Origin of the sequence: Bulleidia sp. zg-1006 (assembly GCF_016812035.1) — a bacterium.
GTDB lineage: Bacteria > Bacillota_I > Bacilli_A > Erysipelotrichales > Erysipelotrichaceae > Bulleidia.
The window spans coordinates 1-57671 of record NZ_CP069178.1 but is presented as its reverse complement, the minus strand read 5'-3'; the positions used below and the strand labels follow the sequence as shown (position 1 = coordinate 57671).

The window sequence follows — 57671 nt, the reverse complement described above, 5'->3', positions numbered from 1 at the left end:
GGATTTTGAAATACTTACTTCAGAAGACGGATTGCTTAAGTGATAACCACCCGGAATATCCGCATATTGAATAATTGAACCAAGTAAATAAGAACCTTGAGCTAGACGATACGATTTTCTCCCTACTTCAGCGCCATTTCTTACAAACACAAATGTAATATCAAATTTCTTAACTGTATAAGTGGCTTCTATTATCACCGGTGGACTATCACGATAAACCTCCGGTTGGTTAGAATGTGCTGTAATTTCAATTTTATGCTTTGAATTTTCTGGGATACCTTCGTTATCAATGTGATAGATGGGATCTTTTTGCTTATCCACCAAGATACGACCATCATAAACAATCTTATAGTAATCCGCATGTTCAACCTTATCCCACTTAAATACCCAACCCTCATTCGTTACTTCATTGGTTACATTTTTAGGTGCTTCTAAATTAATCACCTTTTGATTGTAGGTATAGTTAATCGTTGTCACATCACTTTCGGAATACTTATCCGTCTTATCCGATAAAGCAGTGACCGTTACTCTATAAGTTTTACCGGATTCCAGTTTTGTGGCTGGAATACTGGTGCTATTGCTCGCGATATCTTGTTTATCAAACATCGGTTCAGTATCGATTGTAACACGATAACGATCCGCATTTTCCACCGGATCCCAAGTGATATTTACATTAGCCGTCGTTTCTTTGAATTTAATATTTTTCACTTGTCCCAGCTTATTAACCTGTGGTTCAGCTAAAACGGAAGTATTTTCATATTGATTGGAATCATTATTTCCAATACCTGCCATCTTACCATTCTGATCTATACCAACTAAAGTATCCCCATTACCGGCAATAAAACGCATGTTTTGCCAACGAGATAAAGTTGCTTTATCAAAAGAAGCTTTTTCTTCATCCAAGACTGACCATTGAATTTTATTATTTTGACCAATCGCAAAGACACCCTCTTTATGAAGAGCCACATACTTTACATCTGATAAATGACTTGTATTTGGGATTTCTTTCTTTGTTTTAGCGATAACTTGAACAGCGCCATCCTTACGAACAAGTGCAATCATTTGGTCATTAGCACAAATGCTTTGAACACCCCTTATGCCCTTTACCTCTGCACCATCACCAGCCACTAGAACTTGACCATCACTGCGAAGACCAAAGCTAACATTCTTACCGGCATAAATACGCTTAACATTCTTCCATTCCGAAACAGAACACGCATTTTCATTGCCCGAACAAACAACGCTTCCATCTTTTTTTAAAGCTAAGATATGGTCATAGCCGGCAGCCACCATTTGAATAGACCGCATCCTTGAAACATCATCATGACTTTCACTGCTTACTACAGTTCCATCTTTCTTTAAACCAACCACATGATCATCATAATTACTAACTTGAACAATATTTTCAAAAACTGACCTATTATTCAAATTTCCCCGAATTTGAACTGAACCATTATCCGCAATATAAATGGAAAAATGCTTACCTAAGGCCAAACGATTGACATCACTAATTGTTAAATTACTCTTACGATTGAACAAAAAGACAAACACAAGAACTAAAACAACTAAAATCACTGCTGATACAGCACTACCAATCCAAATGACCTTACGACTAATCTTTTTGCGCTTTTCAACTTCTTTCTTGATAGCTTCTTTGCGAGGGCTATCTTGAATGGCTGACATCACTTTTGTTTCACCTAGGTTTTCTCCCGTTTCTAACGGCATTGTATCCGTTAGGATTACTTCAGGTGTCGCCTTTACAAAGCTTGGAATCGTAACACTCTTACTTAAGGTATTTAGTAAATCCTCGCTAATCTCCTTTTTATTATCCATCAACAATTCCACCGGTATATTGAAAAGAATTGCCATTTTTTGAATTTGTGCGAAAGCAGGAAGGCTATTTCCATTTTCCCAATTCATATAGTCTTTCACTGATACATCTAAGCGGCTTGCCATCTCTCCTTGAGCATAGCCTAAAGACTTTCGTAAATCTCTTAATTTATTTGGAAATTTATTAATCATGAAATCCTCCGTACTTATTATTCTATAGGTGATTAGTTTTCAATTCAAGACAAGAAAAAGCCCACCGAAGTGGGCTCTTCATTCAATTACTTAACGTTTGCGAAGTATTTGATTGTTCTTACCATTTGAGATGTGTAAGAGTTTTCGTTATCATACCAAGCTACTGTTTGTACTTCGTATGTTTCATCATCAATCTTCGTTACCATTGTTTGTGTAGCATCGAAAATCGAACCATGTGTTTCATCAATAATATCAGAAGAAACAAGTTCTTCTTCATTGTAACCAAACGAATCAGAAGAAGCAGCCTTCATAGCGGCGTTGATAGCTTCCTTTGTTACATCCTTGCCCTTAACAACGGAGAATAATAATGTTGAAGATCCTGTAGGAACAGGAACACGTTGAGCGGCACCGATTAACTTGCCATTCAATTCAGGAATAACTAAACCGATAGCCTTAGCGGCACCTGTTGAGTTAGGAACGATGTTGCAAGCGGCGGCGCGAGAACGACGCTTATCCCCCTTACGTTGAGGACCATCTAATGTCATTTGGTCACCGGTGTAAGCATGGACAGTACACATAATACCTGTTTGAATTGGATATAAATCATTCAATGTCTTAGCCATAGGAGCTAAGCAGTTTGTTGTACAAGAAGCGGCGGAAATAATCTTATCTTCAGCTGTTAATGTATGCTCATTTACAGAATAAACGATAGTAGGTAAGTCATTTCCGGCAGGAGCTGAAATAACCACCTTCTTAGCACCTGCCTTGATATGAGCAGAAGCCTTTTCCTTGCTTGTGTAGAAACCGGTACATTCTAAGACAACATCAATATCCAATTGACCCCAAGGTAAGTTTGAAGCATCCGCTTCTTTGTAAATGGTGATTTCTTTTCCATCAACAGTAACTGTTCCCTTTTCATCATCCGATGTAATGTCATGGTTCCAATTACCATGAGTGGTATCATGCTTCAACAAATAGGCAAGCATAGAAGGAGTTGTTAAGTCGTTGATAGCAACAACTTCATAACCTTCCGCTACGAACATTTGTCTAAAAGCAAGACGACCGATACGGCCAAAACCGTTAATAGCAACTTTTACGTCTGTCATATGTCTCTTAAAGACCTCCTTTTAGCACTTTAATTGTAGTATCCTGACCATAAACAGTCAATTGCGAAGAACAATGATAGCCCTTTCATTTTAAGCTTTCAGGCAAACTCATTTAAATTTAATGGTCGATTGTCCAAGGCAAAGGCTTCCTTCACTGTTTCTACTTTGTGACCGTATAGCTTTGAAAACAAAACGGGATGATTTAAACGCACCATCGTTGAATCATAAATGACTCTTTCAGCCTTTGGGAAAGCCCCACTCAAATCTTCAGCTTCACTAACTTCTAATACCAAATTCGGATTCTCACGCGCCGCCGCATTCAATAATTTCACCAAACAAGTCGCATCCAAATAAACAACTTCTTCTACCCGTAATTGTTTCTTACCGTCCGGCAATAAAGACGCATAGCCTTGGATTTGGTCTTTACCATCATAATAAGCCACGATTTTACCACCTTGGGCAATAATCTCTTTGCGATACTTCACAAAATAAGCTAAATCACGTGCATAAAAACCATTAAAACGACGAATAAATACCGAATACACCTTCAATAAATCCAGAGCCTTTGGATTATAATTCAAACCGAAAACATTGGTTCGTGGTAAATCCCTTGCTTGCATTTTAAAAGCCGATCGACGATAAATCGTTTCAAAACCATAAGGTTCATATAATCTTGGATCATAAGCTTGAATTAACGTAACCAATTCCGAATGTTCACAAGCATCTAGTGTAATATCCATCAATTGTTTCATATAGCCACGATGCCGATAACTTGGATGTGTACACACACCTAAAATCATCGAGGTTCTTAAAACCTGACCATGTAACACAAGATTATGTGGCGCCCGTATCAAAGAACTAACCACCTTGCCATCCTCAACCACGACGTAACAATGTTCCGCTTGAAACAAATACTTAAAATAATACTCGGTGTATCGAGAATCCTCCTGCTTAAAACAAAGATTCCATAATTGCTTAATTTCTTCCGTTTGTGAAGAAAGAGCTCTTTGAATCATCTTCATCACTCCTTTTTATACGATATTTCTTTATTAAGTATAACGGATGAAGTGACATCTTGGCATAGCGTAAATTGTCTCTTCCTGTATCATCTTCACGATTAAGCAGTTCCACACCTGGATATTCATGCCCCAACCACTCTTTTAATATCATTGGATACAAGCCACGAATCGAGCTATCCGCTTTCTCAATATTCTCCTGTGCCATGCGTTTTGTTAAGAGAGAACCAATCGCAAAAGCCTTCACTTTTCCATCAATTCGAATTAAACCACCCTTATATGGCAAAACATCTACCAAGTGTAAGATTTTCTCTACGCCCATTCTTTCACTTTGCAAAAAATCATCGGGGTCATCCGAACGCCAATTCTCTAAAAATTCCAAACATTCCCCAACATTTTCAGAGTTTATCTTTTCATAAGTCCAACGACCTTCGTACTCCTTCAAAAAGCCATTAATATGATTGCGCTTCTTTTGTAGCTTCTTACCTGAAAAAGTTCTTAATTTATCGGCTTCATACACATAATCCGCCGCCGACCTTTCTTCCACTGCAGATAAATCCGAGAATACCTCTAACACAAAATCCATCACTTCTTTGGTGTAACAACTCAAACAAAAAGGAACACCATAAAAATCAAAGATTTGCCGAGCATCCAATAAAGCCTCTCGCAAATAACCCTCTTCCGCTAAAGGCATATAAACAAATAGTTGCCCTTCATGAATTCCCAATAACAATAGGTAGTGTTCTTCTTCTTTCACAAAGAGAGGATATTCCTTTAACCACAACATCATATTCACAATATTATGATTGGATTCCTCATAGTCACTTTTTTCTAAATAGGTTTGTACCCATTGCCAATCTTTTAAAGAGATTGGCATAAAATCATTTTTAATATTTTCCACTAACATGTTACGTATTTTACCACAATGTTTTAAAAACCGTTTCTCACAAGCTCATGAATTTTCACAAAGCGGTGCTTCATACCCGATTTTGAAATGGGCATACCTGTTTCCCGTTCATACAACAAACATAATTCGACTAAAGAGCTTTCTGGATATTCCTTACGTAAACGAATGACTTCCGCTAGCTTCTTATCGACTGCAACTCCTCTTTGTTCTAAAAGATGAATATCTTCCAGCTGTTTCATCGCCGCATTTTGACTCTTAACCTCATTAGCAACATCCATATTATTCAAACGAGTAATTGAATTACTAAAATCCCTTGATAAACGAATGTTCTCGTAATTCATCACTGCTTCATCCGCTTCTATTAAACGCAAAAAATCAGCTATTTTTTCTGCCGACTTCACATAAACTACCCATTTATTTCTTCTTTGGATGATTTTTGCCTGAATGTAAAACTTATTCATTTGGGCTTGTATAAATTTTGCATGACCTTGACTATTAGCACTAATTTCCAAGTGATAGCTGGATTTCTCCGGATTATTAATAGAACCACAAGCCAAAAAGCAACCAGCTAAATAGGCTCGACTTTGGGAAGAAGAAACGACCATTTTCGCTAAAGGCTTTGCCAATAAACCACGACTGCTCCAAAGCCCTAAATCCTCTAATAAAGGTTTTGCTTGGGCATAGATGCGAAGACCATAAATAATATTCTTCTTCAAATTCATCTTTTTCTTAATGAACAATTCCAGCTCTGATTGATACAATTCTTTAATTAAACGAACAATCAAACGAGCCACCGCCGCATTTTCAGTGGAAACTATCAGTTGAAACCCCCCATTGGATAAAATCAAAGAAGAACACAACTGCAAAAGGGACGATAAACAAGCTCGTCCATCCTTCTCATTCATCTTCTTCGCCGCTACTTCCGCTTTCACTTCTGTCGCAAAGGACATCTATCCCTCTCTTTCTATCACTTCGGCTATCTTTTTCGGATTATGACGAATTAAACCATTATCAAACATAAGTAAAGATTCCATAATCAAACGATACGAATGATTCGACTCTGATACATGTACCGGATAACTACCATTTTTTTCATAAGTATCCAATATCTTTTGTGGGATAGTATCACTTGTTCCAATGACCACATCCACTTTAGCTCCATGATCGAATAGGGCTTGCACATGGTCTTCTAAACAATAACCGTCGGTTTCTCCCGGTTGACTCATCGCATTACAGATATATATTTTTTTTGCTTTGGTATTCTTCAAAGCTTCTCTTACCTTCGGAATAATCACATTTGGTAAAATGCTGGTATACACAGAACCAATTCCATAAATCACCACATCTGCTTTCATAATCGCATCAATGGCTTGTGGCGTTGCCTGCACATTTCTCTCATAAAACACTTCAACAATATGGTTATCCAAGGTAGGAATATTCGCTTCCCCTTTCACAACCACACCATCTTCCATTCTTGCGAACAAAGAAATCACTTCAGTTGTGGCAGGAATAATTTTACCTTGCACATTCAAGACTTCCGTGACTTGTTGAATGGCATCTAAAAAGTTACCGCTTTGTTGCGTTAGGGCAGTCAAAATTAAATTTCCAAGGTTATGACCGGCAATATCCACTTCTGTTCCATCCGGATCTTCAAACCGATATTCCATTAAAACCCGCATCAAAGATTCACTCTTTGACATCGCAATCATGACGTTACGAATATCACCCATGGCCGGAATATGAAACTTCTTGCGCAAACGACCGGTGCTGCCGCCATCATCCGCTACGGTCACAATCGCTGTTAATTCCACCTTGTCTAATTCCTTTAACCCACGACAAATCGTTGCTTGACCATGTCCACCACCAATAACCACTATTTTCTTCTTATTCATGGAACCATTCCTTTTCATCACGGTGTTCTTTGTAACAATGGTATTTCTCTTTGTAGACATCAAATAAGTAATTAGTGATAGTGACAGAACGATGCTGACCGCCCGTACAACCAATACCTACGGTCAAATGATTCTTTCCTTCCTCACGGTATTTTCCAAATACATAATCACAATAGGTCATTAAATATTGTAAAAATTCTTTCGTTTCTTCCTTCTCCATTACATACGTATAAACATTTTCATCATTACCGCTAAACCCACGTAAAGAGACCTCCCAGAAAGGATTTGGTAGGAAACGCACATCAAAGACCAAATCTGCATCCATTGGTAAACCATACTTATAACCAAAGGAAATAAAAGAGATTGAAAAGCCTTGTTTCTTAGAAGTTAAAAAATATTTTTCTAATTTTGCCCTTAATTCCTTTTCAGTTGTAAAGGAAGTATCCATTGTAATGACATCTGGGCTTCGATATTGTTGAAAGGTTTGGCGTTCCATAGAAATTGCTTCTTCCAACGTGTTCGCACTATTCGATAACAACAATGGATGAATACGTCTTGTGCTTTTATAGCGCTTTAATAGGATGGAATCTTGAGCATCTAAAAAGAGAATTTGTAAACGAATGTCCGCTCCACGAAAAAGACGTAAAAAGGTTGGGAAATCTTGGGCTGTCGTGCTTAAAGCCACTTTTTCATAACGGGGATCAATACTGGATTCAATCATATCCACCAAAAAACTCATGAGCTGTACAGGGTAGTTATCAATAATATGGTAGCCCATATCTTCTAAAATGCGTGTCACTGAACTTTTACCCGCTCCACTCATTCCACTGACTAAAATCACTGATTTATTTTTCATGTCCCATCCTTTCCAAAAAAAGCCTAAAAAGGCTTTTTACATTTTGTCATAAGTCCAAGCGTGATTAGCCTTTAAAACGTCTTTCAATTCATCCAATTGATGAATAATCACATTTGGTTTTTCTTTCTTTAACTGTGCTAACTTTCTTTGCTCGGTATTAAAACCAACCGCAAAAACACCGGCTTTCTTAGCGGCTTGAATATCAGTCACATTATCACCAATATAAATCGCATTGGAACTACTAACCTTCAATCTCTGACAAGCAAAGAAAATACCTTCCGGCGACGGCTTTGGATGTTTTACTTGATCGCGACCAACCACCACTGAAAAACAATGGTCTAAATGAAGTTGCTTCAACCAAGATTCACAACTCTCTGTCAAGCGTGAAGAAACCAAGCCGATGGTATATCCCTGTTGCCAAAGGTATTCCAATGTTTCCTGTGTTTCCGGGAATAAAGAAACTTCCTTTGACCAAGAAAATGATCGCTGATATTGACGATATTCTTGCACCAAGACATTCGCATCTTGATTTGGGAAAAACTTTTCGATTTCTTCCTTCAAAGAAGCCCCAAAGACCTCTTCTTGTCTCTCCATAGTGAAGTTTTTCAAGCTACTATATTTCTTAAACAAGTAAGCATAACAGTACAACACCATTCGCCGACTATCCATAATCGTTCCATCTAAGTCAAACAATAAAATTGGTTTATCCACTTTGCGTTGATACACCCAATACAACAAACAAAGACCAAGTGCTTCTGTTATTACTTCTAAAATAAATTGTGACTTCAAATTTGGATCCCATTTAAATACCGTTGTTATAAGGGTACTTAAACCAAGCCAAATAAATGTTAACGCAAAGGCTTGTCCACGTTTAAAGCCATGGCGATAAGGGCGGAATAAATACCAAATCATAAAGGCGCCCACCGTATCTAAGAAAATCGCAAACCAAACACTATTTCTTTCCAAAGCACGAGCCATACGAATTATCGCACTAGCTCCTAAGTACAATGGTGCCACAAAATCTAATATCTGTAACGCTGATAAGTGTCTTTCTTTAGCATGAAGACTAATGAATATCGTTGCCCCAAATAGCCCCCCAACAATAGAGAAACCACCATCATTTAAAGCAAAAATATACGGCAAATACTTTAAATAATTATTTAAATTTTCAAGCACCCAAAAAACACGGGAAATTAAGATGGCACCTAAAATTGTAACAGCAATAATTTCCACATTGAGCTCACGCCGAATTCCTTTTTTCTTCGCCTCCTGATAGGAAAGCCAAGCCACAAAGGAAGTACCAATCAAAAAACTAAGCGCATAAAAAGGTAGTGAAAAACTTCCTAGGCTCAATAGAGTTGTCGAATCAGGGAACAGTTCCATTACACTTCCTCCTTGCCTGCTAATCGCATAAATCTTTCTTCAATAATTTTGGCACCAGCATTACCGGTGCGCACCAGCATAAAATGTTTCACAGCTGTTTCCACAAGCACTGCCAAACTGCGACCGGCACTGATTGGTAATGTTAGCTTTGGAACGGAAACACCTAAAATTTCCATGTGTTCCAAATCTTCACCGCCAATGCGGTCGTATTCCTTTTGATTATCAAAAGGCACTAAATCAATGACCAAATCAATTTTAGATCGATGACGAATGGCAGAAACACCAAACATCTTCTCAACATCGATAATACCAATACCACGAATTTCTAATAAGCCCATCAATAATTCCGGTGTTCTTCCATACAAATCATTATGAACATACGAAATGTCCACACGATCATCCGCCACTAAAATATGACCATGGTGAATAAGTTCTAAAGCCGTTTCCGACTTACCCATACCACTGGCTCCGGTGATTAAAACACCAACTCCATCCACCGAAACCAAAACGCCATGTCTTGTGTCTTCTTCCGCCAATTTCTCATCTAAAAAAGAAACTAATTCAGCGGTAACTTGTTTGGTTTCTAAAGGCGTGCTTAGAACAGGAAAGTTCAACTCTTTCGCTATCGCTATCATAACTTCCGGAATAGGATTATTCTGGGTTACGATAATAGCAGTGCTATAATAGTCCAACAACTGGCGAAAACGTGTTTCTTGCAGCTGGATGGACATACTGTTAATATACCGAATTTCTTTATTGCCAATTAAGACCAAGCGTGAAGGAACCGAATCACCAAACTCACCCATCAACTCAAAACCGGGACGGTTGATATCGTTATCCTTAGTGAAATTCTGTAAAGAATGTTCATCCCCTGTTACTTGGACAAAATGGAAGAAATTGACTATTTCTTGTATTGTGACGATTTTTTTATTGGGCATACAAACTCCTAAGCAGTATTATAACATTGTCTTACCAGAATAAAAACCAAGTTGCCATCTAGTGACAAAAGAGCCTTTTTCTTCAAAGACTCTTTGTTTATTCATGATTTTTTGTCCATTCCATGACCTTCTTTAAGTATTTCCCCGTCCAGCTTTCTTTCACTTCACAAATCTTTTCAGGACTACCTTGTGCCACGATGGTTCCCCCTTGGTCGCCACCCTCCGGACCAAGGTCAATAATCCAATCCGCATTCTTAATCACATCTAAATTATGTTCAATAACGATAACCGTATCCCCATTATCCACAATTCTTTGTAAAACAGAGATTAGACGATTAACATCGTCTGTATGTAAGCCTGTTGTTGGTTCATCTAAGATATAAACCGTTTTGCCGGTTGGACGCTTTTGTAGCTCAGAGGCTAGTTTAACACGCTGGGCTTCACCACCGGATAGAGTAGTTGAAGATTGTCCTAATTTCAAATAGCCTAAACCAACATCCTGTAAAGTTTGTAGCTTATTCTTAATTCTTGGATGATTTTCAAAGAATTGTAGTGCTTCTTCTACCGACATTTCTAAAACATCATAGATGTTTTTTCCTTTGTATGTACACTGTAAAGTTTCTTCATTGTATCGTTTTCCCCCACATACCTCACAAGGAACTGTTACATCCGGTAAGAAATTCATGGAAATAATCTTAACTCCATCCCCTTGGCAATGTTCACAACGCCCCCCTTTTACATTAAAAGAGAAACGACCCCGATCATAGCCACGCATTCTCGCTTCTGGTGTTTTTGAAAAAACATCACGAATTTCATCGAAGACAGCGGTGTAGGTGGCAGGATTGGATCTTGGTGTACGACCAATTGGATTTTGATCAATTTGTACCAATTTATCCACATTTTCTAAACCTTTGATGGATGTAAAAGCACCTGGGTGAACTTTTGTACGACCTAAATTTTTTAAGACCGCTTTTACTAAAACTTCATTGACTAAAGTACTCTTACCACTACCGGAAACACCTGTTACTAGAACCAATTCACCTAATGGGAATTTCACGTTGATTTTCTTCAAATTGTGCTCACTGGCAGCTTTGATTTCAATAAAGGTTTTATTACCTTTACGTCGTTTCTTTGGCATTGGCACAATCTTTTTCCCACTTAAATACTGACCCGTGATGGAGTTTGGATTGTTCTTTACATCTTCCGGCTTACCATTCGCCATCACTTGTCCCCCATGAACACCAGCCCCCGGACCAATATCCACAAGCCAATCTGCCTCATTCATCGTTTCCTCATCGTGTTCAACGATAATAAGCGAATTACCTAAATCCCGCATTTTCTTTAAAGTCGCAATCAAACGTTGATTATCTCTTTGGTGCAAGCCAATCGATGGTTCATCCAACACATACAATACACCACTCAATTGTGAACCAATCTGCGTTGCTAGACGAATACGCTGTGCTTCACCACCTGATAAAGTACCGGCCAAACGATCTAAGGTTAAATAATCCAAACCAACATTTTTTAAGAAAGATAAACGAGCCGATATCTCTTTTAACACCAGTTCGGCAATGGTTTTCGCTTCTTTATCTAGTTTTAAGCTTTCTAACCACGTTAACGCCTTAACAACTGATTGAGCTGTGAATTCATAAATGTTTTTATCACCAACTAATACCGATAAAGCTTCTTGATTCAATCGTTTTCCATGACACTTAGGACAAGGACTCTCTACCATAAAACTATGATACCATTCTTTACTCATGGAAGAAGTCGTTTCCACATAACGACGCTCAATCATCGTTTTCACTCCTTCAATATATTCGTTTCTGGTATAACTTCTACCGGAAGAAGAAGTTATTTTATAGGGGATTGGTTTATCTGAACCATATAAAATCGCATTCATCTGTTTCTCAGTGAATTGTTCAATTGGTGTATCTATATCTATCTTATAAGCCTTTAATAACGTCGCAAAAGTCTGCCATTCAATGTTATCCGTACCAACAATATTCTTATAATAACGAATACCACCTTCACGAATGGTTTTATGACAATCTGGAATTAAGTTATCCACATCCACTTCCTCTGTAATTCCCAAACCATGACACATATCACAAGCCCCTAAAGGCGCATTAAAAGAAAATAGGCGTGGTTCTAAATTTGGAACTGTAAAATCACATAAAGGACAAGCAAAATGAGAAGAAAAGGACAACTCTTCACTACCATTCAAAACCAAAGCATGCCCATCGGCTAAACCCAAAGCCGTTTCTAAGGAATCATGAATACGTGAACGAACCTCTTCTTTTTTAACCACTCTATCCACTACCACATCAATATCATGGCGTTTATTCTTTTCCAATTCTTTTATTTCTTCTAACAAAAAGATGGAACCATCCACACGAGCACGAATATACCCGGCTTTCAACCAATTTTGAAATTCCTCTTTAAACGTTCCTTTTTTATTACGAGCCACCGGTGCTAATACACTCAACCGACTACCATCTTCTAATTTCATCACCTGATGAACCATCTCTGTAATGGTTTGACCGGTAATCGCAATATGGTGTTTTGGACAATAAGGAACTCCCACACGAGCGTATAAAAGACGCAAATAATCGTATATTTCCGTTACAGTACCTACCGTTGAACGAGGGTTATTGGAAGTTGTTTTTTGATCGATGGAAATGGCCGGGCTTAAGCCTTCAATTAATTCCACATTTGGTTTTTCTACCCCACCTAAGAATTGTCTGGCATAAGCAGAAAGTGACTCAACATAACGACGCTGTCCTTCGGCGTAAATCGTATCGAAAGCCAAACTGGTTTTCCCCGATCCCGATAAGCCCGTCATGACAACCATTTTATTTCTAGGAATTTCCAAGCTAATATTCTTTAAATTATTTTCCTTTGCGCCTTTAATTACAATTCTATCGTTATTCATGTTTCTTTACCTCTTCTTGTAAATCAGCTAAGAATTGCCAAGCTTGTTTCGGACTTAAATCATCCATATCCACGTTGTTTAGACAATCCTTCAGCTTAGAAATGGTTGAATCTTCCTTCTTCATTTCCACAAACTGAAAACTAGCTTGTTGAAGATGGTCGGTATTTTCTAAGTCTTTTTGAATATCTTTCGCTCTTTCTAAAACCGATTCCGGTAACCCGGCCAAGCGTGCCACATTAATTCCATAAGAATGCCCGGCCGCTCCTTTTTCCACTTTATATAAGAATGTTACATCTTTATCTTTTTGTTTCACAGACACGTGTTCGTTGATGACACAATCCAAATAATTTTCCATTTCGGTTAATTCGTGATAATGAGTGCTGAACATCGTTTTTGCTTTAACCACATGAGCAATGTATTCCATCATGGCTTGAGCTAAAGCCATACCATCATACGTGGAAGTACCACGCCCTATTTCATCAAATAAAATCAAAGAATGAGAAGTAGCTTCTTGCAAAGCCTGATTCGCTTCTTTCATTTCCACCATAAAGGTTGAATGACCGCTTAAAATATCATCACTTGCTCCAATGCGGGTAAAGATTTTATCAAAAATAGGCATCCGACATTTCTTTGCCGGGACATAACAACCAATCTGCGCCAATAAAACAATCAAAGCCACTTGACGCATATAGGTACTTTTACCACCCATATTTGGCCCTGTGATTAAATCTAAGTACTTTTCAGCATCTAGGTGAATAGCATTGGCAACATACCTTGGATGCTTCATTTGAGCATCTAAAATTGGATGCTTTCCATCAACAATATCCAAGACAAGCTCATCAAATATCGGACGTACATACTGATGCTTCTGACTCATCTCAGCCAAATTCGCATAGACATCAATTTGCGCTAAGGCACGGGCTAATACTTGTAATGACCACAGCTTATTCTTAATAGCGTTCATTAACTCTTGAAAGAGTTTCTTTTCTAATTCTACTGCTCTTTCTGCCGCATGTAAGATACGATCCTCTTCCACCTTTAATTCCCGGGAAATAAAGCGCTCATTATTGGTTAAGGTCTGTTTGCGTGTGTAGCCCCATTCTTCTTTTACTGATTGCGCCGCCGCTTTTGAAATTTCAATATAATAACCAAAGACCTTATTATACGCAATCTTTAGTGTCTTAATTCCCGTTCTTTCTCTTTCCTTGGCTTCTAAATTCATAATGAAATCCTGACCGTTTTTTTGAATAGAACGAGCTTCATCCAATTCCGCATTATACCCGTCTTTAAATAATCCACCATTAGACAACAGCAATGGCGGATTTTCCACTAAAGCCATATCAATTTCTTTATATAAATCCGGCAGGGCATCTAGTCTTTGAATTTCCGGGAATAATGCTTCCGGTAAACGGTCTAGAACAGCCGGTACTTCAGCCAAAGTTTTCCCTAAGCGTTGTACATCTACTGCATTAGCTGAACCAATGGCACAACGGGTGATAATTCTTTCTAAATCATAGATACGACTTAAACTATCGCGAATAAAAGAACGATCCATAAAATTTTCTATCATCCAGCCAACTTTATCTAAACGATTTTCAATCTTCTCTTTCTGAATAAGAGGTCTCTCAATCCACTTCTTCAATTCTCTTGAACCCATAGCACTGGTACAATGGTCTAAAAAAGACCAAAGAGTTACTGCCTTGGCACTTTGACGAAGTGGTTGCACCAATTCCAAATTTAAGCGTGTTGAAAAATCCATGTATAAGGCATCTTCTTCTTTTTCTAAACTCGGTTGACGTAAATGAGTAAGAGTTTGTTTCTGGGTATTTTGAAGATAATTTAACATTCTTCCATAGGCTTTTAATAGTGCTTCTTTTTTAATATCAATGGTTAAGGAATTATAACTGGAATCAATCTTGGTTTCTTCACTAATGGAAATTAAAATCCCCTGTTCTTGAATTTGTTTCTGAAGCTTTTTATCAAAGTTAGAAGAAACCACACACTCACGAACATCTGCTTTTAAAAGACTTTGTATCAAATGAAGATTTTGATGATTGATTTCTTGTAAATAGTTTTCTCCCGTACTCATTTCCACAATGGCTATACTATAGCCATAAACCATATCTTCAATCGCCGCTAAATACACACTTTGTCGATCATCTTGTATTTCATCCACCATCGTTCCTGGAGTGATAATACGAACAACATCTCTTTCCACCAATCCTTGACTTTCCTTTGGATCAGTGAGTTGTTCGCAAATCGCTACTTTATAGCCTTTGTTCACAAGCCTTGGAATATAAGCGTTGACAGCATGAAAAGGAACACCACACATGGGAACTCTTTCCTCCACGCCGGCCGATTTTCCGGTTAATACTAAATCTAATTCTTTAGAGGCTGTTAAAGCATCTTCAAAAAACATTTCGTAAAAGTCACCCACGCGATAAAACAATAATGTATCGGGATAATTCTTCTTAACACTAAGGTACTGTTCCATCATGGGTGTATATTTTTCTGCCATACCGCCTCCTAAACTTCGTTTATTATAGCATTAAAAATAAGGGATATTTCTCCCCTTACTTTTTCACTTAACCTCTGTTCATTACATTTCAATTTCTTAAAGGCACAAACGTTCTCTTGGCTAGCCTTCCTTGTTTATCTTTAATTAAGAGAAGCTTTCAAAGATGACGATACACCTCTCAATAAGCCCGAAGCTATCTCAATTTTCATACTAATTAAAATCAGCTTTTCATTTTCCTAAGCCTCTGGTTGACTCCTTATTTCCTTTAATATATCCATTCTTAAGATCGTTGAACATGCCCCAAATGAAAGCTCTTCTCCATAAGAACTATGACACACTTTCATACACCCGGTATTTCTTAACAAAGACATATCCAACAAACCAGAATCATACAAGCGAACCGTTAAACTATGAATATTTGAATCTAACTGCCGGATATTCGAAACCCCACCCAAAGCCATAAGAACATCATGAACCATTCTCTTTCGCTTTCCCGAAAAGAAAATATCCAAAGCCATATGTTTGAAATAAAAGCGAGTTGCTAAAATATACAAAATCGAAAAACCAACACCAATGACTAAAATCCAAATCAAACTTTGATAAAGAAATGGTTTGCTAAAGTAATATAAATATTCGGTTAATGTGCCCGGCATTGAAATAATGGTATTAGCCTCATTCGTAAGATAGCCTAAACGAATTTGCGTTATCTGCAATACCCCATATAATAAACCATTCATACCAACATAGAAGATAAATAATAGTGGACTTAAGAACAATAATACCAACTGAATTGGCAATGAAATACCGGCCAGCCAAGAAGTCATGGTTAATACAAGATAAACTTTAATCATCTTCTTACGCTTCACTCGATTGGTTTCTAAAGAAAAGAGTGTCCAAATCAAACTAGGAATGATGATTAGGTTCAGCACATAAAAAGGAGTAAAGAAATGACCGGCTAAGGCAGTGGTTTGATCCACACTCATTTGTGCTGTCCAAATATACGCATCACCTTTAATCACTCCACCGGCTAAATTCACCCAACTACCACCATTCAAGCCGTACCAAAAAGGCTGACGAATCAAAGCCCCAAGATGAACTGTCTGTAAAACCCTATCCAAAAATCCATACAAACTCATTCGGAAAGGATTATTCGTATCCACTGCTATATACGTATTCACATGTTCCATTTCCTTAACCAAAAAAGGCCAAATAAAACCAACACCAACACCAATCACTGAAAATAATATTGCCATCTTTAATAATGACTTCATATCTACACCAATTATATTTGTTCTTTCGGTTCTTTGTATAAAAGAATAAACAGCCATTACCAACAAAACCCCAATTAAACCCGTTTGTAGAGGATAGCGCAAACTGGAACTCGTTATCGTTAAGCGGTGAATATCAAACAAATTCGCATAAGCATAATTCGGCAATGAAAAAGAAGGGGCTACCAAAGTTCCAACAATATAACTAATATAAGAAACGGTTACCTCGATTCCATCTCCCTTTTTATACGCAAATGCCAATAATACAATAAAAGGGAAATTCACCAGCACAAAACGTGCTATCTGCATCAATAACGTTCCTAAGGCAAAAATATATTCACTTTGAAATAAAACATTGATGCCATAATAAGAATTCATCAAAACATTTGATAAACCAGATAAAAGAAGAGACAAAAGTAATGCTTCTAATGGTACTTTTAGAACATCATAAATAGAATACCAAGCTTTCATTTTCCCTCCTAACTAAAATAATGATTGTAAATTATCCAAAGGATTTAACCAGTTCGTTCTTAAAACACGAACTTTCTTTTCTTTGGAATAACGTACTTCAATATCATGAATTCCTTTTAAAGAAACCACTTTCGAGTCTGCTCCCAAAACGGCATCTTCAAAATCTTTCGATTGAAAACGAAGCACTGTATTCCACGGGAAAACGATGGGGACGTTTAAGGACTGGTATTTCTGATTATGAATACCGGCAATTTCCACCATCTGCATCGCTTCTACACCATTCGCAATAACCGCTCCACCTAAAGAACGATTATAGGCAGTTGAACCAACTTGTGTACTAATACACACACCTGAACTTCTTAAATTCTCAAAGAAATGACCGTTTACCAACACATCTGTAATTTGCGTATGCATGACATTTTCAATACGTATTTCATTAACACCATAAATCACTTCATCGTTGATTTTTGTTTCTAACAAAGGAAGAATTTGCTCGTAATAATCACCCTCTAAAGCCTCTAAATATGCATAAAAGTCTTCTCGGTTATATTGCGCAAAAAAACCCAAGGTTCCCGTTTGAATGGGATAATACAAAGGTTGCACATCCACATACTCATGAGCCGCATGGATAAAAGCACCATCACCGCCAATCACAAAAACCAATTCCGGTTGGATTAAATCCTCTTGCCAACCTTTTTTAAGCATATGGTTTTGAATATCTTCTTTTAACTGCATCGATACTCCATCCGGACGAACAATGCAGACAAATTTGTTCATTTTCTTCATAAGGATAGTATACCAAGTTTCTCACTGGAATACTAAAAAACCAAGCTTTTAAAACTTGGTTTAAGAAATTATTGTACCCGGTTCCAAACCATTGACTTCCACTAAGCCAATGCGTCCTTCTTCCTTCCCCGCCAATAACATTCCTCTTGATTCCACACCACGAATCGTTACCGGCTTTAAGTTTGCGATTACAACGACTCGCTTACCAATGACTTGACCGGGCATATAGCTTTCTGCCAAACCACTCACAATTTGACGCACATCCCCGTTACCTAAATCCGCTGTTAATACAAACAATCTATCCGCATCCGGATGTCTTTGACAAGTCAAAACCTTCGCAACTCGTAAGTCCAATTTATTGAAATCATCCATTTCTACCATTGGTTTCTTAGGAATTGCTTTTTTCTTTTCTTCTTGAACATACTTGGCGTTGATTTCATCAATCTGTTTCGCAACCTCTTTTTCATTCAAACGTTGGAATAAAATTTCTGGTTGTTCAACCACTTGAATATCCGTTTCCAATTGACCGAACACATTGCAAGATTCAAAGGTTATTTGTTGCGTATTCAAACTAGCTAAAATTTTCTCCGAGGTTTCCGGTAAGAAAGGTCTTAATAAGATACCACCAATGCGAATCGATTCTAATAAGTTATAAAGAACCGTTGCTAAACGACCAATCTTTTCACCATCTTTAGCCAATACCCATGGCATTGTTTCATCAATGTATTTATTACAACGAGAGAATAATTCCAAGATAACATCCAATGCGTCCTGTACCTTTAATTCTTCCATCTTTTCTTTCACTTCCGCTACTTTGCTTAAAATAGTTTCTTTAAATTCCACATCTAATTCTTCGTCGTTGCGTGGATTAGCAACCATACCATTGAAGTACTTATTCTGCATGGAAATTGTACGATTGACTAAATTACCCATATTGTTCGCTAAATCCGAATTGATTCTTTCCAGTATCAAATCATAGGTAATATGACCATCTTGGGCAAATGGCATTTCATGCAAAAAAATATAACGCATGGCATCAACACCAAAAACATTAACCATATCATCCGCATAGATGACATTACCCAAAGACTTCGACATCTTCGATTCACCTACCATCAACCATGGATGACCAAATACCTGTTTTGGAAGCGGTAAATCCAGCGCCATCAACATAATTGGCCAATAAATTGTATGAAAACGAACAATATCTTTACCAATTAAGTGCAAATCTGCCGGCCAGTATTTTTTAAATAATGAACCATGATTTCCATCCACATCATAACCCAAACCGGTAATATAATTGCTTAAAGCATCTATCCAAACATATATAACATGCTTCGGATCAAACTCAACCGGAATTCCCCACTTAAACGAAGTACGAGAAACACTTAAATCCTGTAAACCGGGTTTTAAGAAGTTATTCACAATTTCATTCTTGCGACTTTCTGGTTGAATGAAATTAGGATGGTCTTCAATATACTTCATCAAACGATTGGCATATTTACTCATACGGAAGAAATAAGTTTCTTCTTTCATTGGTTTGACTTTACCGTGACAAACCGGGCAACAACCATCTTCGGTTAATTGGCTGGCTGTGAAGAAAGCTTCATCCTCTTCACAATACATACCCTCGTACTCACCTTTATAAATATCACCTTGATCATAGAATTTCTTAAAAATCTTTTGGACTTGTTTCTCATGGTCAGGATCAGTTGTACGAATGAAACGATCATATTGTACATTCATAACATCAAACTGTTTCTTAACAACAGTCGCTATTTCATCCACAAATTCTTTTGGTGTCTTACCTTGTTCTTGGGCTCTTTGTTCCACCTTTTGACCATGTTCATCCGTTCCGGTTTGGAAATGAACATCATAGCCTTCCATTTTCTTATAACGTGCAATTGCATCGGCTAAAACAATTTCATAAACATTACCAATATGTGGTTTGCCGGATGTATACGCAATCGCTGTTGTAATATAATATGGTTTTTTTTCGCTCATCAATGGAGTCCTCCTTGCACAAATGAGTGCTTTTTATCCATTATAACAAACTCTTAGCGCTTATTTACCTAAATAATGCTATTTCACTTGCATATTTCTTTACAATTAAAGTACAATTAGCGTGTATTTGAAACCTTAAAAATTTTCGTAATACATAGTAAGGAGATTCATTGAATGTTAACTGGAAAAGTTAAATGGTTCGACGACCAAAAAGGTTACGGCTTTATCACATCTGATGAAGAAGGAAAAGACATTTTCGTTCACTTCTCAGCCATCAAAGAAGGCGATGAAAATGGACACAAAACTTTAAAAGAAGGTCAAGCTGTACAATTTGAAGTCGAAGAAGGCGATAAGGGACCACACGCTTCAAACGTCGAAAAGTTATAATTGACATTATGATTTAAAAAAGGGTGCCAGCACTCTTTTTTAAATGACCGGCACATTTCAAAAACTTTTTAATTCTATTTAAACATATCAAAATTATAATCTTCGTATACCCTAGAAACAGGAGCGTGACCACGAATCGCTATAATCGTCTTAGCCAACATACTTGAAATAGAGATAACCTTTACCTTTGTGCTTCTAACTCTCTTTTCTTGCTCAAATGGAATTGTATCGGAGATGACCATTTCCTTAATTGGTGAATTTTCAATCTTTTCAATCGCATCACGAGAGAAAACACCATGGGTAATACCTGTGTAAATTTCTTTTGCTCCATAATCCTTTAAGATTTGACAACCAGCTACCAAAGAACCGGCCGTATCACAAATATCATCAATGACGATACAAGTCTTATCCTTGACATCACCAATCACATTTTGTGCTTCTACGGCGTTTGGTTGTGGTCTTCTCTTATCAATAATGGCAATTGGGGCACCCAAAATATCCGCCATTCGTCTAGCACGCGTCACCCCACCATGATCGGGTGAAACAACCACTAAATCTTCATTTGGAATTTGCAATGTCTTAAAATATTCTCCCAACATTGGAACAGCTGTTAAATCATCAATTGGAATATCAAAATACCCTTGAATTTGAGCAGCATGTAAATCAAAAGTAACCACACGATTAGCACCAGCCACTTGCAATAAATTAGCCACTAATTTTGAAGTGATTGGCTGACGAGGTTTTGCTTTACGATCCTGTCTGGCATAGCCGAAATAAGGCATGATAACATTGATTTCACCTGCCGAAGCTCGTTTACAAGCATCAATACAAACCAAAACTTCCATCAAATGTTCAGTTACCGGCGTGCAGGTGGATTGGACAATAAATACCGAACGACCCCGAACGGATTCTTGAGGTTCAACTAAAATTTCACCATCTGCGAAATGCTCAACCTTAATTTTTCCTAGCGGAAGATCCAATTCCTTACAAATGGATGACGCAAGACCTGTGCTAGAAGTTAGTGCGAATACAACTGTTTCTTTTAACATTGGAACTATTTTTCTCCTTAACTGTTTAGATTATAGCCCAATTTAAGCGTTTTCTAAATGGATAAAGTGCTATTTTCCATAATTTCTTTGTCTTTTATAAAAACTCCCGGGTAAAGTATCGAACCTGTATGAACAACACTGTGTCCATAAATTGAGACATTTGGATATAAAAATACATCCGCTTCTAATTTCACATAAGGACCAATATAGGTATTCTCCGGATCCACCATTTGTACACCAAACTTCATCCACTTCGTATTGATTCTTCTTTGTAAGTACTTCGTTGAAGAAGCGACTTCTACCAAACTATTCAAACCTTCCACTTCGTGAGCATCTTCCACTATTTTCGCTTGCACTTGATAGCCTTTTTTACGAAATATTTCCACCACATCGGTTAAATAATATTCCTTTTGAGCATTATCGTTCTTCAATAATTCCAAAGCTTCAAATAATTTCTTTGTGCGAAACGCGTAAATCCCTGAATTGATTTCTCTTACTTTCAATTCCTCTTCACTAGCGTCTTTAGCTTCCACAATCTTTTCAACGGTTCCGTCTTTTAGACGAATAACCCTTCCATATAAACCGGGATTTTCTAAGACCGCTGTTAAAACAATCATGTCACAATCTTCGGGCATGTCATATAAAGAAGCATATGTTTCTGCTCGTATATTGGGACAATCCCCACTAGCCACTATGGTGATACCATCTTCTTCCTTTAGTTGTGTAGCCTGTTTCACAGCGTGACCTGTTCCCAGCTGTTCTGCTTGTAGTGCAAATTCGCATTGTCCAGCCAATTGTTTCTCAACTTCTTCATGCTGAAAACCAACGACGGTCACAATCCTTTCACTACCGGCCTCTTTTAAACCATCCACAACCCACTGCACCATTGGTACATCCAACAATGGATGTAAAACCTTCGCCAGCTTTGATTTCATGCGAGTTCCCTTACCACCCGCCATAATAATTGCTGAATTCATAGTTATCCCTTTAATACATGTGTTCTTCGCACAAAGTACCCTTTCCTCCTTAATTTTTTAAACGCACTATTAGTTAAATCTGCTGATTTGGTGATACCAAAAACCGTTGAACCGGAGCCGCTCATTAAACTTGCATCAAAACCTAATTCCAATAATTCTTGTTTAACTTCTTGTATTTCGGGTACAAGACGTATCGCCACCGATTCTAAATGGTTTCCTAAGCCGGATAAGAAAGTATCATAGTCACTTTCTTTTAAAGCCCTTGCTAATGGAAGAATATCCAAAGGTATTTTATCTTCATCTCCAATTAATTGAAAGGCTTTTTTCGTTGAAACACCATTTTTTGGTTTGACTAATAAGAGTTCAAAATTTAAATTAACTTCAATTGGTGTTAAGATTTCCCCTTTGCCTTCAACAATACAAGCTTGATTAAATAAGCAGAAAGGAACATCTGATCCCACATCCAAAGCTATTTCAATCATTTCTTTCCGACTCATATTTAATTTCAACATACGATTTAATAAACGAATGACCGCCGCCGCATCGGCTGAACCGCCGGCTAAGCCGGCTCTTACAGGAAGTTGTTTCTGAAGTGAAATAGAAAACTTATCTTCAATGTTGTAGCGATTTCTGATAATCGTTAAAGCTTGGTACATCGTATTCTTTGGATTTAAAGGAATGTATCCTTTATTACAAATCAACTCATCCACATCGGATGGCACGATTTCCACTTGATCATAGAAATCAATCGGAACCATCACCATTCTCAAATCATGATAACCATCCAATCTAGTTGACCCAACTTCTAAAGCTAAGTTGATTTTAGCGTAGGCTCTATCCCGCATATAGTACCTCAAATAAAGCTTGGTATTGACAAGCACTCAAATTCTGTGGTCTTTGACCGGCTTCAATTCCACATTTTGTTAAAGCCCAATCAATTTCTTCATTGCTGAAATTCTTTTGCAGGTTATTACGAATGGTCTTTCTTCTCTGTCCGAAACAATCCCGAACAAAACCAAAATAAGCCTCTCTGTTAAAGGATGGCATTATTGCTTTCCGCTGGAATTGAATAATCACCGAATCCACTTTAGGACTTGGATTAAAAGAACGACTTGGAACGGTAAATAGCTTCTTAATATCATAGTAACTTTGTCCCTCAACGCTTAAAGCCGAGTATTCACTATCGTTCACCTTCGCATTGAAACGATCACCCACCTCTTTTTGAACCATCACTGTAATTGTTTCAATAGCCTCTTCTGCAAACACTTTAAATAAGACAGCTGAAGTAATGTAATATGGTAAATTAGCACAAACAACAACTTTTCCATACTGTTTCTTCCATTCTTTTATTTTTTCACGCAAATCCACTTTTAAAAAATCTTGGAATTGGATTTCAACATTCTTGAATTCCGAAAAATTGTCTGCTAATACTTCTTTTAAACCCAAATCAATTTCATAGGCAATCACCTTTTTAGCAACATAGGCTAATTGTTCAGTTAGGCTACCAATACCCGGTCCAACTTCTAAAACCACCCCATCCACATTGGCTTCATTCGCCACCCGTTTTGTGATAATGGGATCCACTAAAAAATTCTGACCAAAATTCTTCTTGGCTTTAAATTGGTATTGTTCAAGAATTTCTTTGGTTCGGGATGGGGTTGAGATTGCTTTTGCCATGATTTTGTAAGCTCCTGTACTTCTTTTCTTTGTATTCCATAGTGTTGTAGACGTTTTAAAAAAGTTTTTGCGTTGGCTGTACCTATGTGCAATTGATTACCAATATATTCTCTTCTTTCACTTGCCAAAGGATTGGCACTTAAGCCTAATTCCACTAAGTCTTTCATCTCTATATCTGAGTTTTTAGTTGAAAAGGTTGTCATCACATGATGTAAAGATTGAATTAAATCCTCTGCCTTAGCATGCTCCACACCAACCTTCTTTCGTGTTTTCGCTTTATCTTTAGGAATAAAGGCTTCTTTAACGCTTGGAAATCTTTCTTTTATTTTAAAACGGATTTGATTGCCCGGGGTATCCGGATCAGTAAAAACAATCACCCCTGTTTTATGTAATGCCTTTTCAATTTGTTGAAAAACTGTTTCGGATAAAGAAGTTCCACCCGTTTCTATCGTTTCACAATCAAAGATTTCTTTTAAAGCCATCGTGTCGTGTTTTCCCTCAATGATAATGACTTCTTGTATTTTTTCTTTTTTCATTAGCTATAGTATAACCGTTTCCCAATTTCTAATTTCATAGAAACAAAATGCTTACTATCAATCAATTCCAGTTTTTTATTTAATCCCTAAATCAGTCCTTGTGCCATCATCGCTTCCGCCACTTTTTCAAAGCCGGCAATATTCGCTCCTGAAACCAAATCCCGTTTAAGACCATAACGTTCACTTGCTTGATAAGATACATCCACGATATTGTACATGATTTCCCTTAACTTTTGGTCAACTTCTTCACAGCTCCAACTTAAACGCTCACTATTTTGACTCATTTCTAAAGCCGATACCGCAACACCACCTGCATTCGCCGCTTTAGCCGGACCAACTAAAACACCATTCCCTTGCAAATAAGCAATCGCCTCATTCGTAGCCGGCATATTCGCTCCTTCGAAATAATACTGAGTGCCATTTTGAACCATGATTTCCGCAACAGATAAATCAACTTCATTTTGTGTCGCACATGGAATACAAATATCCACCTTCACTTCCCAAGGTTTCTTTCCCTCCATGAAGGCACAACCAAATTTATCGGCATACATCTTCACATTGGCGTTTTGTGAAGCCCTCATTTCTAATAAGAAATTAATCTTTTCTTTGGTATCAATTCCCTCCGGATCGTAAACATAACCATTGTGACCGGAAATTGTAACGACTTTAGCGCCCAATTCAGTTGCTTTCTTACAAACACCCCAAGCCACATTTCCATAGCCTGATACCGCAATGGTTTTCCCTTTTAACACAAGCCCTTCGTGTTCAAAAACACGTTGAATGTAATACAATACCCCAAAGCCCGTTGCTTCCGGACGAATTAAAGAACCACCAAATGTCAAGCCTTTACCCGTTAACACGCCATTATCAAAACTGTCACGAATTCTTCTGTATTGACCAAATAAATAACCAATCTCACGACCGCCTACACCAATATCACCCGCTGGTACATCCGTATTTGGTCCAATATGGCGATATAATTCGGTCATAAAAGCTTGGCAAAAACGCATGATTTCCGCATCACTCTTACCATGAGGGTCAAAATCACTTCCCCCTTTTCCGCCACCAATCGCTAAAGTGGTTAAGCTATTCTTAAAGGTTTGTTCAAACCCTAAGAATTTTAAGACGGAAAGATTCACAGATGGATGAAATCTTAAACCACCCTTGTATGGACCAAGCACGCCATTGAATTGAATTCGATACCCTGTGTTCACATGGACCTCACCCTTATCATCGTTCCAAACAACGCGGAAAAGAATTTGTCTTTCCGGTTCAACTAAGCGTTCTAATAAAGCCGCTTTTTCATATTCCGGGTGCGCTTTTACAACCGGTTCAATCGTCTTTAAAACCTCGGTGACCGATTGTAAAAACTCTGGTTGATCTTTGTGTTTTTCACTCGTGTTATGGATAACACGTTGTACATATTCGTTCATGATAGCCCCCTTATTTTTAAGAATGTTTTCATTGTACACCTATCCAATCTGAATATAAATCCTTTCAAATCTTTAAAAATAGAATGAGTATTCTGATTGCTCTGTTTTTCTTCTATGAAAATTCTTTTACTTTTTAGTAAAAAAATTTAACCAATTTTGCTGAATTTGAGCCGTCATTTCTTCCTTAGAAATACCACGAAGCTCTGCCATTTTTTCAACAATGTAAGGAATATAACTAGGTTCGTTACGTTGACCACGATGGGGAACCGGAGTCATATAAGGCGCATCCGTTTCACTTAATAAATAACGAATATCCATCCCCCTAACCACCTCCGGAGCATGTTTTGCGTTTTTAAAGGTTAAAACACCCCCAATGGCTAGGTAAAAACCAAACTTATTAAACTCCTTCGCCATTTCCAGTGAGCCTGGGAAACAATGCACCAAACCACGACCACCATGAGCTTTCATAATGTCAAAAGTATCTTGTATCGCATCACGACTATGCACCAAATAAGGCTTATTCAACGCTTTCGATAACTCAATCTGTTTTGCGAACAAAAGTTTCTGTTTTTCACGAAGCTCGGGGTCACTTACCCAATGGTATTCCAAACCAATTTCACCAATCGCACTTATTTCTGGTTTTGCACATAAATCACAAAACTCTTGCCAATAGATTTCATTATTCTTTTCTAAATCCTCGGGAAAAATACCGGCCGCAATCAAGAATGGATTGCCATGGGCTTGATTGAATTCAATCGCCTTTTTCGTTTCTTCATTATCCAAGGTAATCACCATTAAATCTTTAACCCCTTGATTTAAGGCTCTTTGTAATACAACTTCACGATCTTTATCAAACTCTTCTGCCATCAAATGAAAATGACTATCTAAAAATCTCATCCTATTTACCCAAACAGAAACGAGAAAATATTTCATCCAACAAATTCTCTCGGCTTCTGCCCCCACTCATATCTTTCAAACAATTCCAGCTTTCTTGTAAATCAACCGTAACCAAATCCAATTCCATACCAGCTTCTAAAGCTTCAATCGCTTGATCCATTGCTCTTAATGAAGCCTTTGCTAAACCAATTTGACGATCATTTGCTAAAGTATCCCCATTTGCCGCAAGGACTTCTTGTTGGAATAATTCTCCAATCTTTTCAATCAATTCCTCCACATCTCCATTCGCCGCACTGATTTGAACACCATCGTACTTAGTTCCTAAGTCCTTCTTGTTATAAATAATAATTCTTGTCTTATCCTTAGTTTGTTCCAAAAGCTCTTGGTCTTCTAATGTTAATTCTTGAGAACCATCTAAAACCAATAAAATCAGCTGTGCCTGTTTCATCATTTGTTTGGATTTTTCAATACCTATTTGTTCGATTTGGTTATGGCTTTCACGAATGCCGGCAGTATCAATCAAATGCAAAGAGAAGGAACCAATGCGAATGTTTCCTTCCACAATATCTCTTGTTGTACCGGCAATATCTGTCACGATTGCTTTATCTTCTTCCAATAGTGCATTCAACAAAGAACTCTTACCAACATTTGGACGACCAACAATCGCTGTTTGGATACCATTTTTCACTACCTGTGCTTTTTCCGACCGGGTAACTAATTTCTTTAATTGATTTCGCCACACACGTGCTTTCGGTAAAATATCCGATTGCACTAATACTTCCACATCATCGTATTCCGGATAATCGATGTTCACTTCAATATGAGCAATCATTTGAATTAAGTCCTCTTCCAGCGGTTTAAGAACTCTTAGGATAGAGCCTTTTAATGTATGAATTGCCGATTTCGTATTGATTTCATCCTCCGCCACAATCAAGTCTTGAATCGCTTCCGCTTGCGATAAATCCATTTTTCCATTTAAGAAAGCTCTTTGCGTAAATTCTCCTCTTTTTGCAAGACGCGCTCCTAAGCCTAGGATTAATTGTAGAATCTTATGTGTTAAATACACACCCCCATGGCAATTCAATTCCACTACATCTTCACCGGTATACGAACGAGGATGATGAAAAACAGCAACTAAAATATCATCCACCACTTCTTCCTGCTCAAATACCTCAGCCCGCACCAAACGATAGCCTGCCACCTTAGAAACATCTTTATGACAAAGCTTTTCAACCATAGAGAAAGTATCTGGTCCGGAAATACGAATGATGGAAACGGCCGCCATCGCATCAGCTGTAGATATTGCAACGATTGTATCATTACTCATGTTTTTTTCCTCCTAGACTTTGAATACGACCATTCCCTTCCGGTTCTAAGCCTTGATAGTGAATAGAAGGATTCGCCTTTAGAAGAAGAGCTAATAATCTTCTACCTTCCGATAAATCTTGACAAGACATTTTTACATGATCATTAAAAATGAACGTGTATTTGCCATGTTTACCTTCTTCCACTTTCATGGATTGAATATCAGAAACATTTATTTCTTGAATAACACCTTGATGATACGATAATATACGATTTTCTAAAATCCAAGACTTATCCACCATACCACCTTCTTTATAGGCATCAAGGTTTTCAATCGTCTTTAATTGTTTAGAAATACGTACTTTTCCCAGGTAATAAAAGACCATAATGACTGCTAATAAAGCAACTAGAATAATTAAAACCGTGGTTAAAGATGAATTATGTTTCTTATCTCTGATATAGGCAATCACAAAAATCAAGAAGGTTAATCCCGGTAAAATAAGAGAATATTTTAGACTATGTAACGATTGGTAATATTTTTTAATCATATAAACCTCCAAGAAAAAGCAGGCCTCTGCCTGCTCTATTTTACTATAGTTTACCAACTCGAATACGATTTAGCGCTTTTTTTAATGCGATTTCCGCTCGTCTTAAGTCAATATCCTCGCTCTTATGTTGAATTCGCTTCTCTGCTCGATTTTTCGCTTGTTCGGCACGAGCTAAATCAATCTCTTCTTTAGACTCAATCGCATCGGTTAAAATCTCGGCCTTGTTTTCACGGAAATAGAATAATCCGCCTGTAACAGCGTATTCCTCTCTTTTTCCATCCAATACCGAACTCAATTTACCAATCGCCAAATTGGTCACTAAGGGCATGTGGTTTGGTAAGATACCTTGTTGACCTTCTGTTGTTTCAATGGTTAGAATATCCGAATCAAATTCGCGATATAGTTTTTCAGGTGTGATTATACGACAATGAATTTTAGTCATTATAATTGTTCAGCCTTTTCTACCACATCTTCAATAGTGCCGACACTCAAGAAAGCCACCTCCGGTAAATCATCGTATTTACCATCTAGGATTTCACGGAAACTACGAACGGTATCTTTCACTTTGACATACTTACCTGATAAACCGGAGAACTGTTCCGCTACCGAGAATGGTTGAGATAAAAAGTTACGTACACGACGAGCACGAGCAACCACTCTCTTATCATCTTCCGATAATTCTTCCATTCCTAAAATAGCAATAATATCTTGTAGCTCTTTATAACGCTGTAAAATTTCTTGCACTTCCCGTGCCACTTGGTAGTGTTCCTCACCAATCACGAGCGGATCTAACATACGTGAAGAAGAACCTAATGGATCTACCGCCGGATAAATACCCAAAGCCGCAATCGAACGATCTAAGACCAAACGAGCATCCAAGTGCGAGAACGTCGTCGCCGGCGCCGGATCCGTTAAGTCATCGGCCGGCACATAAATTGCTTGCACCGAGGTAATTGAACCTTTATCCGTTGATGTAATTCTTTCTTGCAGCTGACCCATTTCCGTTGCTAAGGTTGGTTGATAGCCAACCGCTGAAGGCATACGACCTAATAAAGCCGATACTTCTGAACCCGCTTGCGTAAAACGGAAGATATTATCGATGAATAATAACACTTCCTGTCTTTCTTCATCACGAAAATATTCAGCCATCGTTAAAGCTGTTAAAGCAACACGCATACGAGCACCGGGAGACTCATTCATTTGTCCATAAGTTAAAACCGTATTCTTTAAGACACCTGAATCTTTCATTTCATGGTACATATCGTTACCTTCACGAGTTCTTTCCCCAACCCCGGCAACAACAGAACGACCCCCATGCTCAATCGCAATATTGTGGATAAGCTCCTGCATTAAAACGGTTTTACCAACCCCGGCACCACCAAACAAACCAATCTTACCACCCTTTGCGTATGGGCAAAGTAAATCAATAACCTTAATTCCTGTTTCAAGAATATCCGATGTTGTTCGCTGTTCAGAAAAGCTTGGTGCTTCTCTATGAATTGGTAATCTCTTGTCCGTTTGTACAGGACCTAGACCATCAATTGTTTCCCCCAGCACATTGAACATTCTACCCAGTACTTCATCACCAACCGGCACTTGGATTGGAGATCCTGTATCAAGACATTCTACGCCACGAACCAAACCATCGGTTGAAGACATCGCAATACAACGCACCACATCATCACCAACATGTTGAGCAACTTCCGCCGTCATAAAACCATCTTGGTAAGGAATGTGAATTGCATTACGAATGGCCGGTAAATGTTCCGTCGCAAATTGTATATCAATGACAGGTCCAATCACCTGTACAATCTTTCCTTTTTCTTGCATTCTTGACACCTTAACTTTCTACACTTGCGCCACCAACAATTTCAGTAATTTCCTGCGTAATCGCCGCTTGGCGTATCTTATTGTATTCGAGCTGTAATTGTTGCGATAATTCATCCGCATTATCCGTTGCTGTCTTCATTGCTATTCTTCGACTACCCTGTTCCGAAGTGGTGCTTTCTAACCAATGAGAATACAACACCGATGTTAGCATCATTGGGATCAGGGCATTTAATAGCACTTCCGGATTTGGTTCAAACAAAGTTTCAACCCTTTCTGTTTTTTGTGCAACACCATCAAAATGGAATGGTAAAATTGTCTCTACGATTGGTTCAAAACGCATCGTATTTACAAACTTTGTATGTAAAATTTGAATTTTACCAATCTTTCCTAGTTGGAAATCATACACCGCTGAATCCAATAGCTTCTTTAATTCACTAAAGATTACATGGTCTGATTCAATCTTAGCCCGAATTGGATAACCGGCTTCACGAATTAAACGACGTAAAGAAGACCCAATCAGTACAATCTCACTATCTAAAGGAACCTGTGCCTTTAATTCTTTCATCACATTCGCATTATAGCCGCCCGCTAATCCCATGTCCGAACAAAACACAAACACAAGCGCCTTGTCTTGTTTGTTATGAACCATAAATGGACTTTCAATTTGTGGACTTTTCACCATGATTTCATTCACAATCGATTGTAAACGAGTGGAAAATTCACGATTGCTTTCCATTCTCGAGCGTTGACGGAATAATTTCGCATTGGAAATCATTTCCATTGCCGAGGTGATTTTACGAGTACTACGAATAGAACGAATACGACCTCTAAGTGCTTGCCTTGATTCCGGCATAACTACTTAGCTCCTTTAACTAATAAGAAATCTTCTAAAACTTGTGCCATTCCTTCTTTTAAAACAGCACGTTGTTCATCGTTTAAATTCCCGGAGCTTTCAATCTCATTTAATAAGTCTGCTTTTTCCGTGTGGAAATAACGAAGAATACGATTTTCTAATTCTGAAATATCCTCTAAGTCTACTTGATCAAACACATTGTTCTTGGCTGCGAAGAGGCTTAGCACCTGATCAATCATGGAATAAGGCTTGTATTGACCTTGTTTCAATAGTTCCGTCAAATGCGCACCATGGTTGATAATCCTCTTAGTGCTATCATCCAAATCAGAACCGAATTGTGAAAATGACAGCATTTCATTGTATTGTGCCAACTCCAATTTCAAAGAGGAAGAAACTGACTTCATGACTTTGGTTTGGGCGGCTGAACCAACACGGGATACGGATAAACCGGAGTCCACCGCCGGACGAACACCTGACGCGAATAAATCCGCTTGTAAGAAAATCTGACCATCCGTAATGGAAATGACATTCGTTGGAATATAAGCCGAAATATCACCCGCTTGGGTTTCAATAATTGGTAAAGCCGTTAAAGAACCACCACCCAATTCATCGGATAACTTCGCGGCTCTTTCTAACAAACGAGAGTGTAAATAGAAGACATCACCAGGGTAAGCTTCACGTCCGGGCGGGCGACGTAATAATAAAGACATCGTACGATACGCTACTGCATGTTTGGATAAATCATCATAAATAATTAAGACATCCTTGCCTTGTTCCATCCATTCCTCACCCATCGCACAACCTGCGTATGGAGCTAGGTATTGTAAAGGAGCGGAAGCGCTGGCCCCTTCATTAACAATCGTTGTGTACTCTAAAGCACTATTTTCACGAAGCTTTTGTACGAAACGGGCAACCGTACTTTCTTTTTGCCCAATCGCTACATAAATGCAATACACATTCTTTCCTTTTTGGTTCAAAATGGTATCCAAAGCAATCGCTGTTTTGCCTGTTTCACGATCACCGATGATTAACTCACGTTGTCCTTTACCAATTGGAATCATGGAGTCAATCACTTTTAATCCTGTCATTAAAGGTTGAGAAACGGATTTACGTGTCATTACCCCCGGAGCAATACGTTCCACCGGTCTTGTTTTATCGCTTTGAATTGGTTTTCCACCATCAATGGCTTGCCCCAACGCATCCACAACACGTCCTAATAAAGCATCACCAACCGGTACTTCAACAATCTTACCAGTACGACGTACCTCGTCGCCTTCTTTGATACTACGGTCATTACCTAATAACACAGCACCAATATGGTCTTCTTCTAGGTTTTGCACCATACCCATAACACCATGACCAAAGTCTAATAATTCCGAAGACATTGCTTGGCTCATACCTTGAACCATCGCAATACCATCCCCAACGCTGATGACATAGCCGACATCACTGGATTCTACTTTATTCCCATATTGTTCAATCTCTTGTTTAATGAGAGAACTAATTTCTTCTAGTCGGATATTACTCATCCTCGTACTCCTTTCAATAATTTCTGTTTTAATTGTTCGATTTGGTATTGTGTAGAAATATCCATAACTTGATTTCCTATCTTTACCTTAATTCCGGCAATTAAACTTTCATCTACTTCGTTATGAAGTAAGATTTGATAACCTGAATCCTGTTCGAGCTTTCCTTTTACTTTTTCCATCTGATTAGCGCTTAACGGTCGCGCTGAATAGACCGTTGCGACTTTCATCTTTAACTCTTCATAAGCTAATGTTTCATAAGCCTCTAGGCTATCCACTAAGTATGGAACCCGCTTACGATCTACCATCAAATGTACAAAATTTAACACATCCATTTGCAGAGCATTCTTAAAAAGACGATTCAAAAAATCGTGTTTTTCTTGTTTACTAATTCGTGTCGCTTTTAAAACACTTAATAATTTAGGTTCTCTTTGAAACACTGATTTAAGCTCTTGTACTTCCATTAAGAAAGCATTCACGCAATTCTTTTCTTTCGCTACTTCAAACAAACCTTGTCCATAGCGTATCGCCAGCTCATTATTCATGGCTATTTCCTTCCACAAATTGAGTAATCGCTTCTTCGTCTATATCCGTTGCATGTTTTTCACCAACCACCTTGGCAGTTGCACTTAAAGCCACATTCACGATTTCCGCTTTAATCGTATTTTCTAAATCACGACGTTCTTTCGCAATCTGTTCACTCGCTCTATCCTCACGAATTTTCGCTTCTTGTTGTGCTTGATCTAAGATGAGTTGACGTTCTTGTTTCGCTTGGACGGTTGCTTTTTCAACCATTTCTTGCGACTTTAAAGAAGCCCGTTCCAACTGTTTCTTTGCCAACTCACGATCGCTTTCAGCCTGTGCTTTCGCGGATTCACCGGCCAATAAATCAGACTGCAATTTATCGGATCTTTTTTGTAAATAAGCTTGAATGGATTTCCAAAGAAATTTACGCATCAATAGAAATAAGACGAAAGTACTCAGCAATTGCGCAATCAATGTAAATACGTTTGGAATTAATTGATTGACAATATTGATTGACATTCAAAATCTCCTTAGTAAGCGAAGATAAGTAACACCGCAATAAACAAGCCGTAAATCGCACAAGTCTCTGATAAAGTAATACCTAAAATCATTGTTGAACGAATTTTGGATTCAGCTTCTGGATTTTTACCAATGGCATCACATGCGTGAGCCGCAACAGTCGCTTCTCCTAAACCTGTTAAAAATCCTGTAAATACAGCAATCGCTGCCCCGATAGCAATTAAACCTTTTTCCATAATATCCTCCTTAATTTTTTTCTGTATCTGGAATTTCGTTACCAATCAAAATGATTGTTAATGTAACAAATACGAGTGTCTGGATAAAACCGGCAAATAAATCGAAATAGATATGCAAGAGTGGCGCCATAATAGGAGCCATAAAGTTAAAGTTTGAACTCGCTCCAAACAAACCAACAATCGCTTTCGAAAGATTTTGGGTTCCCATATAAACCAGTTGCATCATAATCGAGCCACAAGTAATATTACCAAAAAGACGCATGGCCATGGATAACATCGTTGAGAATTTACCCATAATATTCATTGGTAGCATCACCGGGATTGGCTCAAAAAAGCTTTTAAAGTATGCTTTTACACCACTGTATCTAAAGATAGTGATTTGAATCAGAACCCAAGTAATAAACGATAACAGAATGGTTACCGAAAAGTTTGATGTTGGACTTTCAATGCCAAACAATCCGGAAATATTACTTAAGAAGATATACATCCAAAGCACTAAGATATATGGTGTCAGCATCTTAGCTTTCTCTTCCCCCAAGGAAGCCTTCGCAGTATTTAATATCATCGTTACCAAACTCACAATGACCGTCACAAACATGGACGGCTTTGCCATCGGATCTGCATAATCAACTTTTTTTGAAGTAAAGATAATCAAAAAAGCAACTACGACAGTAATAATCGCAATATTAAACACTGTTGTTTGTAGTTCCATACACCCTCCTTTCTAAATCACTTCCGATAGATAAATACTTATTTTTACACTTAATAAACCGGCGAAACAAGTAAAGATATTACTTACCATCGGAAAGACAACCGAAAAAAGCATGGCGACTGCCATCAATAGATAATTTACTCCAAAATGAGCGTTTGCGCCACTTGAAATGCCATTCTCTAAACTTCTTTTCGCAAAATTTTTCGTTGTTTCCAAGCAAATTCTCGAAACAAAACAACCCAGAAGCCAACCGAGTAAATATTTTGGACCTAAAAAGATAGTCAAACAACCCACCAAACTAATCCACATCCATGTCTTTTCGATTTTCATAAGTATTATTCTACTCTTTTCTAAACAAAAACATAGGGGAAATATTCATTTTTTAATAATCATTTCCCCTAGTTTCTATTATTCTTGATCCAAACAATGCAATAAAGCTAAAATGCGATTTAAATCCTCATTACCTTCATACGAAATTGAAATCTTTTTATGACTTAATTCCACCTTGGTTCCTAACTTACGACTCATTTGGTTTTGAATATCCATTAACTGTGGATCCTTCTTCACTTTCACAAGAAGCGGCTTCTTATCATCAGCCCCCTTAGCACATAATTTCTCTGCCTCACGAACCGATAGACTTTCATTGACCATTTTATGTGCTAAACGAATCATTTCATTTTCATCTTGTAGCGTTAATAAAGGGCGTACATGACCAACCGTTAATTCTTGGTTCTTCAATAAAGATTGCACTTCTGGTGGCAACTTTAATAAACGAAGTATATTGGCACAATAAGCTCTGGACTTACCCACTCTTTCCGCTAATTTTTCTTGGGTATAATCCAATTTATTCATTAAGGTTTGAAAGCCAAAAGCTTCTTCAAGTGGACTTAAATCTTCTCTTTGAATATTTTCTAATAAGGAAATTTCCATCATCTGTTCATCATTAAAATCCACAATGATAACCGGTACTTTTTCCAAGTGAGCCATCTTAGCGGCTCTTAATCTTCTTTCACCGGCAACGAGTTGATAGTCGCTTCTTCGCTTAATCACCAATAACGGTGTGAAGATACCATGCTCTTGAATGGACTTGGCTAAATCCTCCAATGCCTTTTGGTCAAACTCTTTTCTTGGCTGATAAGGGTTTGGTTGAATTTTATCAACCGGAATCTCATCCTGTTTGGTTGACACAAAATCCTGTGATCCATTTTCAATTTGACTCATCAATTGGGAAACATCCGTTCCAAACAAAGAATCCAACCCACGTCCCAATCCATTTTTCTTTTTATCCGGCATTCTTTCGTCCCCTTTCATTTTGTGCAACAACTTCTTGAGCTAAAGATAAATAAGCCTTCGCTCCGGCACAATTAAAGCTATAACTAAAGATATCTTGCCCTCGGGCCGGGGCTTCAGCCAAACGAACATTTCGTGGAATATAGCTTTGGTAAACCTTTTCTTTAAAACATTTGCGCACTTCTTGTTGCACTTCAACCGAAAGCTTTGTGGTCGCATCGTACATTGTTAATAAGATACCATCAATGGTTAACTTTGGATTCCAAAGTCTTTGTACCAAACGAATTGTCGCTAACAATTGGGTTAAGCCCTCTAAAGCAAAGTATTCGCACTGAACAGGAATAATCACTGAATCCGCGGCTGTTAAAGCATTGGTATTCAATAAACCCAAGGCTGGTGGGCAATCAATAATAATGTAATCGTATTGGTTACGAGTCACTTCCAGTTTGTTTTTAAGAAGCTGTTCACGACCAACATCGTAATTCACCATATCAATATCGGCACCACTTAAGTCAACGGTTGATGGTAACACATCCATTGGTGGCATATCCAAACTCACCTTGACATCGTCCACAGCCTCTTCACGCATCAATACATCATAGACTGTTTTTTGAAATCCACTTTTACTAGCACCAATTCCATGCGTCGCATTCCCTTGGGGATCAAAGTCAACTAGTAAGACTTTTTTCTTTGCGTAGGCTAAACCGGCCGCCAAACTCATAGCCGTTGTGGTTTTTCCTACACCACCTTTTTGATTGGTTATCGCAATAATCTTTCCCATAGAATCCCTTCTTTTACTTCTTCATGGAGATGATGATTTTCACATCGTCCCCTTCTTCTATCACATGAGACTTTAAATCTAAGCCCATATTCTTCAACTGTTCGACTTGATAGTTAATTGTGTTAATCGCTAATTTAATATTCTTCGCATAGCCTCGTTTCAAATGAATTTTCTTTATCTTTTTTGTTTTATTCATATCCGATAAATACACTTCACTTTGACGAACATTCAAGCCATTATCGACAATATAGTGATAAGCTTCTTTTTGTTTATCTTCCGGAATTGTCAATAAAGCACGCGCATGACGCTCGGTAATCTTATTGTTAATAACACCTTGTTGAATTTCTTCCGGTAAGTTTAATAAGCGAATTTTATTGGCAACGGAAGATTGGCTTTTCCCTATCTTGCGTGCCATTTGTTCCTGAGTTAAGGAAGCTTGACGCATTAATTCCACATAACTCTTCGCTTCTTCAACGGCACTAAGATTTTCACGCTGAACATTTTCAACCAAAGCCATCTGGGCGGCTTGTTCTTCCGTTGGTGTCATGACAAAACTGGGAATGGTCGCATAACCTAAATATTCACAAGCACGAAAGCGCCTTTCGCCAGCAATAATTTCATATTGATTGCCCATATGACGAACGGTAATTGGTTGAATTAACCCCGTTTCTTGAATGGATTGAGCCAACTCTTTTAAAGCCCCTTCATCAAAATGTAAACGCGGTTGATAGCGAGATGGAAGCACCTTATCCATGGGAAGCTGGACAATTCGTGATTCATCTTTCTTTTCAAATAAGTCAAAAATAGTTGCCATACTTCCTCCTACAATGGTTTCTTTTTCATTTGGCCATAATTTCTTGGATATTTTTTGTTAGTTATTTGTTTTTTTTGGAATAAAAGATTCACTCTTTTTTCATTCTGACCGATTGTTTCTTCTTGTTTTTCAATCAATTGAACATCCAATACATCTAAAGCATGTTTAGCTACTTCTAATTCTTGCCTGCCTTGTTTCCCTTTTAAAGCCAAAAAGTAACCATGGACTTGAATCAAAGGAACACAAAGCTCGGATAATAACGATAAATTTGATACCGCTCTAGCGGTCACACCGGCAAATTCTTCCCGATGATTTTTAACATAATCTTCCGCTCTTTCGTTCACCACTTTAATTTTTTCTAAATGAAGTTCATCAATCACATATTGCAAAAATTGACATCTTTTACCCGTTGGTTCAATTAACGTCATTTCTAACTCCGGTTTCATAATCTTCCAAACCAAACCCGGAAAGCCGGCCCCTGAGCCCACATCCGCCCAACGACCTTGAATAAGCTTATTTTTTAAAGGAAGAATACAATCCCAAAAATGTTTCTCAATAATCTGTTCTTCCTCAACGATAGCGGTTAAGTTCATCCTTTCATTCCACTCTCTTAGAAAGGAAGAATATTGTTGAAATGCGACAATAGGACAATCCAAACCAATCGTTTGACAATTTTGACTTAGTTCTTGATAATTCATACCTACTCCATTTTAACACTATCTATACAAATGAGCGAACGAAAATTGTGGGAAAATCAGTTATCCACAATTTGCTTACTTTTCCCCGGTAATAAATTGTGCATAAGGTAGTGTTTCTACCCACTTACAGAAAACTCTCCACTCCGGTAAACGGTGGTCTTTTCTTTGTTTGTATATTGTTTTTAATTGACGATAGTTTGTTGTCATTCGAGCTGTTAAACGGAAGCCACATGGATTTGAATACAAGATTTCTAGGTATTTCTGCTTCAAATCATTTCTTTCTTCTTCACGAACATCCACTTTATTCTTTTGAAATTCTTGTAAGTCATTATAAGCTTTGACCTTTTCCTTCATGATTTCAATCATGCGTGGATCCACATAAGACATATAACTCTTTTCCAAATCAAACTTAGTAATCCGATGCATGGTCGATTGAGAGCTGATAAAATCCAGAAAATGATAACGCTCTGCTTCTACCCATGCTTTATTACTAAAAGTCAAATCAAATTGAACAATAATTCCATTTAAGAAATTATCATGTCCCGAACCGGCGATTGCTTTCGCCAAGGCAAAGGTACGGGGTACCACTTCCTCAGTTACCTTTGAAAGATCCGTTGCCATTGGGTATTTAGAACCACGCACAGCACTTTTAAAGCCATACACCTCCACACGATTAATCACATCCTGAATTTCCATTGTTATTCTCCTTCTACTTATTTTTCAAATACATCGACAATACTGCAATATCAGCCGGATTCACTCCTGAAATACGAGAAGCTTTCCCCAAGGTTTCCGGCTTAAAGTCTTTTAGCTTTTGCCTGCCTTCAATAGAAAGGTTTAACACATCATCATAGTTAATATCCTCCGGTAAAGGACGATTATCCATTGCTTTTAACTTTTCCGCTTCTCTTCTAGCCTTTGCAATATAGCCTTCATACTTAATATCAATATCCATCTTTTCGGCAATTTCCTTATCAATTTCTTTATTTTGAAGATGAAATAAATCTTGTGTTTGAATCCTTGGTCTTTTAACTAAATCTTCACCATTCATCGAAAAACTCAAATCTTCATAACCTTGAGTGGATAAATATTCCTTCACTCGTGCATCATTCATAGAAAATAAAGCTTTCTTCAATTCTTCTTTCTTTAGGTCTAAAAGAGATTGTTTCTTAAGGAAAGATTCATAACGTTCATTTGGGATTAAACCAATTTGATGACCAATCCCCATCAATCTTTCTTCTGCATTATCGTGTCTTAACAAAAGACGGTATTCCGCTCTGGACGTCAATAAACGATACGGTTCTTTCGTCCCTTTTGTCGTTAAATCATCCACTAAAACACCAATGTATGCTTGATCACGACTAAAGACAATTGGTTCCTTTTCATCTAATTTACGCACAGCATTGATACCGGCTAACAAGCCTTGTCCCGCCGCTTCTTCATAACCGCTGGTGCCATTGATTTGACCGGCCGTGAATAGGTTTTTTATGACTTTGGATTCAAACGAGGATTTCATTTGAATTGGATCTAAAGCATCGTATTCAATCGCATAAGCGTATTTCACAATTTTACAGTTTTCAAGTCCCGGTAAAGTATGCACCATTTGAAATTGAATATCTCTTGGCAAGGAACTGGAAAAACCTTGAATATAGGTGGTTGGTAAAGAAAGAGATTCCGGCTCTAAAAACAGTAAATGTCGCTCTTTGTCTTTAAAACGAACTAATTTATCTTCAATGGAAGGACAATATCTCGGTCCTACTCCTTCTACCACACCAGAATACATACTGGACTTATTTAGGTTATTCAGAATAATCTCATGAGTTTCTGGTACAGTATGCGTCATATAACAAGATATTTGTTCTTGAAAAGGACGAACATCTCTTTCTTTGGTTAAGGTAGAGAAATGGTAGAAACCTTCGGTTCCTGTTTCCAGCTTTGTTTTCGTAAAGTCAATGGTGCCGGTCAATACTCTCGGTGGTGTTCCCGTCTTTAAGCGAAAGGTACGAATCCCCGCTTGGCGAAGTGATTCCGATAGGTTATTAGTGGTTGGTTCTAAATCAGGACCACCCACTTTTACCTCATCCGAAATAATATTTTTACCAGCCATATAAGTACCGGTGGTCATAATGACAATCTGACTGGAAAGAATAGAACCATCTTTTAGTTCCACGCCCTTCACTTCTTGGTTTTTAACCATTAAACGCTCAACGAAACCTTCAACGACAGTTAGGTTTTTCTGTTTTAAACAAAGCTCTTTCATCATAGTGGAATACGCTAATTTATCCGATTGCACACGTAAAGCACGAACACCCGGTCCCTTCGCTGAATTCAGCATTTTAAACTGTAAGGCTGTTCGATCTGCTGTGTAGCCCATTTGTCCGCCTAAGGCATCGATTTCTCTCGTTACAATTCCTTTAGCTGGACCACCGATTGACGGATTACAAGGCATTTTTCCAATGTTGTCTTTGTTAATGGTGATGAGTGCTGTCTTTTTTCCTAAACGGGTCACAGCTAAACTTGCTTCAATTCCGGCATGACCTGCCCCAATTACGATAATGTCATAATCGACCATTTAATAAACCTTCTTTACTAATTCTTTTACTTCTTCATCTTTACCAAAAATCTCAAATTGAATTTCTAATTCTGGATATTCTTGACGAAGCTCGGTTAAAATACATACCCAACGACCAATGAAAATTTGGATATTCTTTTGGCGTGATTTACTTATTTTTGGGATTGGTACTTTAATTGCTATTTTGTTTTCACTTTCAATTTGGTAACAAAAATCTTTTCTTAGCTTCCAATGTTCCTTTTTATACAAAAGAAGTTTCTGCTCATGTTGTAGATGTTCTGAAAAAACATTTGGATATAAGTGACTTAAAGATAAGAATCGTTGTTCAATCGCATCTATGGTAAACACTTCCTCGGTTTGTTTATCAATGGAGTTACTCCAAATATTAATCCCTTCTTCTTTTGCTATTTTCAACAAATCAGAAGTAGCGGAAGCCTGTTGGTGATCAATGTACGCAAAACTCTCTAAAGACTTGGATAAATTCAAACCAACTTCTTCCGGTTCAATTGGACGCGCAAAGAAAATCACATTCTTTAATACCAAACAATTCATTTTCGCAGGTATTTTATGACGTGCTACTTTATGGATAGCTTGTTCCAATGATTTAAAGGAATAGTAACCTGTCTTTTCTTCGTATTCTTGCCACATTTGGCGCAACGATAAACGCTTCATTTCACTGAAGTGACCATAACCAATGAGTTTCTTTTCGCTGGAGTAGTGCGTTTTTGCGTAGAAAAATAAGAGATCTCCTATATGAAAATCACTGAATTTTCTCTTGGTTGCAATGCGCCAAAAAAGGATTTCTTTATGTTGACTTAAACGATGGTATTCCACCATATCTTCATCGCAAACATACACAATCGAACTCATACTTCACCTCCTAAAACAAGCCGAAACTCTTACCCCTTTCATCAACACCCATGCGATTGGCAGCCGGTACTTTTGGTAAACCGGGCATAACCATAATCGAACCGGTTAAAACAACTAAGAAACCGGCCCCTAAGGAAACACGGATATCCTGTACATGCAAATCAAAGTTTTCCGGAGCACCCATTAACTTTGGATTATCACTAAAGGACATCGGTGTTTTTGCCATACAAATCGCCAACTTATCCCAGCTGTTTTCTTTCATTTTCTGTAAGGAAGCTTGGGCTTCCGGGGAATAGATAACAGATTTTGCTTTATAAATTTTTTTCGCTATTGTTTCTATTTTTTCTTCGATGCTTTGATTTAATTCATAGAGTGGTTTAAAGTTTGTTACTTGCTCACAAACGGATAACACTTCTTTGACAAGGTCTTGTGTCCCATTAGAGCCTTTTGCCCAGCCCTCTGATAATGCAAACGGGTAATTTTTTTCCTTTGCCCACTTCTTTAAGAAAGCTAATTCTGCATCCGTATCGGTCACAAAACGGTTGTTTGCGATTACAACCGGTACACCAAAGGATTTTAAGTTTTCAATGTGTCTTTCTAAATTCACAAGTCCTTTTTCTAAAGCGTGTAAATCTTCGTTAGCTAATTGGTTTGCATCGGCACCACCATGAAGCTTTAAAGCTCGAATTGTTGCAACAATCACTGTGGCGGATGGTTTTAAATCAGCCATACGGCATTTAATATCAAAGAATTTTTCTGCTCCTAAATCAGCCCCAAAACCAGCTTCCGTAATTACATAATCACTTAATTTCAAGGCTGACTTCGTTGCTATAATGGAGTTACAACCATGGGCAATATTCGCAAAAGGTCCACCGTGCACAAACGCCGGTGTACCTTCTAAAGTTTGCACAAGATTTGGCATAAGAGCTTCTTTTAACAATAAAGTCGCCGCTCCATCAGCCTGAATTTGTTTGACAGTGACCGGCTTTTTCTCGTACGTATAAGCAAGAACACATTCACCAATTCGTTTTTGCAAGTCTGATAGCGAAGTAGCTAAACATAAGATAGCCATCATTTCACTAGCAACTGTAATGACGAAATGATCTTGTCTTTCAATACCATTTACTTTCTTATTTTGGGCAATCGTTATATCTCTTAAAGTGCGATCATTCATATCCAAACAACGCTTCCAAACAACCGTTTCAGGGTCAATGTTTAATGGATTATCTTGATAAATAGAGTTATCCAGCATCGCAGCAATTAGATTGTTCGCAGCAGTAATAGCGTGCATATCCCCCGTAAAATGCAGATTAATGGATTCCATTGGGACAACTTGTGAATAACCACCCCCTGTGGCTCCCCCTTTTAAACCGAAAACAGGTCCCATAGATGGTTCTCTTAAACAAACCATAGCTTGTTTACCTTTAGCATTTAATCCATCCGCTAACCCAATGGTAACAGTCGATTTTCCTTCTCCGGCTTTCGTCGGACTAATCCCTGTCACAAGAATTAAATGACTCTTCTTTTCCTTTAAATCATTTAAATAATTTAAATTCACTTTAGCTTTGTCTTTCCCATATAAATATAATTCTGCTTCCGGGATTTGTAGCTTCCGAGCAATTTTTTGAATGGGTAAAACTTTCGTTTCTTGAGCAATTTCTAAATCCGTTTTCATTCTTTTACCTTTCTACGCTCGGCTAAAGCGTGGCTTAAAGTGATTTCATCCGCATAATCCAACATCGCACCCGATGGTAAACCGTGGGCAATTCTTGTCACCAATAAATGCGGATATTCTTTATCCAATACTTTTGTTAGATAAAGAGAAGTGGTTTCACCGTCTAAAGTGGCACTCATCGCTAGGATAATTTCACTCGCCTCTTTCGCTCTTACTAGTAACTCTTTAATTCTTAAATCTTCCGGTAAAATTCCTTTTGAAGCTGAAATCAATCCATTTAACACATGATAAACACCATCATATTCACCCATATTTTCAATCGCAATAATATCTTTTGGAGATTGAACCACCAAGATTTTTGTATGGTCTCTTTGCTTAGAAGAGCAGATAGAACAACGCTCCTGTTCTGCCATATTTCCACAAATAGAACAAGCTTGTACCTTATTTTTCATATCCACAATTGATTTAGCGAACTTTACTGCATCTTCTTTTTCCATTTCATATAACGCAAACGCATAACGTTCTGCTGTTTTTTCGCCCACACCAGGTAATTGGCGTATTCTTTCAATCAAATGATTTAGGCTTTCCGGATATTTCATGTGGCATCCCCCTTACATAATTGTTACATTTTCTTTACCAAATAATTCATTTAATCGATTTTCAATTTGGTTTTCTTCATCATGGCTATTTTGGTATCGATGCACTTCATAAGCCTTTGGCAATTGGTTGTTCTTGCGTAATTCTTTGAAAAGTTCAATCGCTTCATCAAACTCTTGCTTTGTAAAAATATACGGCATTTTATCCAAAGATAACTTTGTCCTCATGAATTGGTACATCGCCTCATGGAAGCTACTTTCCATCATTCTTTCTTGAAGTTGGCTACCTTCACTAACAAATAAAACACAATTTTCTCCAGCCGCCATTAGTTGAACTTGATCCATGGCAGAAATTATTCGATTATCTTCCACCGTTCCTTTTAGTTTTGCTAGTCTAATGATTTCTGTATCATCCGCTTTTGCTTGTTTATTACATTGAATCAATAAACCTACAATCTCTTTTGTTGTTAGATGTAATTCTTTTGTTTCCATAGGAAGTTCCTCTCGAACTTCTTCTTTTAGAGTAACGATTGGTTCTTCGTTTACTTCTACCGGTTTTTCAACAATTTCGATTTCGTTTATGTTTGAAAGTTGACTTAATTGAATGCATAAAACCTCAAAGTATATAGATTGGTTTTTATTCTGTTTGAATTTTTCTTTAAAACCAATGAGAACATCCAAAACATTCATCCAATCTTGTTTTGTAAATAGTTGGCTTGTTTTAGAAACTTCTTCAAAAGTTAAAGCACCCAACACTTCTTTACTTCTTGTGTTCACATATAAAATGATTTCTTTGACTACTTCAATCCATTCATCTAAAAACTTTTCTAAATTTATACCTTGTTCTTGGTATTGCTTGCAGTGGTGCATGATATCTAAATAGTTTTTCGCTTGAATTAAATGCAATAGAGTAATCTTTTCTTCTACGGATGTTAGTCCATATATTTTTTGAATATCGCCGGCTTTAATAGTATTTGATGTATAAGCGGCACATTGATCCAACAGCGATAAAGCATCTCGCACACCGCCATCCGCTAAACGGGCTAAATCTTTAGCGGCTGTTTCTTCTAACTGAATACCTTCTAACTTAGCCACATTTAATAAATGATTTTGTATTAATGTACTAGGTACACGACGGAAATCAAATCGTTGGCAACGGCTAATAATGGTTGCTAACATCTTTTGTGGATCAGTCGTCGCTAAAATGAAAATCACATTTTCTGGTGGTTCTTCTAATATTTTTAATAAGGCACTGGAAGCCGCAGAGGATAATTGATGAACCTCATCAATGATATACACCTTATAAAGACTTCTCATTGGTGCTAAATAGGATTTTTCGATTAAATCACGGATATGATCCACACTTGTTTCATTTGCGGCGTTAATTTCAATGATATCCGGATGAACTCCTTTATTCGCTAATTCACAACTTTCGCAGTGATTACAAGGCTTTTTTTCCTGTCCTTCACAATTAACCGCTTTTGCAAACAATCTTGCCATAGTGGTTTTACCCGTTCCTCTTGGTCCGCAAAATAAATAGGCATGTCCTATTTTGTCTTGATTGACCGTGTTTTGAATGGCTTGAACGGTGTATTCCTGACCAATAACTTCTTCAAAGTTCTTTGAACGATATTTTTGATATAGTGCTTGTTTTCCCATAAACTTCTCCAGTGAAATTATAACAAAAAAATCAGACTTATTCAGTCTGACTAAATCTCTTTTTTTGAAAATAAGAACTTAATAATTGAGCACATTCTTTTTCTAAAATACCTGCCCTTATCATTGGATAATGATTTAAGCCCTGAATCTCTTCTAAGTCAATCTTTGTTTTTAAAAAACCGGACTTAAAACTACTGGCTCCATAACAAACTTTTCTTAATCTGGAATTCAATATAGCACCAGTACACATTAAACACGGCTCTAAAGTCACATACAAATCACAATCATTCAAATTCCAACTATCTTTTACTTTAGAAGCCTCTAAAATAGCTTCTACTTCAGCATGATAAATAGCACTATCTTTACTTTCTTTACGATTATGACTTCGAGCAATGATTTTATCTTCACGGACAATGACACAACCAATAGGAACTTCATCTTCTAACTCTGCTTTTTTTGCTTCCTTAATAGCAAAAGCCATGTAGTATTCTTCTTTGTTTTTCATAATTAAAAAGTGGCACACGCAATTAGTAGCACTTATGGCTGCTGCCTTCCGACCCTGACCAAGTTCATGAACTAACTGCTGTACCACTAGTAGTGTACTATTTCTAACAAATATTTTCAAGTAATTGTTTCACGTGAAACAATTACTTCTTTGGATGAATTACTTTTTGACCACCCATATAAGCTTGTAAAGCCTGAGGAATTGTAATATCCCCATTTTCTTGATAATGATTTTCAAAGAAAGCAATTAGAGCACGAGGACTTGCGACTACTGTATTGTTCAAGGTATGAGCTAAATAATTCCCCTCTTTTCCTTTAATACGAATGCTTAATCTTCTCGCTTGGGCATCACCTAAGTTTGAACAACTGCCTACTTCAAAATATTTCTTTTGACGAGGTGACCAAGCTTCTACATCACAAGACTTAACTTTTAAGTCGGCTAAATCTCCTGAGCAACACTCCAATGTACGCACAGGAACTTCTAAGCTACGGAAGAAATCAACAGAGTTTTTCCATAATTGATTATACCAATGCTTGCTATCATTTGGATGACAAATAACCACCATTTCTTGTTTTTCAAATTGATGCACACGATAAACACCACGTTCTTCAATACCATGAGCACCTACTTCTTTTCTAAAACATGGACTATAAGAAGTTAATGTTCTAGGCAAATCTTCTTCTTTGACCATTTGACCCATAAACTTACCAATCATAGAATGTTCAGAAGTACCGATGAGGTATAAATCTTCTCCTTCAATCTTATACATCATATTTTCCATTTCATCAAAACTCATGACTCCAGTTACGACATTGGAATGAATCATAAATGGTGGTACTACATAGGTAAAGCCACGACTAATCATAAAATCACGAGCATAAGAGATAATCGCTGAATGCAAGCGAGCTACATCCCCTTGTAAATAATAAAAACCATTACCCGATGTACGACCGGCACTTTCTTGATCAAAACCACCAAAACTTTGGAAAATATCAGCATGATAAGGAATTTCATAGTCCGGTACCGTCGGTTCACCATATTTTTCAATTTCTATATTTTCAGAATCATCTTTTCCAATTGGTACCGTCTCATCAATGATATTCGGGATAAGCATCATTCGCTTACGAATTTCCGTTTCCATTTCTTTTTCTTCAGCTTCTAAGTCAATAATTCTTTGGTCAATGTCTTTTACGGATTGTTTTGCGACTTCAGCTTTTTCTAATTCTTTATTACGCATAAAACCACCGATTTCTTTTGAAATACGGTTTCGGTCACCACGTAATTTATCGCCTTCTGTTTTCGCTGCTCTAAATTTTTTATCTAGTTCATACACTTCATCAACCAATGGTAATTTTTGATCTTGAAATTTCTTTTTAATATTTTCTTTTACAATTTCTCGATGGTTACGAATCAATTCAATGTTAATCATATTTTTCCTCCACAAAAAAAGACACCAATATATAGGGGCGATTTCTCGCGGTGCCACCCTAATTTAATTGTTTCACGTGAAACAATTTATCTCTTCTCTACAATAACGGTGTAAACCGAGCTAATATTACTTAAAGCGGATTCAATAGTACTCCGGATTACCTTTCATCAACCGGTAACTTTCTAAACAAGAGTATCTACTTACTATTCTTTAAACAGCTATCAAAATTAAACCACTTCAACCACTTTCTGTCAAATTAAAAAGGAGCTTAAGCTCCTAATTCAGTTTAAAGAATTTCAATGAATTTCTTTGTGTCAGTTTCTTTTTGTTTCTCGGTTGGTAGTTCAATATGAAGAACTCCACTATCATAACTTACTTTAATATCGGATTGATCAATTGCTGTACCAACATAGAAAGTACGACTTGTAGTTCCCGAGAAACGTTCTTGGCGAATTACTTTTCCATGATTGTCTATTTCTTCATTGTGACTAGAACGACTAGCTTCAACTGTTAAATTTCCATTAAATAGACTAACTTTAATATCTTCTTTCTTAACACCCGGAATTTCCATATCCAATAGATATTGACCATCTTTTTCATGAACATCTGTTTTCATTAAGTTGTAGCTATTGTTCATCGAAGATGCACCAAACATATCATCGAATAATTCTTCAAAACTGTTTCTTCTTGTAAGTGTGTTCATAATTACCTCCTAAGGATTATTTCCTTACACCATCATTGTATTCTATTTTTTAGCACTGTCAACTATTAAGTGCTAATTTTTTTAAAAATATTTTCTTATTAATTTAAAATTATCAGTAATTATCGAATAAATTTTCTTATCACAAACATATAAAAAGTGCTGATTATTCAGCACTTCCTTCCTCCATAATCTCTTCTTCCACTTCTTTATCCACAATCGCAACCGTTGAAACACGGTCTTGATTAACACGAATTAGGTGAACACCCATACTAGAGCGAGAAGATTCTGCAATCTGATTGAGTGAAATACGAATCACTATTCCACCTTCTGTCATAATCATCACATCTTGGTCATCACTAACAGCCTTCATGGAAATCAAATTACCTGTTTTTTCATTAATCTTCGCCGCCTTAACACCCTTTGATCCACGGTTTGTTAGGCGGAAAGAATCAATAGCAGATACTTTACCAATACCCTTTTCACTAACCGTTAAAACATTGAAGCCTTCTAAAGTAGTAGCAACACCGATAACAAAAGAACCATCTGTATTAAAACCCTTCATACCACGAGCAATACGACCTTGCGGATGAACCTTCTCTTCCAAGATACGGATAGCTTTACCATTAGCACCGGCAATCAAGACTTCCGCTTGACCGTTCGTTGCTTTCACAAAAGCAAGTTCATCGCCCTCATTAAGAATAATTGCTTTCTTACCATTCTTCATGATACTTTCAAATTCAGAAATAGCAGTTCTCTTGATAATACCCTTCTTTGTTACGAAGAATAAGAATTTAATTTGTTCATCATTCTTCTTAACCGGTACCATAGCTTTCACTTTTTCATCCTTATCCATATGCACAAGATTGATAATTGGAATACCTTTTGAAGTTCTCGAGAAGTTAGGAATATTAAATCCTCTTAAACGGAACACACGACCTTTGTCAGTAAATAGAAGTAAGAAATCGTGTGTCGACATATTGATAACTCGTTCAATACTGTCGTCTTTATTCAATTCCATTCCTTTGATTCCTTTACCACCACGATTTTGAACCGAATAAGTATTGGTCGTTAATCTCTTAACATAACCATTGCTTGATAAAGTCACCATAATATCTTCAACAGGAATTAAATCTTCATCTTCCATTTCCGCATCCGCATCAATGATTTCTGAACGTCTTGAAGAACCATATTTCGCTTTAATTTCTGTTAACTCATTCTTAACAATATCAATCACTCTTTCCTTATGAGCTAAGATATCTTCATAATCCGCAATCTTAAGTAATAAATCTTGATATTCTTTTTCAATCTTGTCACGTTCCAAACCGGTTAAGCGTCTAAATTGCATATCCAAGATAGCTTTAGCTTGTACCTCATCCAACGGGAATTTATCCATCAAATTTATTAAAGCTTCTTGTGCATCTTTTGATTGACGAATAGTATGAATTACTTCATCTAAATTATCTACAGCAATACGTAAGCCTTCTAAAATATGAGCACGATCTTTCGCTTTCTTTAATTCAAAAGCCGTACGACGGCGAATCACTTCTAATTGGAAATCAATATAACCACTTAGAAGTTCTTTCATACCAGCCAAACGAGGAGCACCATCAAATAAGACAACATTATTAACACCAAAATTCGATTGTAAGGCTGTCATACGGTAAAGCTGATTTAAAACAACTTCTGCTTGAATATCTTTCCGTAGTTCAATAACAACACGAATCCCCTTCATATTGGATTCATCACGTAAATCAGTAATGCCATCAATCATTTTTTCTCTTGTTAAAATACCAATTCTTTCCACAAGAGAGGCTTTGTTCACCATGTAAGGAATTTCATCCACAACAATACGCGTCTTTCCATTCGCCATTTCTTCAAAGTGAGTCTTAGCACGCATCACAATAGAGCCGCGACCTGTTTCAAAAGCCTTACGAATACCCGAACGACCTAAAATATAAGCACCGGTTGGAAAGTCAGGTCCTTTCATTACTTGCATTAATTCTGTAACCGAAATTTCTGGATTTTCCATGTAAGAAATGATTGCATCAATCGTTTCCACCAAGTTATGAGGTGCCACATTTGTGGCCATACCAACCGCAATACCGCTTGAACCATTGACTAATAAGTTTGGAAACCGAGCCGGTAAGACGGTTGGCTCCTTTTCTTCACCATCGTAGTTATCCGTCATATCAACAGTATCTTTTTCTAAGTCACGAAGAATTTCAACGGAAATCTTAGACATACGCGCTTCGGTATAACGCATCGCAGCGGCACCATCACCATCCATAGAACCAAAATTACCATGTCCATCCACAAGTGTTTCGCGCATATTCCAATTTTGTGCCATATAAACTAAAGCACCATAAATTGAACTATCGCCATGAGGATGGTATTTACCCATCGTATCCCCAACAATACGAGCACACTTACGATAAGGCTTATCCGGTCCATTGTTCATTTCATTCATCGCAAATAAAATACGACGTTGAACCGGTTTTAAACCATCACGAACATCCGGCAAAGCACGTGCCACAATAACAGACATTGAATATTCCAAGAAATCACGACGAATTTCCTTACTCAATTCTGTTTCAGTAATATGACCAGAGTCAAAATTACTTTCATCAAATTCCATAAAATCATCTAAAGCCATCTTGACCTCCTACTAAATATCTAATTTCTCGACAAAGTGAGCATTCTCTAAAATAAAATTCTTGCGAGGTTCAACCTCTTCTCCCATCAACATTGAGAAATTCTGATCCGCATATTCTGCATCATCGATTGTTACACGAATTAAAGTACGTGTTTTAGGATCCATCGTTGTTTCCCATAATTGACTAGCATCCATTTCACCAAGACCTTTATAACGTTGAATACTTAAACGATCACCCATTTCCGCTTTTAATTCGTCCAATTGGCGATCCGTGTACGCATAACGAATACTCTGTCCTTTTTGTACCTTAAATAAAGGTGGTTGAGCAATGTACACATAACCTTGTTCCAATACCGGTCTTAAAAAACGATAAAAGAAAGTTAATAATAAAGTACGAATATGTGCACCATCCACATCGGCATCGGTCATAATAACAATCTTATGATAACGAAGTTTTGAAGTATCTACTTCATCATGCACACCTGCCCCAAAGGCTGTAATCATCGAACGAATTTCTTGGTTTTCAAAAGCCTTTTCAGGACGTGTTTTTTCCACATTTAAAATTTTACCTCGCAAAGGAAGAATGGCTTGAAAATGAGAATCACGACCATTTTTAGCAGAACCGCCTGCTGAATCCCCCTCGACCAAGTAAATTTCCGAGATGCTTGGATCCTTGGAGGAACAATCCGATAGCTTACCGGGTAGAGAGCCGACTTTAATTGAACTCTTACGGGTGATTTCTTTCGCCCTTTTTGCGGCCAAACGAGCTTGGGACGCAATCACAATCTTTTCCATGATTGCTTTTGCTTGATTTGGATTTTCCATTAAGAAACGCTCAAACTGTGTACCGAAGATATCCGATACAATCTTGCGCACTTCACTATTTGTTAATTTGGATTTAGTTTGTGAAATATATTGTGGATTAGGATGCTTCACAGAGATAATCGCTGTTAAACCTTCCTTACAGTCATCTTGTGTCACATTCTCATCTTTTTCCTTTAAGAAATTATTTTCTCGAGCGTATTTATTCACAATACGTGTTAAAGCCATACGGAAACCTTCTTCATGCGTTCCCCCATCCACTGTTGTGATGTTATTACAGAAAGTATAGATAGACGGATTATAGCTTGTGTTGTATTGACAAGCCACTTCTACTTGAATATTATCTTCATAACCTTCGGAATAAATAACATCTTCATGAACTTTATCCTTATTTTCGTTAATAAACTTCACATATTCCTTTAAACCACCTTCAAATAAATAATCATAATTTTGTTTCTCAGGATTGCTTTCTCGTAAATCATGGAACTTAATACGAATTCCTTTATTTAAGAAAGCCAACTGACGAATACGATTTCTTAGGGTATTGAAATCATACACCCTTGTTTCCGTAAAGATGGTTGGATCGGCTTTAAAACGAACTAAAGAACCGTGTTTATTGACATTGCAAGTACCAATTTTCTTTAATGGTTCAACCGGATGACCACCATTCTCAAAACGAACAAAATAAATATTACCTTCGTGATAGACTGTTACTTCCAAGAATTCACTTAAAGCATTCACTGCTGAAGCACCAACTCCATGTAAACCACCGGAAACTTTATAAGCACCACCACCAAATTTACCACCGGCATGTAAGACTGTAAAAATTGTTTCAATGGTTGAAATACCTGTTTTCTCATTCATCCCTGTCGGCATACCACGACCATCATCTTCAACAGATACAATATTATTTTCATCAATGGTAATTTCCACTTGACTAGCATAACCGGCCATCGCTTCATCAATACCATTATCAACAATTTCCCAAACAAGATGATGCAAACCAACAGAAGAAGTAGAACCAATATACATACCCGGACGCTTACGAACGGCTTCTAAACCCTCTAAAACCTGAATATCTTCATCTTCATAAGCATGATCCACTTTCATGTCCAATGTTTCATTAAAGACAGCTTGGCTTTCTTCTCTATTTTCAAATTTATCTGCCATATAAACCTCCTATATTTTTACTTTTCCATCTTGAATGGAAATGCAGTTCAATTTTTCCAATTTCAAACTATCCGGTAAATAAGTTGTCGTAATAAAACACTGGTACCCATTTTTAACTACATCCAGCAAGCGTTTTTGACGTTCTAAGTCTAATTCACTTAATACATCATCCAATAAGACAACCGCTTTACGCTTTGAAATAAATTCAATGTAATGAAGAATAGCTAATTTAAAGGCTATCATCACTAATCTTTTTTGACCTTGTGAAGCAGATAATAAAATATCATTATCAGCCAATCGAAATTGAATATCACCACGATGAATCCCCACATTTGTAATATGGTATTCTATATCTTTTTGTCGTGAGAAAAGATGAGCTTTTAACAAAATTTCTTCATCAATTTTATCTACTTCAATACCATTGTTCATCACAACTTGTAACCGCAATTTCATTCCTGACAAAGATTGAAATAAACGTTCAATTTCTTGATTGATAAACTTCAAAAAAGAAGATCTTCGCTTTAAAATTTCAACTTCTGATGTAACCATTTGTTTATCAAGAATATCCAACATTGTTTCATCAATGCTTGCTTTTTTTAGTAAAACATTTCTTTCTTTCAACAAGGTATTATAACGAGTTAAATGAAATAGATATTTCTTAGATAACTTCATTAACTCTTGATCCATGAATTTTCGCCTTGCCCTTGGCGCTTGTGAAAATATATAAATATCCTCCGGACTAAACAATACAACATTCAATCGACCAATAAATTCACTTGTCTTTGATATATTTGTTTTACCAATAAAAAGGCTTTTCCCTTTTTCATGAAGAATACAACGCAAATAACTTTCTTGTTTTTCCTCTTTTAGCCAACAAACAAGGTCAGCGTATTCTTCTCCATTTTGAATTAAAGCCTGGTCTTGACTAGTTCGAAAAGAACGACACAAAGATAAATAATAAAGTGCTTCTATTAAGTTTGTTTTGCCTTGTGCATTCTTTCCAACAATCACATTGATATTTGGTTGAAAGGAAACTTGTAACTCTTGGTAGTTTCGATAATGGGACAGGCGTAAAGATTTAATATACATCTTTAATCATTAAAGTTTCTCCTTGATAGCCAACCTTATCACCGGAGTATAACTTTCTTCCACGACGTATTTCGACCTCACCATTTACTTTCACAAAACCATCTTGAATGACTAGTTTCGCTTCACCTCCGGTTTGTACAAAACCATTGAATTTTAAGAAGTTTTGCAAAGTTATGTAGTCTTGTTTTTGTTTCGTCATTTTACCTACTTTCCAAGTCCTGAAAACCTTGTTAATTATAACATAAAAAGGCTTAGAAACCTAGTTTCTAAGCCACTGTAAGAGCTTAATGATTAGACTTTAATGGTAGCACTAATTGGATAGTTGAAGAATCATCTTTTGAAGTTAAAATAAATGGTTTCATAACACCCTTAAATTGAACTAAAACACGTTCACCATGCAAACCGCGAAGTGCTTCTACTACATAAGCACCATCAAAAGAAATATCTAAATCTTCACCGCTATGTTGTGCTGATAATTCTTCACGTGATTCACCAATTTCTTGTGAACGACTAGTTAAAATAGCTTGATTATCAATCAATTGAAGACGATTTTCCTTGACATCTTCACTTCTTAAGAAAGAAGTACGGTCAATCGCATTTTTTAAATCATAACGACTAATTTCCAATTCCGCAATAAATTGTGTTGGAATCAATTGAGCTGTTGCTGGATAATCACCATCTAAAATACGACTTTGAAAAATCATATTTTGAGTGCGAATTTGAACTTTTGAGCGATCTACCGCAAAGGAAACAATTTCTTTTGCATTTTGTAAAATAGTGTTCTTCATAGCACTTAAAGATTTTTCCGGAATGGTAACGTTAAATTGATTGGAACTTTCTAAATCAACCACTTTACGAGCCAAACGATAGGAATCCGTAGCTGTGCATACCAATTGATTGTTCTTTAATTCAAAATTTACACCCATTAAAACCGGTTTCATTTCTTTTTTTGAACAAGCAAAAATGGTTTGATCAATCAAGTCTAAGAAAGTATCTTTATCTAATTCAATTTCTAAATTAGGTTGACTAAAATCAATTTCTGGATATTGACGAACAGCCATACCATTAATCTTAAATAAGGCTTTATTACCTTTAAATTGAGTGTAAGTTCCATCAATGGATTCTATATAAATTTTCTCACTATCTATTTTCCTAACAATTTCTAACAAATATTTCGCTTCAATTAAAAGCTTTCCTTCTTCTTGAATATTCAATTGATTATCATTGCTTTTTTCAATTTTCTTTTGAATGGAAATATCCGCATTACTAGAAGTTAGTACTAATTCATTGGAATGAATATCAATTTTAATTCCTCTTAGAGATGGTTGTGGTGAGTTAGAAGATACCGCATTACTTAATTCAGTTAAAGCAATCGTAAATGGATTTTTTTTGATTGAGAATTTCATATGAGCTCCTTTTTATTATTTAAATATTAAGATTTATTCTTATTAAGATTGTGGAAATGTGGAAAAGTTATTAACATCTATATTTTAACGTATTTTTCACTAAAAATAACAGTGGAAATATTGTGGATAAAAATTGTGGATTAGTCAGCTATTTGAGTCTCTAAATCATGAATGGCATTCGCAAAGGCATGATTTGATTTAATTTGTTTCTCAACTTTTGTAATAGCAGAAATAACGGTGGAATGATCACGACCACCAAACTCTTCACCAATGCGAATATAAGGTAAATCCAAATGCTTGCGACAAAGAAAGATAGAAATATGACGAGCATTCGCAATATTCTTAGTTCGATTGCGAGATTTAATTTGTTGGCTTGTCAGACCATAATAATCAGCAACAATGCGAATGATTTTTTTAGCATTCAAACCGGATTTCATAGTTTTAGAGGCTTGTGCCTTTAATGCATGCATAACGGTTTCAAAGTGAATGACATCATCATCCGGTTGAAATTGAATAGCATAGAATAAAACACGATTTAAAGCACCTTCTAATTCACGTACATTACCAGAAAAGTTAGAAGCAATATAATTCATTCCTTCTTCATCAATGGAATTATCATTCACTTTAATTTTTTGATTTAAAATAGCGCGCGCGGTCTCAAATTCAGGGGAATCAATTCCAACGGTCAAACCATTAGAAAAACGAGAAGCCAATCGATCTTCTAAATCCTTAATATCTTTTGGTTCGCGGTCGGACGTAATACAAACTTGTTTCTTATTGTTGACCATTTCTTCGTAAATGGTGAAAAAGATTTCATGAGATTTTTCTTTTCCGGCAATGAATTGGATATCATCAATCAACAAAACATCTAAGTTATACATATAGCGTTTGAAAGCATCAATGGTTCCAGTTTGTAAAGCATGTACTACTGTTTCAACAAACTTAGTGGATTCGGTATAATACACCTTTTTTTCAGGTTGATGCTTCTTGATATAATTAGCGATAGCCATCAATAAATGGGTTTTTCCTAAGCCGCTATTTCCATAAATAAACAAAGGATTCCATAATTGCCCGGGATTAAGAGCTACCGCATAAGCTGCCGCTTGAGATTCTCGGTTACAATCTCCAATCACAAAGTTTTCAAAAGTACGATCTTTTTGAATAGTGGAAGAACTGAAGTTTGTTTCGTAGTTTTCTAATAGAGGCGAAGTAACGGTTTTAATATCTTTTGGTTGTACCAATTGAACCATAAAATTTGGTTCTAAATCATGGTAACGAGATTTAAAAAGAGTTGTAATGTCTTTTAAAGCAGAGGTTTCAATGCACTTAAAAGAAATAATGTTATCGGCTACTAAAATAGCTTTCTCACTGTCAAAAGAATATAAGTAGGAAGGATTGAGATAGGTCTTAAAAAAGATATCTTCCAAGTTTGTTTGTTCATGGAGATCATCGATTATTTCCTGCCAAATCCTTTTTAAAGATTGGTCTTGTTGTACTGTCATGTTGGTCACCTAAATATGTATCTTAGCTTCATCATTTTAGTCCTAAATAAGAAATAAAAAAAGACTAAATTGTGGAAAAATAAGTTATCCACAATTTATAAAAATAAAGAGATTAGAATTCAAGGCATTTTTATAACTTTTCCACATTATCCACAAAATTAAAATGAGTATAAGTTGTGGATACTCTTATCCACTGTTGAAAAATTAATTTTTTGTGGAAAATAAAAATAATTAAAGTAACTTATCCATCCTTTCCACATTTAAAAAGATAAGTAAATACCAGTAAAAATAGACTTTTAAACAACTTTCCACAATTGTGGAAAAC

General features: G+C 37.0%; 52 protein-coding genes and 1 other RNA gene (1 of these 53 running past the window's edge). 1 reads left to right on the top strand and 52 read right to left on the bottom strand.

Annotated features, from left to right (window positions below; genetic code table 11):
- The 14 genes from JOS54_RS00265 to metG form a co-directional block, all read right to left on the bottom strand.
- Window positions 1-2022, bottom strand: partial view of a helix-turn-helix domain-containing protein gene (locus JOS54_RS00265; RefSeq protein WP_203245081.1) — the 5' portion only. The gene continues 27 nt to the left of window position 1, outside the view; only the first 2022 of its 2049 coding nucleotides appear in the window; it begins with the start codon at window positions 2020-2022; its stop codon lies off the left edge, out of view.
- Between the two features lie 86 nt (window positions 2023-2108).
- Window positions 2109-3128, bottom strand: a complete 1020-nt coding sequence (gene gap, locus JOS54_RS00260; protein ID WP_203245080.1) for a type I glyceraldehyde-3-phosphate dehydrogenase — start codon at window positions 3126-3128, stop codon at window positions 2109-2111.
- A 98-nt stretch (window positions 3129-3226) separates the two neighbouring features.
- The gene (locus JOS54_RS00255; RefSeq protein WP_203245079.1) at window positions 3227-4144 is read right to left on the bottom strand and encodes a GNAT family N-acetyltransferase; all 918 of its coding nucleotides are present in this window, start codon (window positions 4142-4144) and stop codon (window positions 3227-3229) included.
- Window positions 4104-5051: a DUF2156 domain-containing protein gene (locus tag JOS54_RS00250; RefSeq protein ID WP_203245078.1), complete on the bottom strand. Its 948-nt coding sequence runs from the start codon at window positions 5049-5051 to the stop codon at window positions 4104-4106. Before JOS54_RS00250 ends, JOS54_RS00255 begins: the two co-directional genes overlap by 41 nt.
- A gap of 23 nt (window positions 5052-5074) precedes the next feature.
- Complete coding sequence (gene whiA, locus JOS54_RS00245; protein ID WP_203245077.1) at window positions 5075-6001, bottom strand: DNA-binding protein WhiA; 927 nt, start codon at window positions 5999-6001, stop codon at window positions 5075-5077.
- Window positions 6002-6943 carry a uridine diphosphate-N-acetylglucosamine-binding protein YvcK gene (yvcK, locus tag JOS54_RS00240; RefSeq protein WP_203245076.1) on the bottom strand — a complete coding sequence of 314 codons (942 nt, stop codon included), beginning with the start codon at window positions 6941-6943 and terminating at the stop codon, window positions 6002-6004. It abuts the gene before it with no gap.
- Window positions 6936-7799 (bottom strand): RNase adapter RapZ, encoded by an 864-nt coding sequence (gene rapZ / locus JOS54_RS00235; RefSeq protein WP_203245075.1) that lies wholly within the window; start codon window positions 7797-7799, stop codon window positions 6936-6938. The genes yvcK and rapZ overlap by 8 nt, the downstream gene beginning before the upstream one ends.
- Window positions 7800-7835: 36 nt before the next feature.
- Window positions 7836-9182, bottom strand: a complete 1347-nt coding sequence (locus tag JOS54_RS00230; RefSeq protein ID WP_203245074.1) for a prolipoprotein diacylglyceryl transferase family protein — start codon at window positions 9180-9182, stop codon at window positions 7836-7838.
- The gene (hprK, locus tag JOS54_RS00225) at window positions 9182-10120 is read right to left on the bottom strand and encodes an HPr(Ser) kinase/phosphatase (RefSeq protein ID WP_203245073.1); all 939 of its coding nucleotides are present in this window, start codon (window positions 10118-10120) and stop codon (window positions 9182-9184) included. The genes JOS54_RS00230 and hprK overlap by 1 nt, the downstream gene beginning before the upstream one ends.
- A gap of 97 nt (window positions 10121-10217) precedes the next feature.
- Window positions 10218-13055: an excinuclease ABC subunit UvrA gene (gene uvrA / locus JOS54_RS00220; protein WP_203245072.1), complete on the bottom strand. Its 2838-nt coding sequence runs from the start codon at window positions 13053-13055 to the stop codon at window positions 10218-10220.
- A complete protein-coding gene (gene mutS / locus JOS54_RS00215; protein ID WP_203245071.1) occupies window positions 13048-15573 on the bottom strand; it encodes a DNA mismatch repair protein MutS in 2526 nt (841 codons plus the stop codon). Before mutS ends, uvrA begins: the two co-directional genes overlap by 8 nt.
- Window positions 15574-15809: 236 nt before the next feature.
- Complete coding sequence (locus JOS54_RS00210; protein ID WP_203245070.1) at window positions 15810-17312, bottom strand: hypothetical protein; 1503 nt, start codon at window positions 17310-17312, stop codon at window positions 15810-15812.
- Window positions 17313-17324: 12 nt separating this feature from the next.
- A complete protein-coding gene (locus JOS54_RS00205; RefSeq protein WP_203245069.1) occupies window positions 17325-18098 on the bottom strand; it encodes an NAD(+)/NADH kinase in 774 nt (257 codons plus the stop codon).
- A 60-nt stretch (window positions 18099-18158) separates the two neighbouring features.
- A complete protein-coding gene (gene metG, locus JOS54_RS00200) occupies window positions 18159-20102 on the bottom strand; it encodes a methionine--tRNA ligase (RefSeq protein WP_203245068.1) in 1944 nt (647 codons plus the stop codon).
- 174 nt (window positions 20103-20276) lie between these two features.
- On the opposite strand from metG, the gene JOS54_RS00195 reads away from it, so the two are divergent.
- A complete protein-coding gene (locus JOS54_RS00195) occupies window positions 20277-20489 on the top strand; it encodes a cold-shock protein (RefSeq protein ID WP_203245067.1) in 213 nt (70 codons plus the stop codon).
- Window positions 20490-20563: 74 nt separating this feature from the next.
- On the opposite strand, the gene JOS54_RS00190 is transcribed toward JOS54_RS00195, so the two are convergent.
- The 38 genes from JOS54_RS00190 to dnaA all read right to left on the bottom strand — a co-directional run bounded on the left by JOS54_RS00190 (window position 20564) and on the right by dnaA (window position 57346).
- Window positions 20564-21538, bottom strand: a complete 975-nt coding sequence (locus JOS54_RS00190; RefSeq protein WP_203245066.1) for a ribose-phosphate pyrophosphokinase — start codon at window positions 21536-21538, stop codon at window positions 20564-20566.
- 53 nt (window positions 21539-21591) lie between these two features.
- Window positions 21592-22515 carry an NTP transferase domain-containing protein gene (locus JOS54_RS00185; protein ID WP_203245065.1) on the bottom strand — a complete coding sequence of 308 codons (924 nt, stop codon included), beginning with the start codon at window positions 22513-22515 and terminating at the stop codon, window positions 21592-21594.
- 2 nt (window positions 22516-22517) lie between these two features.
- Window positions 22518-23360, bottom strand: a complete 843-nt coding sequence (locus tag JOS54_RS00180) for a 4-(cytidine 5'-diphospho)-2-C-methyl-D-erythritol kinase (protein WP_203245064.1) — start codon at window positions 23358-23360, stop codon at window positions 22518-22520.
- Entirely contained in the window at window positions 23350-24192 is an 843-nt protein-coding gene (rsmA, locus tag JOS54_RS00175; RefSeq protein WP_203245063.1) for a 16S rRNA (adenine(1518)-N(6)/adenine(1519)-N(6))-dimethyltransferase RsmA, read from the bottom strand. Before rsmA ends, JOS54_RS00180 begins: the two co-directional genes overlap by 11 nt.
- Window positions 24099-24728, bottom strand: coding sequence for a ribonuclease M5 (rnmV, locus tag JOS54_RS00170; protein WP_203245062.1), 630 nt, complete (start codon window positions 24726-24728; stop codon window positions 24099-24101). The genes rsmA and rnmV overlap by 94 nt, the downstream gene beginning before the upstream one ends.
- Window positions 24729-24814: 86 nt before the next feature.
- Window positions 24815-26161, bottom strand: coding sequence for an NADP-specific glutamate dehydrogenase (gdhA, locus tag JOS54_RS00165; protein ID WP_203245061.1), 1347 nt, complete (start codon window positions 26159-26161; stop codon window positions 24815-24817).
- A gap of 126 nt (window positions 26162-26287) precedes the next feature.
- Window positions 26288-27094, bottom strand: a complete 807-nt coding sequence (locus JOS54_RS00160; RefSeq protein ID WP_238928355.1) for a TatD family hydrolase — start codon at window positions 27092-27094, stop codon at window positions 26288-26290.
- Window positions 27060-28385 carry a tRNA uridine-5-carboxymethylaminomethyl(34) synthesis GTPase MnmE gene (gene mnmE, locus JOS54_RS00155; RefSeq protein ID WP_203245060.1) on the bottom strand — a complete coding sequence of 442 codons (1326 nt, stop codon included), beginning with the start codon at window positions 28383-28385 and terminating at the stop codon, window positions 27060-27062. Before mnmE ends, JOS54_RS00160 begins: the two co-directional genes overlap by 35 nt.
- The gene (locus tag JOS54_RS00150) at window positions 28378-28911 is read right to left on the bottom strand and encodes a hypothetical protein (RefSeq protein WP_203245059.1); all 534 of its coding nucleotides are present in this window, start codon (window positions 28909-28911) and stop codon (window positions 28378-28380) included. Before JOS54_RS00150 ends, mnmE begins: the two co-directional genes overlap by 8 nt.
- A 43-nt stretch (window positions 28912-28954) precedes the next feature.
- Complete coding sequence (atpC, locus tag JOS54_RS00145) at window positions 28955-29353, bottom strand: ATP synthase F1 subunit epsilon (protein WP_203245058.1); 399 nt, start codon at window positions 29351-29353, stop codon at window positions 28955-28957.
- Window positions 29353-30741 carry a F0F1 ATP synthase subunit beta gene (gene atpD, locus JOS54_RS00140; RefSeq protein ID WP_203245057.1) on the bottom strand — a complete coding sequence of 463 codons (1389 nt, stop codon included), beginning with the start codon at window positions 30739-30741 and terminating at the stop codon, window positions 29353-29355. Before atpD ends, atpC begins: the two co-directional genes overlap by 1 nt.
- 10 nt (window positions 30742-30751) lie before the next feature.
- The gene (gene atpG, locus JOS54_RS00135) at window positions 30752-31594 is read right to left on the bottom strand and encodes an ATP synthase F1 subunit gamma (protein ID WP_203245056.1); all 843 of its coding nucleotides are present in this window, start codon (window positions 31592-31594) and stop codon (window positions 30752-30754) included.
- Between the two features lie 2 nt (window positions 31595-31596).
- On the bottom strand, window positions 31597-33123 hold the full coding sequence (gene atpA / locus JOS54_RS00130; protein ID WP_203245055.1) for a F0F1 ATP synthase subunit alpha: 1527 nt from the start codon (window positions 33121-33123) through the stop codon (window positions 31597-31599).
- Window positions 33120-33665, bottom strand: a complete 546-nt coding sequence (gene atpH / locus JOS54_RS00125) for an ATP synthase F1 subunit delta (RefSeq protein ID WP_203245054.1) — start codon at window positions 33663-33665, stop codon at window positions 33120-33122. Before atpH ends, atpA begins: the two co-directional genes overlap by 4 nt.
- The gene (locus tag JOS54_RS00120) at window positions 33658-34164 is read right to left on the bottom strand and encodes an ATP synthase F0 subunit B (protein WP_203245053.1); all 507 of its coding nucleotides are present in this window, start codon (window positions 34162-34164) and stop codon (window positions 33658-33660) included. Before JOS54_RS00120 ends, atpH begins: the two co-directional genes overlap by 8 nt.
- An 11-nt stretch (window positions 34165-34175) precedes the next feature.
- Window positions 34176-34400 (bottom strand): F0F1 ATP synthase subunit C, encoded by a 225-nt coding sequence (locus JOS54_RS00115; protein ID WP_203245052.1) that lies wholly within the window; start codon window positions 34398-34400, stop codon window positions 34176-34178.
- A gap of 10 nt (window positions 34401-34410) precedes the next feature.
- Entirely contained in the window at window positions 34411-35112 is a 702-nt protein-coding gene (locus JOS54_RS00110; protein ID WP_203245051.1) for a F0F1 ATP synthase subunit A, read from the bottom strand.
- Between the two features lie 12 nt (window positions 35113-35124).
- Window positions 35125-35442: a hypothetical protein gene (locus JOS54_RS00105; RefSeq protein ID WP_203245050.1), complete on the bottom strand. Its 318-nt coding sequence runs from the start codon at window positions 35440-35442 to the stop codon at window positions 35125-35127.
- A 78-nt stretch (window positions 35443-35520) separates the two neighbouring features.
- Window positions 35521-36405, bottom strand: coding sequence for a ParB/RepB/Spo0J family partition protein (locus JOS54_RS00100; protein WP_203245049.1), 885 nt, complete (start codon window positions 36403-36405; stop codon window positions 35521-35523).
- The gene (locus JOS54_RS00095; protein ID WP_203245048.1) at window positions 36395-37183 is read right to left on the bottom strand and encodes a ParA family protein; all 789 of its coding nucleotides are present in this window, start codon (window positions 37181-37183) and stop codon (window positions 36395-36397) included. The genes JOS54_RS00100 and JOS54_RS00095 overlap by 11 nt, the downstream gene beginning before the upstream one ends.
- 13 nt (window positions 37184-37196) lie before the next feature.
- Window positions 37197-37997, bottom strand: a complete 801-nt coding sequence (locus JOS54_RS00090; RefSeq protein ID WP_203245047.1) for a ParB/RepB/Spo0J family partition protein — start codon at window positions 37995-37997, stop codon at window positions 37197-37199.
- An 8-nt stretch (window positions 37998-38005) separates the two neighbouring features.
- The gene (rsmG, locus tag JOS54_RS00085) at window positions 38006-38695 is read right to left on the bottom strand and encodes a 16S rRNA (guanine(527)-N(7))-methyltransferase RsmG (protein WP_203245046.1); all 690 of its coding nucleotides are present in this window, start codon (window positions 38693-38695) and stop codon (window positions 38006-38008) included.
- 75 nt (window positions 38696-38770) lie between these two features.
- On the bottom strand, window positions 38771-39391 hold the full coding sequence (locus JOS54_RS00080; protein WP_203245045.1) for a hypothetical protein: 621 nt from the start codon (window positions 39389-39391) through the stop codon (window positions 38771-38773).
- 13 nt (window positions 39392-39404) lie between these two features.
- Entirely contained in the window at window positions 39405-41267 is a 1863-nt protein-coding gene (gene mnmG / locus JOS54_RS00075; protein WP_203245044.1) for a tRNA uridine-5-carboxymethylaminomethyl(34) synthesis enzyme MnmG, read from the bottom strand.
- Entirely contained in the window at window positions 41268-42137 is an 870-nt protein-coding gene (locus tag JOS54_RS00070; protein WP_203245043.1) for a hypothetical protein, read from the bottom strand.
- 10 nt (window positions 42138-42147) lie between these two features.
- Window positions 42148-43812, bottom strand: coding sequence for a formate--tetrahydrofolate ligase (locus tag JOS54_RS00065; RefSeq protein WP_203245042.1), 1665 nt, complete (start codon window positions 43810-43812; stop codon window positions 42148-42150).
- Window positions 43809-44411: a recombination mediator RecR gene (gene recR / locus JOS54_RS00060; RefSeq protein WP_203245041.1), complete on the bottom strand. Its 603-nt coding sequence runs from the start codon at window positions 44409-44411 to the stop codon at window positions 43809-43811. Before recR ends, JOS54_RS00065 begins: the two co-directional genes overlap by 4 nt.
- Window positions 44412-44423: 12 nt before the next feature.
- A complete protein-coding gene (dnaX, locus tag JOS54_RS00055) occupies window positions 44424-46067 on the bottom strand; it encodes a DNA polymerase III subunit gamma/tau (protein ID WP_203245040.1) in 1644 nt (547 codons plus the stop codon).
- A gap of 37 nt (window positions 46068-46104) precedes the next feature.
- A complete protein-coding gene (locus JOS54_RS00050) occupies window positions 46105-46572 on the bottom strand; it encodes a nucleoside deaminase (protein WP_203245039.1) in 468 nt (155 codons plus the stop codon).
- Window positions 46573-46575: 3 nt separating this feature from the next.
- Window positions 46576-46662, bottom strand: an RNA gene (gene ffs, locus JOS54_RS00045) — signal recognition particle sRNA small type.
- A 52-nt stretch (window positions 46663-46714) separates the two neighbouring features.
- Entirely contained in the window at window positions 46715-48001 is a 1287-nt protein-coding gene (serS, locus tag JOS54_RS00040; protein ID WP_203245038.1) for a serine--tRNA ligase, read from the bottom strand.
- A gap of 286 nt (window positions 48002-48287) precedes the next feature.
- Complete coding sequence (locus tag JOS54_RS00035) at window positions 48288-48704, bottom strand: Hsp20/alpha crystallin family protein (RefSeq protein WP_203245037.1); 417 nt, start codon at window positions 48702-48704, stop codon at window positions 48288-48290.
- Window positions 48705-48867: 163 nt separating this feature from the next.
- Complete coding sequence (gyrA, locus tag JOS54_RS00030) at window positions 48868-51357, bottom strand: DNA gyrase subunit A (protein ID WP_304502721.1); 2490 nt, start codon at window positions 51355-51357, stop codon at window positions 48868-48870.
- Between the two features lie 12 nt (window positions 51358-51369).
- Window positions 51370-53349, bottom strand: a complete 1980-nt coding sequence (gene gyrB / locus JOS54_RS00025) for a DNA topoisomerase (ATP-hydrolyzing) subunit B (RefSeq protein ID WP_370541402.1) — start codon at window positions 53347-53349, stop codon at window positions 51370-51372.
- A gap of 9 nt (window positions 53350-53358) precedes the next feature.
- Window positions 53359-54438: a DNA replication/repair protein RecF gene (recF, locus tag JOS54_RS00020; protein WP_203245036.1), complete on the bottom strand. Its 1080-nt coding sequence runs from the start codon at window positions 54436-54438 to the stop codon at window positions 53359-53361.
- Complete coding sequence (locus JOS54_RS00015) at window positions 54428-54637, bottom strand: RNA-binding S4 domain-containing protein (RefSeq protein WP_203245035.1); 210 nt, start codon at window positions 54635-54637, stop codon at window positions 54428-54430. The genes recF and JOS54_RS00015 overlap by 11 nt, the downstream gene beginning before the upstream one ends.
- An 85-nt stretch (window positions 54638-54722) precedes the next feature.
- Window positions 54723-55844 carry a DNA polymerase III subunit beta gene (dnaN, locus tag JOS54_RS00010; RefSeq protein ID WP_203245034.1) on the bottom strand — a complete coding sequence of 374 codons (1122 nt, stop codon included), beginning with the start codon at window positions 55842-55844 and terminating at the stop codon, window positions 54723-54725.
- Window positions 55845-55984: 140 nt separating this feature from the next.
- Window positions 55985-57346, bottom strand: a complete 1362-nt coding sequence (gene dnaA / locus JOS54_RS00005; RefSeq protein ID WP_203245033.1) for a chromosomal replication initiator protein DnaA — start codon at window positions 57344-57346, stop codon at window positions 55985-55987.
- Window positions 57347-57671: the final 325 nt, after the last annotated feature.

Bases quoted from the DNA above. Each gene is read 5' to 3' on its own strand.
- atpG (WP_203245056.1), bottom strand. From the start codon at position 31,594: ATGCCGGAATCAAGGCAAGCACTTAGAGGTCGTATTCGTTCTATTCGT.
- JOS54_RS00185 (WP_203245065.1), bottom strand. From the start codon at position 22,515: ATGAATTCAGCAATTATTATGGCGGGTGGTAAGGGAACTCGCATGAAA.
- JOS54_RS00190 (WP_203245066.1), bottom strand. From the start codon at position 21,538: ATGTTAAAAGAAACAGTTGTATTCGCACTAACTTCTAGCACAGGTCTT.
- JOS54_RS00080 (WP_203245045.1), bottom strand. From the start codon at position 39,391: ATGGAAATTCAGGATGTGATTAATCGTGTGGAGGTGTATGGCTTTAAA.
- atpA (WP_203245055.1), bottom strand. From the start codon at position 33,123: ATGAGTAATATCCGACTAGAAGAAATTAGTTCTCTCATTAAACAAGAG.
- dnaN (WP_203245034.1), bottom strand. From the start codon at position 55,844: ATGAAATTCTCAATCAAAAAAAATCCATTTACGATTGCTTTAACTGAA.
- serS (WP_203245038.1), bottom strand. From the start codon at position 48,001: ATGATTAACATTGAATTGATTCGTAACCATCGAGAAATTGTAAAAGAA.
- atpC (WP_203245058.1), bottom strand. From the start codon at position 29,353: ATGACTAAAATTCATTGTCGTATAATCACACCTGAAAAACTATATCGC.
- JOS54_RS00110 (WP_203245051.1), bottom strand. From the start codon at position 35,112: ATGGAACTACAAACAACAGTGTTTAATATTGCGATTATTACTGTCGTA.
- rapZ (WP_203245075.1), bottom strand. From the start codon at position 7,799: ATGAAAAATAAATCAGTGATTTTAGTCAGTGGAATGAGTGGAGCGGGT.
- yvcK (WP_203245076.1), bottom strand. From the start codon at position 6,943: ATGAATAAGAAGAAAATAGTGGTTATTGGTGGTGGACATGGTCAAGCA.
- gyrA (WP_304502721.1), bottom strand. From the start codon at position 51,357: ATGGCTTTAGATGATTTTATGGAATTTGATGAAAGTAATTTTGACTCT.
- gap (WP_203245080.1), bottom strand. From the start codon at position 3,128: ATGACAGACGTAAAAGTTGCTATTAACGGTTTTGGCCGTATCGGTCGT.
- JOS54_RS00230 (WP_203245074.1), bottom strand. From the start codon at position 9,182: ATGGAACTGTTCCCTGATTCGACAACTCTATTGAGCCTAGGAAGTTTT.
- rsmA (WP_203245063.1), bottom strand. From the start codon at position 24,192: ATGGCAAAAGCAATCTCAACCCCATCCCGAACCAAAGAAATTCTTGAA.
- JOS54_RS00035 (WP_203245037.1), bottom strand. From the start codon at position 48,704: ATGAACACACTTACAAGAAGAAACAGTTTTGAAGAATTATTCGATGAT.
- gdhA (WP_203245061.1), bottom strand. From the start codon at position 26,161: ATGAACGAATATGTACAACGTGTTATCCATAACACGAGTGAAAAACAC.
- JOS54_RS00205 (WP_203245069.1), bottom strand. From the start codon at position 18,098: ATGAAGAAAATGAACAAATTTGTCTGCATTGTTCGTCCGGATGGAGTA.
- whiA (WP_203245077.1), bottom strand. From the start codon at position 6,001: ATGTCCTTTGCGACAGAAGTGAAAGCGGAAGTAGCGGCGAAGAAGATG.
- JOS54_RS00195 (WP_203245067.1), top strand. From the start codon at position 20,277: ATGTTAACTGGAAAAGTTAAATGGTTCGACGACCAAAAAGGTTACGGC.
- rsmG (WP_203245046.1), bottom strand. From the start codon at position 38,695: ATGAATTATCAAGAACTAAGTCAAAATTGTCAAACGATTGGTTTGGAT.
- atpD (WP_203245057.1), bottom strand. From the start codon at position 30,741: ATGCAAGAAAAAGGAAAGATTGTACAGGTGATTGGACCTGTCATTGAT.
- dnaA (WP_203245033.1), bottom strand. From the start codon at position 57,346: ATGACAGTACAACAAGACCAATCTTTAAAAAGGATTTGGCAGGAAATA.
- JOS54_RS00070 (WP_203245043.1), bottom strand. From the start codon at position 42,137: ATGAGTTCGATTGTGTATGTTTGCGATGAAGATATGGTGGAATACCAT.
- JOS54_RS00065 (WP_203245042.1), bottom strand. From the start codon at position 43,812: ATGAAAACGGATTTAGAAATTGCTCAAGAAACGAAAGTTTTACCCATT.
- JOS54_RS00255 (WP_203245079.1), bottom strand. From the start codon at position 4,144: ATGATTCAAAGAGCTCTTTCTTCACAAACGGAAGAAATTAAGCAATTA.
- mnmG (WP_203245044.1), bottom strand. From the start codon at position 41,267: ATGGTCGATTATGACATTATCGTAATTGGGGCAGGTCATGCCGGAATT.
- metG (WP_203245068.1), bottom strand. From the start codon at position 20,102: ATGAGCGAAAAAAAACCATATTATATTACAACAGCGATTGCGTATACA.
- JOS54_RS00210 (WP_203245070.1), bottom strand. From the start codon at position 17,312: ATGAAAGCTTGGTATTCTATTTATGATGTTCTAAAAGTACCATTAGAA.
- recR (WP_203245041.1), bottom strand. From the start codon at position 44,411: ATGAAATATCCGGAAAGCCTAAATCATTTGATTGAAAGAATACGCCAA.
- gyrB (WP_370541402.1), bottom strand. From the start codon at position 53,349: ATGGCAGATAAATTTGAAAATAGAGAAGAAAGCCAAGCTGTCTTTAAT.
- JOS54_RS00015 (WP_203245035.1), bottom strand. From the start codon at position 54,637: ATGACGAAACAAAAACAAGACTACATAACTTTGCAAAACTTCTTAAAA.
- hprK (WP_203245073.1), bottom strand. From the start codon at position 10,120: ATGCCCAATAAAAAAATCGTCACAATACAAGAAATAGTCAATTTCTTC.
- JOS54_RS00160 (WP_238928355.1), bottom strand. From the start codon at position 27,094: ATGAAATATTTTCTCGTTTCTGTTTGGGTAAATAGGATGAGATTTTTA.
- JOS54_RS00100 (WP_203245049.1), bottom strand. From the start codon at position 36,405: ATGCCGGATAAAAAGAAAAATGGATTGGGACGTGGGTTGGATTCTTTG.
- JOS54_RS00180 (WP_203245064.1), bottom strand. From the start codon at position 23,360: ATGCGGGATAGAGCCTACGCTAAAATCAACTTAGCTTTAGAAGTTGGG.
- uvrA (WP_203245072.1), bottom strand. From the start codon at position 13,055: ATGAATAACGATAGAATTGTAATTAAAGGCGCAAAGGAAAATAATTTA.
- dnaX (WP_203245040.1), bottom strand. From the start codon at position 46,067: ATGGGAAAACAAGCACTATATCAAAAATATCGTTCAAAGAACTTTGAA.
- atpH (WP_203245054.1), bottom strand. From the start codon at position 33,665: ATGAATAATGAGCTGGCGATACGCTATGGACAAGGTTTGTTTGAAGTA.
- JOS54_RS00105 (WP_203245050.1), bottom strand. From the start codon at position 35,442: ATGAAAATCGAAAAGACATGGATGTGGATTAGTTTGGTGGGTTGTTTG.
- JOS54_RS00090 (WP_203245047.1), bottom strand. From the start codon at position 37,997: ATGGCAACTATTTTTGACTTATTTGAAAAGAAAGATGAATCACGAATT.
- rnmV (WP_203245062.1), bottom strand. From the start codon at position 24,728: ATGAAAAAAGAAAAAATACAAGAAGTCATTATCATTGAGGGAAAACAC.
- JOS54_RS00115 (WP_203245052.1), bottom strand. From the start codon at position 34,400: ATGGAAAAAGGTTTAATTGCTATCGGGGCAGCGATTGCTGTATTTACA.
- JOS54_RS00050 (WP_203245039.1), bottom strand. From the start codon at position 46,572: ATGAAAAACAAAGAAGAATACTACATGGCTTTTGCTATTAAGGAAGCA.
- mnmE (WP_203245060.1), bottom strand. From the start codon at position 28,385: ATGAGTAATGATACAATCGTTGCAATATCTACAGCTGATGCGATGGCG.
- recF (WP_203245036.1), bottom strand. From the start codon at position 54,438: ATGTATATTAAATCTTTACGCCTGTCCCATTATCGAAACTACCAAGAG.
- JOS54_RS00120 (WP_203245053.1), bottom strand. From the start codon at position 34,164: ATGTCAATCAATATTGTCAATCAATTAATTCCAAACGTATTTACATTG.
- JOS54_RS00250 (WP_203245078.1), bottom strand. From the start codon at position 5,051: ATGTTAGTGGAAAATATTAAAAATGATTTTATGCCAATCTCTTTAAAA.
- mutS (WP_203245071.1), bottom strand. From the start codon at position 15,573: ATGGCAGAAAAATATACACCCATGATGGAACAGTACCTTAGTGTTAAG.
- JOS54_RS00095 (WP_203245048.1), bottom strand. From the start codon at position 37,183: ATGGGAAAGATTATTGCGATAACCAATCAAAAAGGTGGTGTAGGAAAA.
- JOS54_RS00150 (WP_203245059.1), bottom strand. From the start codon at position 28,911: ATGATTAAAAAATATTACCAATCGTTACATAGTCTAAAATATTCTCTT.